Source organism: Pseudomonas sp., from assembly GCF_032058845.1.
GTDB lineage: Bacteria > Pseudomonadota > Gammaproteobacteria > Pseudomonadales > Pseudomonadaceae > Aquipseudomonas.
Window position 1 is genome coordinate 1 of the sequence record NZ_DAMCCR010000018.1, and the last position, 56,551, is coordinate 56,551.

Consider the following 56,551-nt stretch of genomic DNA (forward strand, 5'->3'; position numbering starts at 1 on the left):
GCTGGGCAGTCTGGCGCACGGCGACACCCTGGCCTTGGCTGGCATCGTGGTCGGGCGGCAGCGGCCCCAGACTGCCAGTGGCGTGACGTTCGTCACCCTGGAAGACGAGTTTGGCCTGGTCAATGTCGTGGTCTGGAAAGCGCTGGCCGAACGCCAGCGCCAGGCACTGGTGGGTTCGCAGCTGCTCAAGGTGAGTGGGCGCCTGGAGCAGCAGGGGGAAGTCAGGCACCTGATTGCCAAGCGCCTGGATGACATCAGCTCGCTGCTGCATGGGCTGGAGGTGCGGAGTCGGGATTTTCACTAGCTCCCTGGCGTTATCCGGGGTCTGCAGGTGGGAGCCAACTGTCTTTGACGAAGCCCGGACAATCGGTGCCATCAGGCCTTGGTCGACAGCAACGCGGTCCTGGTAGGACTTCAGTCGCGATGGCCGTCGCAGCCGGCCTGACTCGGGCCACGCGCATCAACAAGCAGAGCGCAGCCGTGGCCCCTGGGCCGGCTACGCCGTCTATCGCGACTGAAGTCGCCAACAGGTTGCGCGGTGGCCTGAGAGCGTTTGTTGTGCAGGAACAAGCGATCCTTGTGGGAGCGCCGGACCGGCCGCTTATAGCTGCCACTCCGGGCGGAGTCAGCTGCAAAGCCGTAGCCGTGGCCTCACACCATCGCCAGCCTGTGCTTGTGCACCGGGGGCGCAAAAACCTCGTCGATGGCCAGCAGGTCCTCGTCGGTCAGCCGCAAGGCGCCCGCCGCAGCGTTGAGCTGCACGTGTTCGGGCTTGACGGCCTTGGGAATCGCAATCACGCCGCCGCCGTGGGTGACCCAGGCCAGGCTGACCTGGGCTGGCGTTGCGCCGTGCTGTTCAGCGATGTTGGCCAGGACCCCATGGTTGAGAAAACGCCCACCCTGTGCCAGTGGGCAGTAGGCCATGACCGGCATGCCTTGGGCCCGACTCCACGGCAGCAGGTCGAATTCGATGCCGCGCTGGCTGGGGTTGTACAGCACCTGGTTGGCAGCACAGGCCGAAGAGGGCAGGCCTTGAAGGTCTGCCAGGTCGAAATTGGACACGCCCCAGGCGCCGATCTTGCCCTGTTCACGCAGGCGCTCGAAGGCCTCGATGGTCTCCTCCAGCGGGTGCTGGCCCTGCCAATGCAGCAGGTACAGGTCGAGGTAATCGGTGCCCAGGCGCTTGAGGCTGCGCTCGCATGCCTCAGGCACACCACGCCGGCTTGCATTGTGCGGATAGACCTTGCTGACCAGGCAGACCTTGTCGCGGCGCCCGGCGATGGCTTTGCCCACCACCTGCTCGGCGCCCCCTTCGGCATACATTTCGGCGGTGTCGATCAGGGTCAGGCCAAGGTCGATGCCCTGTTGCAAGGCCGCGACCTCTGTCGCCTGCTGATCGCTGCGTTCCCCCATGTACCACGTTCCCTGGCCAATGACTGGAACCTCGCAACCTGCCAATTTCATGTAGTGCATGTCACCTCCGGAATCTGTGTATGGGCCAGCACGACATCGAGCAATGCCTGGGCAGCAGTGGAGAGTTTCTGATCGCGTAGCGCAATGACGCCGATGCGCCGTTCCACGCAGGGGTCAACCAGCGTCACGCAGCGTGCGCCCAGTTCCTGCATCTGCTGGATGCACAGCGCGGGGACGGCGCTTACGCCCAGACCACTGGCGACCATGCGCCCGATGGTCGACAACTGATGGCTTTCAAACGCCACTGCCAGTGAGCCGGCCGCCACCGGTGCATGCTCCTCAAGCAGCAGGCGCACGGCAGAAGGGCGTTGCAAGGCAATGAAATCTTCACCGAGCAAGTCGCTCCAGGCCACCTGCGAGCGCCGCGCCAAGTGCGAATCGGCCGGTACCACGGCCACGAATCGGTCCAGGTAGAGCGGATGGAAATGCAATCCTTCACCACTGTCAGGTTCAAAGCCGATGCCCAGTTCGACGCGCCGATGGCGCACCAGTTCCAGTACCTGCTCGTTGATCACGTCATGCACGGTGACGTTGACCTTCGGATAGCGCTGACGAAACACCTTCAACGCCGGCGGCAGCAGGTTGCCTGCAAACGACGGCATGGCCGCCACCGACACCCGCCCCAACTGCAAGGTGAAGCGCTGCCGGAGCTGTTGTTCGGTGTCATCCCACTCGGCCAGCAGCCGCCGCGCCAATGGCAAGAGCACCTCGCCCTCGGCGGTCAGGCTGACGCTGCGGGTGGTGCGGGTGAACAGCGCACCCCCGAGGTTTTCTTCCAGCGCCTTGATGGTCAGGCTCAGGGCCGGCTGTGAAATGTGCAGGTGCTCCCCAGCCTGGGCGAAGCTCTGGAACTTGGCCACGCTGGCAAAGGCGCGAAGCTGCTTGACGTTCACGGGCGGGGCCTCTTTTGCAAATATTATCAATTGATCACGAAAACAAAATTAACAAATCAGTCGCCAAGCGTGAACATGCCACTACTCTCCATTTCCTACAAGGCGACAGAAGACCATGGCCGGACTCGACAAGCGCGTCACCAGCTATGAACAGGCCCTCGACGGGCTTACCGATGACATGACCGTGCTGGCCGGGGGCTTTGGCCTGTGCGGCATCCCGGAAAACCTGATTGCCGAGGTCAAGCGGCGTGGCGTGAAAGGCCTCACGGTGGTTTCCAACAACTGCGGCGTTGATGGCTTTGGCTTGGGCGTGCTGCTCGAGAACCGCCAGATCCGCAAGATGATCGCGTCCTATGTGGGGGAAAACGCCGAGTTCGAACGGCAGTTGCTCAGCGGCGAGCTGGAAGTGGAGCTGACGCCCCAAGGCACCCTGGCGGAAAAAATGCGCGCGGGCGGTGCCGGCATTCCTGCCTTCTTCACCGCTACCGGCTATGGCACACCCGTTGCCGAAGGCAAGGAAGTGCGTGAATTCAACGGCCGTGCCTACATCCTCGAGGAATGCATTACCGGTGATTTCGCAATCGTCAAAGGTTGGAAGGCCGACCATTACGGCAATGTCGTGTATCGCAACACCGCGCAGAATTTCAATCCGCTGGCCGCCACCGCCGGCCGCATCACCGTGGTGGAGGTCGAGGAGCTGGTCGAGCCCGGCGTGCTGCTGCCGAGCGAAATCCATACGCCGGGCATCTTCGTCGACCGGGTGATCGTCGGCCAGTTCGAGAAGCGCATCGAAAAACGTACCGTCAAGGCCTGAGCCCTGGCCTCATTCCTACAAGAGAACCTGACCATGGCCCTGACCCGCGAACAAATGGCGCAACGCGTCGCCCGCGAACTCAAAGACGGTTACTACGTCAACCTCGGCATCGGCATTCCCACCTTGGTGGCCAACTACGTGCCGGCCGACATGGACGTGATGCTGCAATCGGAAAACGGCCTGCTCGGCATGGGCGAGTTCCCCACCGAAAGCCAGCTCGACCCGGACATGATCAATGCTGGCAAACAGACCGTGACCGCCCGGCGCGGCGCCTCGATCTTCGATTCGGCGCAGTCGTTCGCAATGATTCGCGGCGGCCATGTCGACCTCACCGTGCTCGGCGCCTTCGAAGTCGACGTGCAGGGCAACATCGCCTCGTGGATGATTCCAGGCAAGCTGGTCAAGGGCATGGGCGGTGCCATGGACCTGGTGGCCGGCGCGGAAAACATCATCGTCACCATGACCCACGCCTCCAAGGACGGGGAATCCAAGCTGCTCGACCGCTGCAGCCTGCCATTGACCGGCGCCGGGTGCATTCGCAAGGTGTTGACCGATCTTGCCTATCTGGAAATCGAGAACGGCGCGTTCATCCTGCGTGAAACCGCGCCGGGGGTGAGCGTGCAGGAGGTGGTCGAGAAAACCGCAGGCAAGCTGATCGTGGCCGATGACGTCAAGGAAATGACCTTCTGAGGCCACGGCTCACGCCTGCATCACGCGACCCATCGGCACTGCCACCGCAGGGGCTGCAACGCAGCCCATCGGGGTTGGCACTGGAACCGGGCAAGGCGCCTTCCTCACCCCTGACGATAGCGCTGCGCCGGTATCCGCATTGACCTATTCCGCAGCCAACCGCGTGCGTGCGTGGCGCTCGGCCTTGTACTGCATCGCCACTGCCGGAGCCGGTTTGGTGGCCCCGGTCTCCAGCCACTGGCGCATGCGACTGGCATCGGCGAAGTGGGTGTACTTGCCAAACGCGTCGAGAATCACCATGGCCACTGGGCGGTTATCCATTTTCGTCAGCAGTACCAGGCAGTGGCCTGCTTCGTTGGTGAAGCCGGTCTTGGTCAGGTTGATGTCCCAGTTACTCTTGTTGACCAGGTGATCGGTGTTGCGAAAGCCCAGGGTGTAATTGGGCTTGCGGAAGGCCACGGTCTTTTCCCGGGTGGTCGACAACTGGCTGAGCATCGGGTAGCTGCGCGAAGCGATCAGCAGCTTGGCCAGGTCGCGGGCGGTAGACACGTTCTGTGTCGACAACCCGGTGGGCTCAACGTAGCGCGTATGGCTCATGCCCAGGCTGCGGGCCTTGGCGTTCATCGCCTTGATGAAGGCGCCATAACCGCCTGGATAATGGTTGGCCAGGCTGGTGGCGGCGCGGTTCTCCGATGACATCAAGGTGATCAGCAGGGTTTCGCGGCGGTTCAGCTCGCTGCCCAGGCGCACGCGGGAATAGATCCCCTTCATGTCGGGGTTGTTGGCGATGGTCATGGTGAGCATTTCATCCATCGGCAACTTGGCGTCCAACACTACCATGGCGGTCATCAGCTTGGTCACCGAGGCGATGGGCAGTACGCGTTCGGCGTGGCTGGAATACAGCTCCTGCCGGGTGTTGAGGTCAATCAGCAAGGCGCTGCCGGAGGCCAGGTGCAGTGTGGCCGGGTCGCGCGGCTTCTGGGTCGCGGTTTGTGCGGCCGCTGCAGTGGGGAGCATTGCAGCGCCTGTGAGCAACAACAGCAGGCTGAGAATGGACAGGGAAGATTTCACGTCGAGACTCACTAAGTGTGGGTATGTCATTGGCTGTAAAGGGCTTTTGCCCCTCAAAAACCGGCGCATTGTGGAGTATGGGCCAAGCGCTGTCGATTGCTTGTTCAGGCGGCTGAACGGTATGAAAAAAACTTCATGGACCGCGCACGTGGCGCCCGATCCTGAATAAAAAAAAGCCCGCCAGAGCGGCGGGCAATGGGACACGGTGCAACACACGACAAATACGTTCAGGCAGGCTACCAGCGCGGCGGCGGGCCATAGTAGTAACCCGGCGGCGGGCCGTAATAGCGCCGGTACTGCGGCGGCGGCGGAGGCGGCATGGGCACATAGCGCTCGACCACGTAAGGTTGTTCGTAATAGACCGGCTGGGGAGGTGCCTGGACATAGACCGGCGGCGGCGCGTAATAGGTGGGTTGGCGCTCCACATACACCGGGCGGTCATGGCCGCCCGACACTGCCGCGCCTACCACCGCGCCTACCACCGCCGCGCCCAGTACCGGCCCTGCGCCACGCCAGCCATGGGCGGCAGCCGGGCCACTCACGGCCAGGGCACCGATCAGCAACGCGATCACGGGCATGTGACGCTTCATACACAATCCTCGCAAGACACCCCTCGCTTGGGGCGTAACACTATGACCGCAGTTTCCCCGGCTTGCGCAGGGTGCCTGGGTAAAGGTTTTGTAAGGTCGGACAAACGGCTGAGGCCCGTAGGAATCTTAGGTGAATCGCTTCTGCATCTGCCCTCAGGTTTGTAGGATATGTTCTATAGCCCCATGCAGGCCCCTGGCGATGCCAGCTTCCCTTCCAAGGAACTACCATGACCCTCACACCCAGCGCAGATACCGTCTTGTGCATCTCCCTGGCCGGACGCCCAGGCACCTTCGGTGTGCGTTTCCATAACCATCTCTATCAGCAGATGGGCCTGAACTATTACTACAAGGCCATGACCACCCAGGACCTGCCCGCCGCTGTATCGGGCATCCGTGCCCTGGGCATTCGCGGCTGCGGCGTGTCGATGCCGTTCAAGGAAGCGTGCATGGCGCTGGTCGATGAGATAGATCCTTCGGCGGCGGCCATCGATTCGATCAACACCGTGGTCAACGACGCCGGCCACCTCAGGGCCTACAACACCGATTATCTGGCCGTACGCCAGCTGCTCGAAAGCCGTCAGGTCGACCCGAACACTGCCTTTGCCCTGCGTGGCAGTGGCGGAATGGCCAAGGCGGTCGCCTGTGCCCTGCGCGACAGCGGCTTTACCGACGGCACGCTAGTGGCGCGTAACGAACAAGCGGGCCGCGAGCTGGCCGATGCCTGCGGCTACCGCTGGGTGCGCGAGCTGGGCGAGCTCAGCCCGCCGATGCTGATCAATGTGACGCCCATCGGCATGGCCGCAGGCCCTGAGGCCGAACAGCTGGCCTTCACCGAGGCCGCCATTGCCGCCGCGCAATGGGTGTTCGATGTGGTGGCGATGCCCGAGCGCACGCCGTTGATCAAGCACGCCGAGGCTGCGGGCAAATCGGTGATTACCGGCTTGGAGGTGATCGCCTTGCAGGCGCTCGAGCAGTTCGTGCTGTACACCGGCGTACGCCCGAGCGAGGCCCAGGTACAGCAAGCCATCGCGTTTGCTCGTCAGGCTTGAGTCGCTGCGAGCGTGCGCCCGATAGCCTCAGGATGACGCATGCACAGGGCAGGGCGCGGTGCCTGGGGCAGGGTTTACGATGAGGTCCGCTCCTGCGCAGGGACTCGGCCCTGACGCGGGTGCTGCCAAGGCACCCGCGCGGGTGCGTCAGAAGCACCGGGCCTGCGCGTCGAGCTGCTGGTCCACCAGCCAACGACCGTGGGCCAGCGCCGCGTGCTGCGCGTGGTCCAGGTTGGCCATGAATTTCATGTCGACCGGCAGGGACAACCGTCGACTCACATGCCCCTCGGGATCAGTGATCAGGCAGCCGGCGGCGTAGGGCAGGGGAGAATCGGGATGGGCCATCACACTGGCGGTGATGGTGTGTTCACGGTGCTGGCAGTGGAGGGTTTGCATGGTGCCTACCTCGCTGTGGTCAGGAAGGTGCTACTTGCGTGATACCACAGCCAGGCTGAACGCGGTGGGCGCCCGACGAACGTCAGGCGCCCGAAGGCATTACATCGCTGCCGGCTGAATGATTTCAACCCAGTAGCCGTCGGGGTCCTTGATGAACGCCAGGTGTTTCATGCGGCCGTCGGTCAGGCGTTTCTGGAACGGCACGTTCAGGGCCTCGAAGCGGGCGCAGGCCGTGGTCACGTCCGGTACGGAAATGCAGATGTGGCCAAAGCCGCGCGGGTCGCTGTTGCCATCGTGGTAGGCGAAGTCAGCGTCGTTCTCGGTACCGTGGTTGTGGGTCAGCTCCAGTACGCCCGGAATCGACTTCATCCACTGATGACGCGCATCGTCGTCGGCTGGAATGCTGCTTTTATCGGCCAGGGCCAGGAAGTACAGGCTGAAACCTGCCTCCGCGAAGTCACGTTTGTCGACCAGGGTGAAGCCCAGAACCCGGGTGTAGAAGTCCAGCGATTTCTCGATGTCCTTGACCCGCAACATGGTGTGGTTGAACACGAAGTTGTGAGTGGCGGCGTCGGGTTGCGCGGTGATGCCGGGCAAGGTGTGCAGATCGTTCAGGCTCATGGGGTCTCCAGAAAACAAGGCCGGGCCTGTGGCGCCAGCGAAACAGACAGGCAAGCATGATACGGAAGAAATACGATCACACAAATGAAAGCGCCCCGCACGAGGTGCGGGGCGCTGGAATTAGAGGCCCGCATGTGCGGGCGCGTGATGGGGTCGCTAGTCCTTTAGCTGGTTTGATAATGCCCCCAGCGCTGTGAAAAATCTGTGAAGCGTTCGTTGATGTTTCATGAGCGCAGCCAGGTTTCCACCGTGTCACTGCCATATTGCTGTTTCCAGGCCTTCAGGCCGCGGTGATTGCCGCCTTTGGTCTCGATCATTTCACCGTTGTGCGGGTTCTCGTAGACTTTCATGACACGTGGCCGGCGGTGCTGCTTGGCCGCTGGCGCAGGCGCCTTGCTGGTGACGTTGGGATCGAGGATGGCGACGATTTCACGCAGCCCTTTGTCGTAGCTCTTCATCAAGTCGAGAAGTTTTTTCTCGAATTCGATTTCGCGCTTGAGGCCGGCGTCCTGTTTCATTGATTCGAGTTGTGCAAGTTGATCTTTCAGGGCTTTTTCTGCAGCGCGAAACTCGGCGAGTCTGGACATTGGCATCACTCCTGGAAAACGGCCGTGGCCGGGCGTACGAACAGGATGTCGACTAGTGCCGCCTGCCACATGAAGGGGGGTGAAACTGTTCGTTGAATGGGAGTGTAGTTGTCAGTCCGTAATGGGTAAACCTAAACTTTCCAGAAAAATGGCGTAACTAGTTACTCGCTCACACTAAGTATTTTGTACAAAAGATTTTGCGCGCGCGGGAAACTAAACCGCAGTATGCCTGGTGATGCGCCGCGCCCTTTAATTGAAGGTGGAGACACTCGATGAAACAGCTGTTACTGATCGGTATCGGTCCCGGCGATCCGCAACAGATCACGCTGCAGGCCGTCGATGCACTTCGCCGCGCCCAGGTGTTCTTCCTGTTGAACAAGGGCTCGCCCACCCATGAACTGGTCGATGCTCGCCGTCAGTTATTGCAGCAGCATGTGCCTGATGGCGATTATCGGGTGGTGGAAGTTACCGACGCCGTGCGCGATGGCCAGGGCGGCGATTATGTGGGTGCGGTCCAGGCCTGGCACCTGCAGCGTGCCATGTTGTACCAACGCCTGCTCGAAGAGCACTTGCAGCCGGGAGAGCTCGGCGCCTTTCTGTTATGGGGCGACCCCGGTTTGTATGACAGTACCGTGCGTATCCTGGAACGGGTGCGAGAACTCGGCACGCAGGTGGCGATCGAGATCATTCCTGGTATCAGCAGCGTGCAAGCGCTGGCTGCTCGCCATGCGATTGCGCTGAACCGTATTGGCGAGCCGCTGACGGTATTGCCCGGTCGGCAACTGGCCAGACACGACCGCATCGATAACGTCGTCGTGATGCTCGATGGGCAGTGCACGTTCACTCAGATCGACGCCGAGGGCCTGTTCATTTACTGGGGCGCCTACATAGGCACGCCCGATGAGCAGCTGATCGCCGGGCCGCTGAGTGAAGTGAAAGACAGGATAGTGCAAGTACGCGAAGAGGCTCGTGCCCGTAAAGGCTGGATCATGGACACGTACTTACTAAGAAGGATGCCGTGTTGAGCGGGTTCAGCGCTCGCCCAGAATCGCTTCGACCTTGAGCCGCAGCTGGTCGATGCTGAACGGTTTGCCAATCATGTGCATGCCGGCTGGTACGTTCAGGCTTTCTGCGTAGCCGCTGGCGAAGAGCACGGGCAGGTCAGGACGCATGTCCCGCGCCAGTTGGGCAAGGTCCTGGCCGCTCATGTCTGGTAGACCGATATCGGTCATGAGCAGGTCCAGGGGCTGAGTCGCATCCTTGAGAATGCTCAGCGCCTGGGCAGCGTCCGCTGCTTCGAGCACCGAGTACTCCAGTTCCTCGAGCACTTCGACCGTCAGCATCCGGACAATGTCGTCGTCTTCGACAACCAGTAAAGGCATGGATAGATCCTGTTAAATAGGTGTGTCTACTCAGTGCCTGGCAACGGGTAGAAGTTCCGCAGGATACCAGTGCGGTGCACTGCGATGGAACGATTGGGGCCTGCCAATTATCCAAGGCTGGCTAAAGGCCTGCCTTGGGCGAAAAAGCCCGGTAGACTGTGGCCCCTTTGCAAGGCGGCGCGGCCGACCGGCATCGCCGAGGCCAGGGCAGGCCGGGCCGTTTTTCCATGCACCGTTCAACAGACCTCATTCGCTCGGGCGTTACCCAATGATTCAAGCAGCTTCGATGGACCAACGCAGCTTTCGCAAGCTGCTCAGCCGCAACGTTGGCCTGCCCTTGGGCGTGGGTCTGCTGGGGGCCGTGGCCTTCGTGACGATCGTCAGCTACCTGCTGACGGCCATGAGGTGGGTAGAGCACACCGACCGTGTCATCAGCAACGCCAACGAGACCGTCAAGTTGTCGATCGACATGGAAACCGGCATGCGCGGCTTCCTCATCACCGGCGACGAACGTTTCCTCGACCCCTACGAGGTGGCCAAGCCGCAGATTTTCGGCAGCCTCAATGCGCTGCGGGAAATGGTCAGCGACAACCCGCAGCAGGTCGATCGCATCGAGCGCCTGAAATCGCTGCAAGGCGCATGGAACGACTTCGGGACCGAAATCATCAATCAGCGTCGCACCAACGGTAACTTCCGCGAGTCGATCGGCAGTGGTCGGGGCAAGCGGATCACCGATGAGATGCGCAAGGAATTTGCCACCTTCATCGGTCAGGAACAGCAGTTGCGCATGACCCGTACCGATACGGTAAGCACAACCACCACCCTGGCCATCAGCGGCTTCGTCCTTTTCATCGTGGCGCTCACCGCCTTGCTGGCCTACCTGGGGCGCCGCGATCTGCTGGCCCTGTCAGCCAGCTACGATGAAAACCTCTGGGCCCAGCAGCGCGCGGCCGAACGCCTGGAGCACCAGGCCTGGCTGCGCAGCGGGCAGACACAACTGTCGGGCGAAGTGTTGGGCCAACTGACCTTGCCGCTACTGGGCAACAGTATCCTCAAGTTCTTCGCCAGCTACCTGGGCAGTGTGGTCGGCGCTGTCTATGCGCGTGATGAGCATGGCCAATTGATCCGCGTGGCCAGCTACGGCCTGGATGCCGAGCAACAGGCCCGTGAGCAGCGGCTGTCTGCCCATGAGGGTCTGCTCGCCCAAGCGGTGAAGCAATCGCGCCTGGTGCGTCTGGACAACCTGCCCGAAGGCTTCCACCGCCTGAGCTCGGGCCTTGGCAGCGGCTTGCCGCGCAGCGCCATGCTGGTGCCGGCCAGCCACGACGGCGAGGTCAATGGGGTCATCGAGCTGGGCTTTCTGCGCCCGCTGCAACCTCGCGATGAAGAGTTGCTCGAGCTGCTCGCCGAGAGCCTGGGCACCTCCATCGAAAGCGCACGTTACCGCCAGCGTCTGCAGGAAGTGCTGGCCGAAACCCAGCAGCTCAATGAGGAACTGCAGGTCCAGCAGGAAGAGTTGAAGACCGCCAACGAAGAGCTCGAAGAGCAGTCGCGGGTGCTCAAGGAGTCCCAGGCGCACCTGGAAACCCAGCAGGCCGAGCTAGAACAGACCAACGAGCAACTGGCCGAGCGCACCGACGCGCTCGATCGCAAGAACAGCGAGCTCAATCTGGCGCAGAAAGAGCTGCAGGCCCGCGCTGACGACCTGCAGCGCTCCAGCCAGTACAAGTCCGAGTTCCTCGCCAACATGTCCCACGAGCTGCGCACCCCGCTCAACAGCTCGCTGATTCTGGCCAAGCTGCTGGGCGAAAACGCCAGCGGCAATCTCACTGCAGAACAGGTCAAGTTTGCCGACTCCATCTATTCCGCCGGCAACGACTTGCTCAACCTGATCAACGACATTCTCGACATCGCCAAGGTCGAAGCAGGCAAGTTGGACATGCGCCCTGAAACCACCCGTGTCGAACGCCTGGTCGATGGCTTGCGCGGCATGTTCCAGCCGCTGGCAGCCGACAAGGGCCTGACGCTCGAGGTGCAGATTCAAGGGCAGGTGCCGGCCACCCTGTACACAGACCGTCAACGCCTGGAGCAGATCCTCAAGAACCTGCTGTCCAATGCCATCAAGTTCACCGAGCAGGGCAAGGTCAGCCTGACCATCAGCCATGCGCCGGAGCAGGGCATCGTCTTCGCCGTGCAGGACAGCGGCATCGGCATCGCCGCCGACCAGCAGCAAGCGATCTTCGGCGCGTTCCATCAGGTCGATGGCACCAGTAACCGTCGCTACGGCGGCACAGGCCTGGGCTTGTCGATTTCGCGCGACCTGGCGCAGCTGCTTGGTGGGCAGATCACCGTGCGCAGCCAGCCGGGGCAGGGCAGCCTGTTCAGCCTGGCATTGCCGGAACGCTACGAGGCCGACGAGCTGTCTGGCCAGGCCCCGGCCGTGCAACCCGTGCTCGAGCGTCTGCAGGCAGCTCCCAGCCCGGCGCCCAGCCTGCCGGTGCCCAGCGCGACACTTCCCCCAGCCTTTACCGACGACCGCGATCTGGCCCCCTTCAGCAATCGCTGCATCCTGGTCATCGAAGACGAACCGAACTTCGCCCGCATCCTCTATGACCTCGCCCGTGAGCTGGGCTACAACTGCCTGCACGCCCAGGGTGCCGACGAAGGCTTCGAGCTGGCTTCGCGCTATCTGCCAGACGCCGTGCTGCTGGACATGCGCCTGCCGGATCATTCCGGGCTGACCGTGCTGCAGCGCTTGAAGGAACAGGCCGAAACCCGGCACATCCCGGTGCACGTGATTTCGGTGGAAGACCGGGTGGAGGCTGCCCTGCACATGGGCGCCATTGGTTACGCGGTCAAACCCGCGACCCGCGACCAGCTCAAGGAGGTGTTCGGTCGCCTCGAAGCCAAGCTGACGCAAAAGCTAAAGCGCATCCTGCTGGTGGAAGACGACGACCTGCAGCGCGAGAGCATCGCCCGGCTGATCGGCGACGAGGACATCGAGATCACCGACGTGGCCACGGCCCACGAGGCATTGGACCTGCTGCGCGAAAACATCTATGACTGCATGATCATCGACCTCAAGCTGCCGGACATGCTCGGCAACGAGCTGCTCAAGCGCATGACCGCCGAAGACATCCGCGCCTTCCCGCCGGTGATCGTCTACACCGGGCGCAACCTGACCCGTGAAGAAGAAGCCGAGCTGCTCAAGTATTCGCGCTCGATCATCATCAAGGGTGCCCGCTCGCCGGAGCGTCTGCTGGACGAGGTGACGCTGTTCCTGCACCAGGTCGAATCGCAGCTGTCCCACGAGCGTCAGCGCATGCTCAAGACCGCGCGCAGCCGCGACAAGGTGTTCGAGGGGCGGCGCATCCTGCTGGTCGATGACGATGTGCGCAATATCTTCGCCCTCACCAGTGCGCTGGAGCACAAGGGGGCTGTGGTGGTGATCGGCCGCAACGGCCGCGAAGCCATCGAGCGACTGGAGCAGCACGACGACATCGACCTGGTGCTGATGGACGTGATGATGCCGGAGATGGATGGCTATGAAGCCACCCGGCTGATCCGCCAGCAACCGCGCTGGCGCAAGCTGCCGATCATTTCGGTGACGGCCAAGGCGATGAAGGACGACCAGCAGCGTTGTCTGCAGGCCGGTGCCAACGATTACCTGGCCAAGCCCATCGACCTGGATCGACTGTTCTCGCTGATCCGCGTGTGGCTGCCGCAACTGGAGCGAATTTGACTATCGACCGCGATACCGAGATCGAAATCAGGCTGCTCATCGAGGCGATCTACCTCAAGTACAGCTATGACTTTCGCGATTACTCCGGCGCTTCGATCAAGCGCCGGATTCTTCATGCCGTGAACCAGTTCGAGTGCCGCACCGTGTCGGCCTTGCAGGAACGCGTGCTGCACGATCCGAGCATGTTCATGGAGCTGCTGCAGTACCTGACGATTCCGGTCAGCGAAATGTTCCGCGACCCCAGCCACTTCCTGGCCTTGCGCACGGAAGTGGTGCCATTGCTGCGCACCTGGCCTTCGATCAAGGTCTGGATTGCCGGCTGCAGCACGGGAGAGGAGGTTTATTCCATGGCCATCCTTCTGCGTGAAGAGGGCTTGCTCGAACGCAGCATTCTGTATGCCACCGACATCAACCCCTATTCGCTGGAGCGGGCCAAGCAAGGCATCTATTCGCTGCAGAACATCGACACCTACGCGCAGAACTACCGCGAGGCAGGCGGGCGTCGGGACTTTTCCGAGTACTACACCGCCGCCTACGGCAACGCCATCATGGACAGCAGCCTGCGCGACAACGTGACCTTCGCCGACCACAGTCTGGCCACCGACAGCGTGTTTTCCGAAACCCAGCTGGTGTCGTGCCGCAATGTGATGATCTATTTCAACAAGGCACTGCAAGACCGGGCATTCGGGCTGTTTCACGAGTCGCTGTGCCACCGCGGTTTCCTGGTGCTGGGCAGCAAGGAGTCGGTGGACTTTTCCGCCTATGCTGATCGTTTCAAGGCGCTGGTGCGCCCTGAGCGGATCTTTCGCAAATCATGAACACGCCTCATGCCATCGTCATCGGCGCATCGGCCGGCGGGGTCGCCGCATTGTTCGAGGTGCTCGGGCTGCTACCGCCGGCATTCAGCCTGCCGGTGTTGTGTGTGCTGCACCTGCCGCAAGATCGCCCCAGCCACCTGGCTGCCGTGCTGCAACAGCGCCTGGGACGGCCGGTGCATGAAGCGCGTGACAAGGAAAGCATCATGTCAGGAAGCATCTATGTCGCAGGCCCGGGGTATCACCTGTCGGTCGAGCGCGATTTGAGCCTGTCGCTGAGCCAGGAAGAGCCGGTGCATTTTTCCCGGCCGGCCATCGACTTCCTCTTCGAGTCCGCCGCCGATGCGTATGGTGCGGATCTGATGGGCATCGTGCTCACGGGTGCCAATCAGGACGGCGCCAGAGGGCTTGCCAGAATCAAACAACAGGGCGGCCGGACCGTGGTCCAGGACCCCAATGAAGCACAGGTCGGGCTGATGCCTCAGGCAGCACTGGCGTTGCATGCCCCTGACCACATTCTTTCTCTAAGCGGTATCGGGCACTTGCTCGCCACCTTGGAACCCCGCGCATGCTAAGCCACCTCACCGCGAAACTGCTGATCGTCGACGACCTGCCGGAAAACCTGCTGGCCCTCCAGGCCCTGATCCAGGGCGAGGACCGCGAGGTGCATCAGGCGTTGTCGGCCGACCAGGCACTGTCGCTGCTGCTCGAACATGATTTCGCCCTGGCCATCCTCGATGTCCAGATGCCTGGCATGAACGGTTTCGAGCTGGCCGAGCTGATGCGCGGCATGGAAAAGACCAAGCACATTCCGATCGTTTTCGTCAGTGCGGCCGGGCGCGAGATGGATTACGCCTTCAAGGGCTACGAAAGCGGTGCGGTAGATTTCCTGCACAAGCCGCTCGACACCTTGGCGGTGAAGAGCAAGGTCACCGTGTTCGTTGACCTGTTTCGCCAGCGCCAGGTGCTCGACCGCCAGCTCGAGGCCCTGGAGCGCGGCCGTCAGGAGCAGGCGTTGCTGCTGGCCAGGCTGCAGTCGACCCAGGCTGACCTGCAGCACGCGGTGCGCATGCGCGATGACTTCATGTCGATCGTTTCGCACGAGGTGCGTACGCCGCTCAATGGCCTGATTCTGGAGACTCAACTGCGCAAGATGAACCTGGCCCGTGGCAACCTTGCCGCGTTCAGCACGGACAAGCTGCACTTGATGGTCGAGCGCGACGAACGGCAGATCAATAGCCTGATCCGGCTGGTCGAAGACATGTTGGACGTGTCGCGGATCCGCACGGGCAAGTTGTCGATCCGGCCCAAGGTGTTTGACTTGTGTGCGTTGCTGCACAACCTGGTCGAGCGGTTCAGTGCCCAGGCCGAGTCGTTGGACACGCAGATCGAGCTCAGCGCCGCATGCCCGATGCTGGGCGAGTGGGATGAGTTCCGAATCGAGCAGGTGCTGGCCAATCTGCTGTCCAATGCGCTGCGCTATGGCGATCACAAGACGGTGCATGTGCGGCTGCATCAGGACGGCGACGCGGCGTGTGTGCAGGTGCAGGACCAGGGCATCGGCATCAGCCAGCCGAACCAGAAACGTATTTTCCAGCAGTTCGAGCGGGTCTCGGCGCAGCACGCCCGCAGCGGCTTGGGCCTGGGGCTGTATATCTCCGAGCAGATCGTGCTGGCCCATGGCGGGCGTATCGAGGTCGACAGCGAAGAGGGCCAAGGCTCGACGTTCAGCGTTTTTCTGCCGCTTTGCGCGGCACCGACACAAAGCGATCAGGCGCAGGCAACCTCTGCGTGAGCCTGGGGTCATAGGGGCAGCTTGTTGAATTTGAAGGCGTTGCCATGAGTGAAGATGCACAAGATGTAGTGCTGATCGTCGAGGACGAAGAAGCCATACGGATTATTTTGCAGGACTACCTGTCCGGCGAGGGTTACCACGTGCTGGTGGCTGAAGACGGCGCGCAGGCCTTCGCGATTCTGGCCAGCAAGCCGCATCTGGACCTGATCGTGACCGACTACCGGCTTCCCGGCGGGATCTCCGGTGTGCAGATCGCCGAGCCGGCCGTGAAGCTGCGGCCTGACCTGAAGGTGATCTTCATCAGTGGCTATCCGGCGGAAATCCGCGAGTCCGACAGCCCGATCGCCCATAAGGCGCCGATCCTGGCCAAACCCTTTGATCTGGCGACCTTGAAAGAGCAGATCCAGAATCAGCTCAGATAACCTCTGCGCCTGCTGTTGATCACGCTTTCAGGTGTTTTGGCGGGCGCACTGCACTACCGCTGTGGCAGCCGCTGCTTGCCTTCACATGCCAGGCACGCAGCGCTTGCCTGGCTGCGCTCGAGGCATGCAGGCGCAGCCCGGCCTTTACCCGCGTTGGCTTCGCCAACTGCGAAGCGGTGAGCCGCCCAATGGCTGCTACAGTTTTTGTAATACTTTCTCGCTGTGAGATTTATCTAACTGAGCTGTAGGATTATTTTCCGTATTTTCCAGCAAGGTCCCTATGAGCGCTTTCTCCGAGCCTCCCTGTGTGTGGTCGCCACGACCGTCCTGCCTGTCTCCCTTTCTTGACCCTGCCGCGAGTATCCGTTGATGGAATGGCTAGCTGACCCCACGGCCTGGCTAGGCCTGCTTACGCTCATCGTGCTCGAACTGGTGCTGGGTATCGACAACCTGGTGTTCATCGCCATCCTTGCCGACAAGCTTCCGCCGCATCAGCGCGACCGTGCGCGGATCATCGGCCTGAGTCTGGCGCTGATCATGCGCCTGGGCTTGCTGGCGAGCATTTCCTGGATGGTCACCCTCACCGAGCCATTGTTCGAGGTATTCGGCAAAAGCTTCTCGGGCCGCGACCTGATCATGCTGTTCGGCGGCGTGTTCCTGCTGTTCAAGGCAACCATGGAGCTGCATGAGCGCTTGGAAGGGCATGAGCCGCAGAGCCAGGGCGCGCTGCGTTATTCGGCATTCTGGCCCATCGTGGCGCAGATCGTGGTGCTCGACGCGGTGTTCTCGCTCGATGCGGTGATCACGGCCGTGGGCATGGTCGAGCACCTGTCGGTGATGATGATTGCGGTGATTTTCTCCATCGGCATCATGATCGTGGCCAGCAAGCCGCTGACCCGCTTCGTCAATGCCCACCCCACCGTCATCATGCTGTGCCTGGGCTTCTTGATGATGATCGGCTTCAGCCTGACGGCCGAAGGCTTGGGCTTCCACATCCCCAAAGGCTATCTGTATGCGGCCATCGGCTTCTCGCTGCTGATCGAGCTGTTCAATCAACTGGCCCGTGCCCGTCGCAAGCGCAGCGTGCAGAGCCATCGCCCGCTGCGCGAGCGCACCGCCCATGCCGTGCTGCGTCTGCTGGGTGGCCGCCGGGTCAGCAGCGATGAAGTCGGTGACGAGATCGCCGACATGGTCGAAGGCGGCGACAGCGAAGTGCTGTTCGATCGCCGTGAGCGGGTGATGATCAGTGGCGTGCTGCACCTGGCCGAGCGGCCGATCCGTACGGTGATGACCGCACGAGCCGAGGTCGATGCCATTGACCTGGCGCTCGACCCACAGGGCAACGCGCTGAACCTGGCCCACTCGCCGTATTCACGCCTGCCGGTGATCCGCGCCGGGCGTATCGAGGAGCCGCTGGGTTATGTGCACAAGAAGGAGCTGCTCAAGGCCGTGTTGTCTGGCGAGCAGCCGGACCTGGAAAGCATGGTCCAGGTGCCGTTGAACCTGCTGGAAAGCTTCAGCATCCTCAACGCACTGGAGCAGATGCGCAGCCAGTCGACGCACATCGCTTTCGTGGTCAACGAATTCGGTGACTTCACGGGCCTGCTGACCATGACCGACATTCTCGAGTCGATTGCCGGCGAGTTGCCCGATGCCAGCGAGATCGGCGGCCCGGAGATCGTCGAGGACACCCTCGGTTTCATCGCCAGCGGCGCCTTGAACCTGAGCCAGGTGCAGGCGCGAACCGGCTTTGCTGCCCGCGCCACCGAGGATTACCAGACCCTCGCGGGCCTGGTGATGAGCCTGCTCGACCGTTTGCCGGTCATCGGCGACCGCCTGAGCTGCAACGGCTGGACCCTGACCGTGGTCACGGTCGAAGAGCGGCGCGTGCGCCAGGTCCACCTCAGTCGCGACGACGCTGGCGCAACAGATGCCTGACGCCTTCGAGGACCAGCACCAGCACAGCGGCCCAGATCGGCAGGTAGGTCAGCCACTGGTCGGGGCCGATGGTCTCGCCCAGCAGCAACGCCACGCCCACCAGCAGCACGGGCTCGACGTAGCTGAGCAGGCCGAACAGCGTGAAGGGCAGCAGGCGGCTGGCCAGGACATATGAAATCAGCGCTCCGGCGCTGATCGCCCCCAACACCGGGATCAGCAGGTAAAGCCCTGAGTGCGCGGCCAGGTCGGTCGGTGACAAGGGGCCCTGTACGACGAAATAGATCGCCCACGGCAGCAACAGAAACATGTCCCACCACAACCCGCCCAGGTGGTCGCTCTGGCAGCGCTTGCGCAGGACGAAATACACCGGGTAACCCAGCATCACCACCAGCGTTTCCCAGGCAAAGCTGCCGTGCTGGTACAGCTCGTGGGCCACGCCCAGCGCAGCGCAGGCCACCGCCACACCCTGCAGCCGTGACAGGCGCTCGCCATACACCAGCCGGCCTGTGGTCACCATGGCCAGGGGCAGCAGGAAGTAACCCATCGACACTTCCAGGCTGCGCCCGTGCAACGGTGCCCAGAGAAACAGCCACAACTGAATGCCCATCAGCCACGAGGTGCCGAGCATGCCCAGCAGCAGCAGCGGCGTGCGCCGCACCCGTGCAAACAGCTCGCCCACGCGCTGCCAGTCCTTGGAGGCGAGCATGAACAGCGTCAGGCAGGGAAGCGTCAGCAAGGTGCGCCAACCGAAGATTTCCTCGCCGTCCAGTGGCGCAAGCAGGGAGGTATAGAAGTACATCACGGCGAACAGACACGACGCCAAGACCGAAATTACGATGCCCTTAGACACGACCGCCTCTTCTGAACGTTGAACCCATGGTCAATCGGGAATGATCTCAGGGGGTGATGCCTTGGACAAGGTCGGCGCACTCGGGCGTGCGGCCAGAGACTTGAGGAAGTCGGCCACGGGCATGGGCCGGGCAAACAGGTAGCCTTGCTGGTAGTCCACCGTGTGGCGGTCGAGGTAGTCACGTTGCTCTGCGGTCTCGACCCCTTCGGCGACGATGCCCAGGCCGAGCTTGCCACACAGCTCGATGATGCTTTCCAGAATGTGCAGCGACAGCGCGTCACCGCCGATCATGGCCACGAAGCTCTGGTCGATCTTCAGGTAGTCGATGCGGAACTGGCGCAGGTAGTTGAGGCTGGACTGGCCGGTGCCGAAGTCATCGAGAGCGATCATCACGCCCATGTCATGCAGCTTGTTGAACAGCTCCAGGGTGGTCGGGCTCGGTTCGATCAGCTTGCGTTCGGTGAGCTCCAGGGTCAGGGCGATGCGCCCGGGTGGGAACTGCGCGAGAAAGCGTGCGCAATCGTCCAGCAGGCTCAGGTCGCGGCAGTGGTCGGCAGTGATGTTGAAGGCGATGTGGAAGTGCTCGTCGAGCAACGGCGCGAAGGGCGCCAGGCTTGTGGCAGTGTGCTCCATCAAGGCACGGGTCATGGGCACGATCTGGCCACTGTGTTCGGCGTAGGGAATGAACAGGTCCGGGCGCACCAGACCGTCCTTGGGGTGCTGCCAGCGCATCAGCACCTCCACCCCCGACCACTTGTAGTCGCCGCGGCGCACCACCGGTTGCAGGTAGGGTACGAACTCATTGGCCTGCAACGCCCGCTCGATTTCTGCGCGCGGTGAGGTGGCGCGGCGGATCTGCCAGCGGCAGGCGCTGCCGGCCAGCAGCCCGAGTAATACCAGCAGGCCGAACAGGGCAGGGTAGTGGCCGAGCATGTAGGCCATTGTGTGGTCTTCGTTCAGGCCGGCCTGCACGCTGAGCGGGAAGCGCGTCGAGGCCATTTGCACGGAGGCCTTTCCAGCGCTGGGTGGAGTGCCGGTGCGCACCTGGCCTTCTGCCCCGATCCAGTGGTCTCCCACGCGTATCTGCACGGGCAGCTCGGGGTCGCTCAGGCGCAGGAAGGTCAGTACATGCTCGCCGTCCACGGTGACCAGCACGCCACGGCCGGCATTGCCGAGACGGTATACCAGCAGCGGGTGGCCGGGGGTCACCGAGTTGCCGTCCATCAGCCACAGGGTGCCTTCGGTGTAGTCATTGATGTCGACGGCCTCGTCGTAACCGCCGAGCAGTGAGGTGCAGTAGACACGGTCATGATCGAACAGCACGGTGGAGCGCACGAAGGCGTTACGGGTGACTTCGGCGCGCAATGGCAAACTGGCGCTTTCGCAGGGCTGGCCGGCCAACGGCAGCAGCGTGCGGGCCGTGCGTGACAGCTGCTCGAGGATCAGTTCACTTTGCCGAAGTACCTGCAGGGCCGCTGCCTGGCTTTGCTCGTGCAGCTCGCGTTCGGCCTGCCAGCGCATGACCGCCATACCGCCCAGCAGCGGGAGCAGGCCGACGGTCCAGGGCAGAAGGGTACGCCAGCTCCAGCGAGCAGGACGAAGGGCCGTGAGGGGCATACTGATCTAACCTTGTTGCAGAGGGAAATCTTGCCCACAGGATAGCCGTTTGTCGGCCTCAGGCAATAACGACCAGGCGACAAATTCTTTTACGCTCTATAGAATCCGATTACGGATAAAACAATAAGCTCTCCGCCGGAGGGCACGTCCTCAGAGACCCTGCGTATGGCGCGCTATGGCTTCAAGCTGATCATTGGTGGTTTTCTCGCCCGCAGTGTGCGCGGCGTGCCGTGTGCGCCGCCTGTCTGACAGAAAAATCCAGCTGCTACTCACGACTGATTTTTACTGCTGACAAGGATACTTCCATGACCGATCTTTTCGACAATCCCATGGACCTGATGGGCTTCGAGTTCATCGAGCTGGCATCCCCCACGCCCGGCGCGCTGGAACCGGTATTCAAGGCGCTGGGCTTCACGCATGTCGCCACTCATCGCTCCAAGGCTGTGCACCTGTACCGCCAGGGCGATATCAACCTGATCCTCAACAACGAGCCCAAGAGCGTCGCATCCTATTTTGCGGCCGAGCATGGCCCGTCGGTCTGCGGCATGGCGTTTCGCGTGCGAAATGCGCATCAGGCGTATGCCCGGGCGCTGGAACTGGGCGCCCAGCCGGTGGAAATCGAAACAGGGCCGATGGAGCTGCGCTTGCCGGCGATCAAAGGTATTGGCGGCGCGCCGCTGTACCTGATCGACCGCTTCGAGGAAGGCAGCTCGATCTATGACATCGACTTCACCTTCCTCGACGGTGTCGACCGCCACCCGCAAGGTGCAGGGTTGAAGATCATCGATCACCTCACGCACAACGTGTACCGCGGGCGCATGGCCTACTGGGCAGGCTTCTATGAAAAGCTGTTCAATTTCCGCGAGATTCGCTATTTCGACATCAAGGGTGAATACACCGGCCTGACGTCCAAGGCCATGACCGCGCCTGACGGCATGATCCGCATTCCGCTCAACGAGGAGTCGTCCAAAGGCGCCGGGCAGATCGAGGAGTTCCTCATGCAGTTCAACGGTGAGGGCATCCAGCATGTGGCGTTTCTCACCGATGACCTGATCAAGACCTGGGACGCACTCAAAGGTATGGGCACGGTGTTCATGACGCCGCCACCGCAGACCTACTATGAAATGCTCGAAGAGCGCCTGCCTGACCACGGTGAACCAGTGGAGGCCTTGCAGTCGCGAGGCATCCTGCTCGATGGTGCCTCCGAGCCCGGGGACCGGCGGCTATTGTTGCAGATCTTCTCTGGCACGCTCTTGGGGCCGGTGTTCTTCGAGTTCATCCAACGCAAAGGTGATGACGGCTTCGGTGAGGGCAATTTCAAGGCGTTGTTCGAGTCGATCGAACGCGATCAGGTGCGACGGGGTGTACTCCAGACCGACTGATGCCAGACGCAGGTGCCGTTGCGACGGCGCCTGTAGCCAGGCTGATGGCTCTTTACCAGCACCAGGTACACGCACGCCCCTGTCACCAGGCCGGTCAGCAGCAGCAGGGGTAGGGCGCGGGTGCCATAAGCCCAGAACATCTGCTGAAAGGTGCCAGCGCTATAGCCTGCATGGATGGTGTAGCCATATTCAGATGAGCGCTTGCTGATCCGGTTGGAGGAGCTGGGTCCCGGATGCTCTCGGGCGTAGCCGTCGTTGCTCATCCAGATCGAGTGATCGCCAACATCCAGTTGCAGCACTTCACCCCGCGCGAACTTTGACAGCTGATGGTGCAGCTGCTGGCCATTGATGCCTGCCAGGAGGGCGCGCTCGTTGCCTGGCCAGGCAAACACCAGAGTGCCGGTCCTGGGGGACGTCGAAGCTTGGCTGGCCAGGCTGACGCGCTGTTCGACGAACTGATTGAACAACCCGACGTTCGCAATCTCCCACCCGCTGGAGCTGCACCAGCTGTCGTCTGGTTGCTTGACGCTCCATGACTGAATCAGCCGGCTGCCGTTGACGCTGGCGAGCGAGTGTGGCGCCAGCGCGGCGCACTTGCCCTGAGGCACGTGGGCGAGATGGTTGCTGGTAACGCGCAGCATGTCAAAAACACGATCCACGACATACAGCGCACGCATGGCATTGCTGCGTGCGGCGGCGTCGAGCGCGCGATCGATCTGTTGCACGATCACCAGCGCGCCACAAAGAACGGGAATCAGGCAGATGCCAAGCATCATCAAGAGCGTGCAGGGATGGCGGAGGGAGGGACGAGTTGATCTCATGGACAGTGGGTCCTCAAGCGGCAGGGGGGCCACGCGCAATACCTGCGCGTAGGGAATCAGGGCAGGTTAGGGGAAAAGCGCTTGCGCTCACGGTGGGCATATTCTTCACGGCGTGCGGACACTGAAGACGGCTGCTGTGGGACTTGTCGCCAAGGCGGGCACTGGGCAATGTGCTAGCCTTGCGTTCTTACCCAGCCCTGGAGGCAGCATGCCGAGCCCTGACAGCACAACCGAAGACCACTACCTGCAGGCAGCGATCGAGCAAGCGCGCCTCGGGGTCGAGGAGGGTGGCATCCCGATCGGATCGGTGCTGGTCCACCGCGGCGAGATCATCGGTCGTGGCCACAACCGCCGCGTGCAGAGCGGCAGCGCGATCTTGCACGGCGAGATGGACGCCCTCGAGAATGCCGGTCGGCAAAGTGCCGCGGTGTACCGTGAGTCCACCTTGTACACCACGCTCTCGCCCTGTCCGATGTGCAGCGGCGCGATCTTGCTGTATGGCATTCGTCGGGTGGTGGTTGGGGAAAACCAGACGTTCATGGGCGAAGAAGCCTTGCTGCGCAGCCGAGGTGTCGACGTTCAGGTCGTCGATGACCCGCAGTGCCAGCACTTGATGAAAACCTTCATCGAACAGCACCCGGCATTGTGGAACGAAGACATCGGGCGATGAGTGCGCAGATCTAGTCTGCCGCTGATCCCGTGCCGATGCGGCATTGCAGCATCAAACCGACGCGTTCGCGCAGGCGCTGCATGGTGAACGGCTTGCACATCAACTCCATGCCCGGATCTAGAAACTGGTCACGGGCCATGGCCGTTTCCGCATATCCGGTCACGAACAGCACTTTGAGCGACGGCAGCAACATGCGGGCAATTTCCGCCAGCTGTCGCCCGTTCATGCCCGGCAGCCCGACGTCGCTGATCAACAGCTCGATATTCGGCTGCGAACGCAGCAGCGCCAGCGCTTGCTCGGCGTCGGCAGCGCAATGGCAGGTCAGACCCTCTTCGGCCAGCGACTGCTGTAACAGCCCTCGCACCTGTTCATCGTCTTCGACGATCAGCACGTTGCCGTTCGATCGCTGCCTCGCGGGCTTTGGCGGCACGGTGCTGGCACCCGCCTGGGTCTCGGCCTGCGCGGCGGGTTCGGCCCGGTCACTGTGGCGGGGTACATAAAGCTGCACCTGAGTGCCTTGGCCGATGGCGCTGGTCAGGACCACATGACCCTGCGACTGCTTGCTGAAGCCGTAGACCATCGACAGTCCCAGCCCGATACCCTGGCCCGTGGGCTTGGTGCTGAAGAATGGCTCGAAGGCGTGCTCCAGGGTGCTGGCAGACATGCCTTGGCCGGTATCGGTCAGGCTGAGGCACACATAGTCCCCCGCTGGCAGACTGGCGGCGAACTGCGCCTCGGCAAATGTCTGATTATGAGCTTCGACAAGCAAACTGCCCCCGCACGGCATGGCTTCGCAGGCGTTGAGGATCAGGTTGTCGAATGATTCGCGCAATTGCGCGGCATCGGTCTGCGCCCACCACAGATCCTCATCGAACTGGCAGTTGACGGTGATTGCCGGGGAAATCGAATCCCGCCAGGCCGTCGACTGCAGCAGCTCGGCAACGTCCACGCGCTGGCTCTGCAAGGACTGTCGAGAGGAAAACGCCAAGAGGCGGTGTGTCAGGCGTGCTGCCCGGCCCACGGCCTGGCGGCCGATGTCGAGGGCGGTGTCGACAGCGTCTGCCTGGCCACGCTGCAAGCGCCGGCCGGCCAGTTCCAGGCTGCCGCCAATGCTGGTCAGCAGATTGTTGAAGTCGTGCGCCACGCCGCCGGCCAGGTGGCCGATGGCGTCCATCTTGCGGGCGTTCTGCAAGGTTTCCTGGTGGCGACGGGTCAGCTCGAGTTGCAGATGCAAGGCCTGGTGAGAGGCGTGCTGTTGGTCGCGCGACTGGTACTGGCGTTGGCGAGCGCGCAATGCAGCCTGCACCATGCCCAGCAGTTGCTGATCCTGGCAGGGGTGCGAGAGTGCGAACAAGTTGCCAAACTGCGACCAAGACGAAGCTGACGTGGGCGCGCAAAGCAGGAGCACTGGCAAGTCGGACCACGAAGGCTGGTGCTCGACAAAATTCTGCAGCGCCGAATTGCCCACGCTTGCCAGACTGTGCTCGTCGATGATCGCCATGGCGGCGCCTTCCCCCAGCCACTCGCCCAGATGGGTCATGTCACGCGTGACGGCACAGCCAAATCCAGCCTTGCTCAACAGCTCAAGGGTGCGATCAGCGCGCGGGGAGGGCGCCAGGATCAGCGCGCGTTCCTCCAGGGAAAACGAACAAGCCAAGAGAAACTCCTGAAAATGGGCAGTCTTAAAGCACTGGACTGCCCCTCAACGTCAGGGGTTCAACACAGTTGGCCAAGCGTTCGAAGCACCCGCTGGACGGTTCACAGACCTTGCTGTAAAGCGGGGTCGTCCGGGTTCTGCCGCTCAAGTTCGGCTGACAGCACCTGGACATTTTGCAATTGTCCGGTTTCCTTCCAGTAGGCGATCAGCCGCAAGCGTGCGCGGCGATCGCTGGGGTGCTGATCGAGCAGGGTTTGCAGTTGGGTCTGTGCGGCGTCGACCTGTTCGAGTTGGTGCAGCGTGGTCGCCAGGGTGTAACGGTAATCGGCATCCTCGGGCTGCAGCTCCACGGCCTTGGAGAAGGCCAGCAGGGCGTATTCGGTTTGTGCGTGACGGCTCAGCCACAAGCCCAGTTCGTGTTGCAGAAACGCCGAGTCAGGATTTTGCCGCAGGGCCTTGGCCAGCACTTCACGCGAAGCATCGTGTTCCCCCTGGCGCTCCAGCAGGCGCACCTGCGTGGCCAGGGCGTCGGTGCTCTGGGGATTCACCGCAAGGCACCGGCCCAGGGCGGCAGCCGCGCCGGTGTAGTCGGCTTCATGCAGATACAGGCGCGCGAGGTGCAACTGTGCATCGGCATCATCGGGCTGGCGGGCAAGGACTGCCTGGTACGCCTCCAGGGCCTCCTGCAGGGGCGAAAAATACAGGCCGATGGCATCCGGTGAAAGCCCCAGCAATGCATCGACCACGGCGTGACGCACGCTGTCGTCGTCGTCATCGAGCAGCGGACCCAAGGCCATGCTGCGTTGCGCCGGCGGCAGGAGGCGCTGGATACCCATCACCGCAGCGCGGCGCACGTAGGCATCCGGGTTGGCCAGGTCGCGCTTGGCCAGCTTCAACGCGATCGACGACGGATAGTTGGGCAGTTCGGCATACAGCGCGGCGCGGCGCATCGGTGACAGGTCAGTGCGCTGCAACTGTTGATAGAGCAGGCGCGCCGCGCCGGGTTGGCCATCGTGGGCCAGGCGCAGGGCCTTGGCGTAGCTCGCCGGCGGCGCGCTCACCGGTGCCGGCGCGGGGGTGCGCCAGAGGTAGCTGAGCGTGCCCACGCCGATGATCGCCAGCAGCGCGGCGAGCAGGAAGCGGTTACGTCGAAGCATCGTCTGATCCTTGCCAAAGCAGGACGCAGAGCTTGGGACAGACGCCCGGCAAATGCAACGGCCCCTGGCCCGGCTGCTTCAGCGCGTGTCCTGGTCGCGATGGTGCTGGGCGGGGTGAGCAGGGTCGGGATAACCCAGGACACAGTCGGCTCCAGGGGCTATGGCGCAAGGCCTAGGCCACGTCCACCCTGGCGCCCCAGGGAGCGCTTGAATCAGGCCGTGTGGGCAGCGTCAGCCGGCGCGGCGCAGGGTCAGGTTGATGCGCCGGCTGCCCATGCGTTCATGCTCGCCGGGCTTGATCGGCAGCACGCCGTGAAAGCGCAGGCGGTCTTCGCCCCCCCAGACCAGGACATCGCCGTGCTTGAGCGGCACCTTCTGCGTCGGGTCACTACGCGCCAGACCGCCCAGTTGGAACACGGCCGGCAGGCCCAATGAGATGGACACGATCGGCTGGTCGAAGTCGCGCTCATTACGGTCTTGATGCAGGGACAGCTTCATCCCGGGCAGGTAATGGTTGATCAGGCAGGTGTCGGCGACGAAATCCGCAAACCCCGCCGCCTGCGCAGCCTCCCGGGCCAGGGTGGCCAGTAGCGGGGGCAGGGCCGGCCAAGGTTCACCGCTGAGCGGGTCATGGGTGGTGTAGCGGTAGCCGCGCCGGTCGCTGACCCAACCCAGGCTGCCGCAGTTGCTGAGCGCAACCGCGATGGCCTGGCCTCCCGGTGTATTCATCTGCCGAAACGGCGCAGCGCGCAGCACTGGGCGCAAGGCGTCGAGCAACGGCTCCAGATACGCCAGGGCAAAGCCTGGAAACAGCACGGTATCGGCGGCCAGGCGCTGGGCGTTTTCACCGAACAGGTCGAGGTCTGACTGGATCATGGCTTGGGTACAACCGTCGAATAGGCCGTCATTCTAGCGTTCTGACGCACGCCGACCAATGCCCTGCCACGCCGCTGGGCGGTTGCCGTGTGGGTGGCTCTTGGTGCAACCGCTGCTCGGAGAGGGCTTCGCAAGTGCCCGCAATGGGTGCACAATCGCGCCTCTCTTTTTCCGTTGAAGTGGCGCGACCCACGTGTTTCGCCGCTTTCAGCCTATTGCAGTCTTGCAAGTGGAGTTGCACCTGGAATGAACGAGCAGGCCCCAAGCGTTGAACAACAATACCAATCGACCCCGACCGCCCTGGCCACCTGGTCACGTGAAGACACCACCTGGATGCTCGGCCTGTTCGGCACCGCCATCGGTGCTGGCACCTTGTTCCTGCCCATCAATGCTGGCCTTGGCGGCTTCTGGCCGCTGCTGATCCTGGCAGTGCTGGCGCTGCCCATGACCTACTTCGCCCACCGCGGCCTGACCCGCTTCGTACTCTCGGGCAAGGGCGGCGACATTACCGAAGTGGTCGAGGAACACTTCGGTCTGACCGCTGGCGCGGTGATCACCGTGCTGTATTTCTGTGCGATTTTTCCGATTCTGCTGATCTACAGCGTCGCGCTGACCAACACGGTCACCAGCTTCATGGAGCACCAACTGCACCTTCAGGCGCCACCCCGGCAGTGGTTGTCTCTCGGCCTGCTGCTCGGCTTGATGGCCATCGTGCGCTGCGGCGAGGCAGCCACGGTCAAGGTCATGAGCCTGCTGGTCTACCCCTTCATCGTCGCCCTGGCCCTGCTGGGCCTGTACCTGATCCCGCACTGGACCGGCGGCATCCTGCAGACGGCCCGTGAGCTGCCCGCAGGCTCAGCCCTGCTGCATACCGTGTGGCTGGCGATTCCGGTGATGGTGTTCTCGTTCAACCACTCACCGATCATCTCGGCATTTGCCGTCGACCAGAAACGTCGTCATGGCGACAACGCCGACGCCCTCAGCGGTAAAGTGCTGATTCGCGCGCACCTGCTGATGGTGGCCATGGTGCTGTTCTTCGTCTTCAGCTGCGTACTGACCCTCGACACCGCGCAACTGGCCGAGGCCAAGGCGCAGAACCTGTCGATCCTCTCGTACCTGGCCAACCACCTGGGCAACCCGATCATCGCCTTCGTGGCGCCAGTGATCGCCTTCGTGGCCATTGCCAAGTCGTTTCTGGGGCACTACATCGGTGCCAGCGAAGGCCTCAAGGGCATCATCAACAAGGCAGGTGCCCGGCGCACGTCCAAGACCCTCGACCGCCTGGTTGCCGTGGTCATGCTGATCGTGTGCTGGATCGTCGCCACCGCCAACCCGAGCATCCTCGGCATGATCGAGTCGTTGGGCGGGCCGATCATCGCCGTGCTGCTGTTCCTCATGCCGATGTACGCCATCCGCCGCGTACCGGCGATGCGCAAGTACAGCGGGGCGATGTCGAACGTGTTCGTCACCCTGGTCGGGTTGGTCGCGCTGACCTCGGTGGTGTACGGCTTGCTCGGCTGAGCGCAGCTGGCAGGCTGAAGCCCGGGCGCTGTCCCGGGCTTTTTTGTGGGCACGATAAATCCGGCAACCCAATAATTTGCGCGCGCCCGTAGGCACTCACTGCGCTTCATGCTTAACTCGGAGTCCTTTTTCCAACGCGTCAACGAGGAATCCTTCCCATGGCTCAAGTCACGCTCAAAGGCAATCCGGTCCAGGTCAACGGCGAACTGCCACAGGTCGGTGCGCAAGCGCCTGCATTCAAGCTGGTCGGTGAAGGCCTGGCGGACAAGTCGCTCACCGACTTCGCCGGCAAGCGCAAAGTGCTGAACATCTTCCCTAGCGTCGACACCCCGACCTGCGCCACCTCGGTGCGCAAGTTCAACGCCCAGGCCAACGATATTGGCAACACCGTCATCCTGTGCATCTCGGCTGACCTGCCGTTCGCCCAGGCCCGCTTCTGCGGCGCCGAAGGCCTGGACAACGTGAAAAACCTGTCGACCCTGCGCGGCGCCGACTTCCTGCAGAACTACGGCGTCGCCATTGCCGAAGGCCCGCTGGCCGGCCTGGCCGCACGTGCCGTGGTGGTGCTGGACGAAAATGATCGCGTGCTGCACAGCGAACTGGTCAGCGAAGTCGGCAACGAGCCGAACTACGATGCCGCCCTGGCAGTCTTGAAGTAAGGCTGCCGCGCCGGCCCTGGTGGCCGGCAGGTTCATGGCAGCAGCCCCCGAAAACGGCCTGGAAACCTCTCCAGGCCGTTTTTCATTTAAAGTGCTCTGCGCCGCAGGTGTCAGCCCAGGGTAAAGCCCGGGTAAAGGCACTTTGCTTCTGCTGACCAAATGCTTATCGTTCACATCTTTTCTTACGCCGTCTTCCGAACAAGGTCTGTTCAACCCATGCAAGCTTCTGTCTCTCGTTCTCCTCGTCGCTGGCTGATCGGCCTGCTGATCCTGCTGCTGGCCGCGCTGGCCTGGTGGCTGTGGCCGGGCGCCTCGACCGAGAAGGCCGAAAAGGCCGGCGGTCGCCCAGGCTTCGGCGGTTCGGACCAGGCTGTGCCCGTGCGCGTCGAGCCTGCAGAAATCGGGGACTTCCCGCTGTATTACAAGGCCCTCGGCACCGTCACCGCCACCAACACGGTCAACGTGCGTAGCCGCGTGGCCGGCGAGCTGGTGAAGATCCATTTCCAGGAAGGCCAACAGGTCAAGGCGGGTGACCTGCTTGCCGAAATCGACCCGCGCAGCTACCGCATCGCCTTGCAGCAGGCTGAAGGCACACTGGCGCAGAACCAGGCACAGCTGAAAAACGCCCAGGTCGATGTTGCCCGCTATAAAGGGCTGTACGCCGAAGACAGCATCGCCAAGCAGACCCTCGACACTGCCGAGGCCCAGGCCGCACAGTTCCAGGGCCTGATCAAGACCAATCAGGCCGCGGTGGCCGACGCCAGGCTCAACCTCGACTTCACCCAGATTCGCGCGCCGATCAGCGGCCGTGTAGGGCTGCGCCAGCTCGACCTCGGCAATCTGGTGGCCGCCAACGACACCACCGCCCTGGCCGTGATCACCCAGACCCAACCGATCAACATCACCTTCACCTTGCCGGAAACCGAACTGGCCACCGTGCTCGAGCGCTACCGCACTGGCGCCAGCCTGCCCGTCGAAGCCTGGGACCGTGGCGACAGCAAACTGCAGGCTACCGGCGTGCTGGCAAGCCCGGACAACCAGATCGACACCGCCACTGGCACGCTGAAATTCAAGTCGCGCTTCGAAAACAAGGATCAGGCGCTGTTCCCCAATCAGTTCGTCAACGTCCGCGTGCTCGCCGACACCCTCAAGCAGGTGGTGCTGGCGCCGGCAGCGGCCATTCAGTTCGGCAACGACGGTACGTTCGTCTATGTGGTCAACGCCGATAACAAGGTCAGTGTGCGCAAACTCAAGGTCGGCGCCAGCGATGGCGAGCGCAGCGTGATCCTCGAGGGCCTGGCAGCCGGTGATCGCCTGGTGCTCGAAGGCACCGACCGGCTGCGCGAAGGCAGCCTCGTGGAAGTCGTGCAGGACAGCGCGCAGGTGCCAACCTTGCCCGGCCAACAGTTGCAGGGTCAGGAAAAAGGCGGCGACGCTCCAGCCAGCGCGCCTTCCAAGGCGGGTGCATGAACCTGTCACGCCTGTTCATCCTGCGGCCGGTCGCCACCACGCTGAGCATGCTGGCGATTGTCCTGGCCGGCCTGATCGCCTATACGCTGATGCCGGTCTCGGCCTTGCCCCAGGTCGACTACCCGACCATCCGCGTCATGACCCTGTATCCCGGTGCCAGCCCGCAGGTGATGACCAGCGCCGTCACCGCGCCGCTGGAACGTCAGTTCGGGCAGATGCCGGGCCTCACGCAAATGGCCTCGACCAGCTCTGGTGGTGCTTCGGTGCTGACCCTGCGTTTCAGCCTGGACGTGAACATGGACGTGGCCGAGCAGCAGGTGCAAGCCGCCATCAATGCCGCCAGCAACCTGTTGCCCAGCGATCTGCCGGCACCCCCGGTGTACAACAAGGTCAACCCCGCCGATACCCCGGTGCTGACCCTGGCCATCTCCTCCAAGACCTTGCCACTGCCCAAGCTCAATGACCTGGTCGACACCCGCGTGGCGCAGAAAATCGCGCAGATCAGCGGGGTGGGCATGGTCAGCATCGCCGGCGGTCAGCGCCAGGCAGTGCGGATCAAGGTCAATGTCGAGGCACTGGCGGCCGCCGGGCTGAATCTGGAAGACGTGCGTACCCTGGTCGGCGCTTCCAACGTCAACCAGCCCAAGGGCAACTTCGACGGGCCCACGCGCGTGTCGATGCTCGATGCCAACGATCAGCTGCGCTCGCCCGAGGACTACGCCAACCTCATCCTGACCTACAAGAACGGCGCGCCGCTGCGCCTCAAGGATGTTGCCGAGATCGTCGATGGCGCCGAAAACGAGCGCCTGGCGGCCTGGGCCAATCAGAACCAGGCCGTGCTGCTCAACATCCAGCGCCAGCCAGGGGCCAACGTGATCGAGGTGGTGGACCGGATCAAGGACCTGCTGCCTTCGATCACCGACAACCTGCCGGCCGGTCTCGATGTCAGCGTGCTCACCGACCGTACCCAGACCATCCGCGCCGCCGTGACCGACGTGCAGCACGAGCTGCTGCTGGCCATCGTGCTGGTGGTGATGGTGACCTTCGTGTTCCTGCGCCGCTTCAGCGCCACGCTGATTCCGTCGATTGCGGTGCCGTTGTCGCTGATCGGCACCTTCGGCGTGATGTACCTGGCCGGTTTCTCGATCAACAACCTCACGCTCATGGCGCTGACCATCGCCACAGGGTTCGTGGTGGATGATGCCATCGTCATGCTGGAAAACATCGCCCGGCATATCGAGGAGGGCGCAACGCCGATGCAGGCCGCGCTCAAGGGCGCACGGCAGATCGGCTTTACCCTGGTGTCGCTGACCCTGTCGTTGATTGCGGTACTCATTCCCTTGCTGTTCATGGCCGATGTGGTCGGGCGCTTGTTCCGTGAATTCGCCATTACGTTGGCAGTGGCGATCCTCATCTCCCTGGTGGTGTCACTGACCCTCACGCCGATGATGTGCGCCCGCTTGCTCAAAGCCGAGCCCAAGGCGCATGAGCAAGGGCGCTTCTATCGCGCCAGCGGGGCGTGGATCGATTGGCTGATCAAGCACTATTCCAGCGCCCTGACCTGGGTGCTGCGCCATCAGCCGCTGACGTTGCTGGTGGCCGTCGCCACCCTGGCGCTGACCGTGGTGCTGTACCTGATCGTGCCCAAGGGCTTCTTTCCGGTGCAGGACACCGGGGTGATCCAGGGCATTTCCGAAGCGCCGCAGGCGACGTCCTTCACCGCCATGAGCGAGCGGCAGCAGGCGTTGAGCCGCATCATCCTGCAAGACCCGGCGGTGCAGAGCCTGTCCTCGTACATCGGGGTCGATGGCGACAACGCCACGCTCAACAGCGGGCGCATGCTGATCAACCTCAAGCCCCACGGGGAGCGCGACGACAACGCCGGTGCCGTGATCAGCCGCCTGCAGCCGCAACTCGACAAACTGGCGGGCATTCGCCTGTACCTGCAACCGGTTCAGGACCTGTCGATCGAAGACCGGGTCAGCCGCACCCAGTATCAGTTCAGCCTGTCCTCGCCTGACGCCGAGCTGCTGTCGCAGTGGAGTGGCAAGCTGGTGCGCGCCCTGCAACAACGCCCCGAACTCACTGACGTGGCCAGCGACCTGCAGGACCAGGGCCTGCAGGTGTACCTGACCATCGACCGCGACAAGGCCAGCCGCCTGGGCATCACTGCCGCGCAGATCACCAGTGCGTTGTACGACGCGTTCGGCCAGCGGCAGATTTCCACCATCTATACCCAGGCCAGCCAGTACCGCGTGGTCCTGCAGTCGCAGAACGCCAGCAGCGCCGGCATCGGCGCGCTGGACTCGATCCATGTGAAGTCCGCCGACGGCGGCCAGGTTCGCCTGTCGGCCCTGGCCACGGTGGAGCAGCGTCAGGCAGCCCTGGCGATTTCCCACATCGGCCAGTTCCCGGCGGTGATGATGTCGTTCAACCTGGCCAGCGGCGTGGCGCTGGGCGAGGCGGTCAAGGTGATCGAGCAGGTGGAGCAGGAGATCGGCCTGCCGCTGGGCGTGCAAACCCGCTTCCAGGGGGCTGCCGAGGCCTTCCAGGCCTCGCTGTCGAGTACCTTGCTGCTGATCCTGGCCGCTGTTGTGACCATGTACATCGTGCTCGGCGTGCTGTACGAGAGCTACGTGCACCCGGTGACCATTCTCTCGACCTTGCCCTCGGCCGCTGTGGGCGCCTTGCTGGCGTTGCTGCTCAGTGGCAACGACCTGGGGATGATTGCCATCATCGGCATCATCTTGCTGATCGGTATCGTCAAGAAGAACGCGATCATGATGATCGACTTTGCCCTGGAGGCCGAACGCAACCAGGGCATGGCCCCGCACGAGGCCATTTACCAGGCCGCGCTGCTGCGCTTCCGGCCGATCCTGATGACCACCCTCGCGGCGCTGTTCGGAGCCGTGCCGTTGATGCTTGCCAGCGGCTCGGGCGCCGAATTGCGCCAGCCCCTGGGCCTGGTGATGGTCGGTGGGCTGCTGGTCAGCCAAGTCTTGACGCTGTTCACCACGCCCGTGATCTACCTGTACTTCGACCGCCTGGCCCGGCGCTGGCGGCCCAAGGCGGATGAGCAGCAGGTCAAGGCATGAACCTTTCGGCACCGTTCATTGCCCGCCCGGTCGCCACCTTGCTGCTGAGCCTGGCGATCATGCTGCTCGGCGGCGTCAGCTTCGGCCTGTTGCCCGTAGCGCCGCTGCCGCAGATCGACTTCCCGGTGATCGTGGTGCAGGCCAACTTGCCGGGCGCGAGCCCCGAAGTCATGGCCTCCACCGTGGCCACACCGCTGGAGCGCAAGCTGGGCAGCATCGCCGGGGTCAGCACCCTGACCAGCAATTCCAACCAGGGCGCTACCCGCGTGATCATCGGCTTCGAGCAGGGCCGTGACATCAACGCCGCTGCCCGCGAAGTGCAGGCGGCCATCAACGCAGCGCGCAATCTGTTGCCCAGCGGCATGCGCAGCATGCCCACCTACAAGAAGATCAACCCGTCGCAGGCACCGATCATGGTCCTGTCCCTGACCTCCGACGTGTTGCAGAAAGGCCAGTTGTACGACCTGGCCGACACCATCCTCTCGCAGAGCCTGGCGCAGGTCAGCGGGGTGGGTGAAGTGCAGATCGGCGGCAGCTCCCTGCCTGCCGTGCGCATTACCCTGGAGCCGCAGCTGCTGAATCAGTACGGCCTGGCCCTGGACGAGGTGCGCACCGCCGTGTCCAACGCCAACCAGCGCCGGCCCATGGGCTTTGTCGAAGACGCCGAGCGCAACTGGCAGGTGCGCGCCAATGACCAGTTGGAACGGGCCAAGGACTACGAGTCACTGGTGATCCGCCAGAAGGACGGCGCGATTCTGCGCCTGTCGGACGTGGCCACGGTCAGCGATGGCGTGGAGAACCGCTACAACAGCGGGTTCTTCAACGATCAGGCGGCGGTGCTGCTGGTGGTCAATCGGCAAACCGGCGCCAACATCATCGAGACCGTCGAGCAGATCAAGGCGCAATTGCCTGCGTTGCAATCGCTGCTGCCAGCCAGCGTGCACCTGAACATCGCCATGGATCGCTCGCCGGTGATCAAGGCCACCTTGCAAGAGGCCGAGCACACGCTGCTGATCGCCGTGGTCCTGGTGATCCTGGTGGTCTACCTGTTCCTGGGCAACTTGCGCGCCTCGCTGATCCCCAGCCTGGCGGTGCCCGTCTCGCTGGTCGGCACCTTTGCCGTGATGCATCTCTGCGGGTTCTCCTTGAACAACCTGTCGCTGATGGCGCTGATCCTGGCCACCGGGCTGGTGGTGGACGATGCCATCGTGGTGCTGGAGAACATCTCGCGGCATATCGAGAAGGGGGGCAAGCCACTTCAGGCCGCCTACCTGGGTGCGAAAGAGGTTGGCTTCACGCTGCTGTCGATGAACGTTTCGCTGGTGGCGGTGTTCGTCTCGATCCTGTTCATGGGCGGCATCGTGCGCGGGCTGTTCCTCGAGTTTTCGGTGACGCTGGCTGCAGCGATCATGGTGTCGCTGCTGGTGTCGCTGACCCTGACGCCCATGCTCTGCGCGCGCTGGCTGAAACGCCACAAGGCCGAGCGCAACCGCCTGCAGCGCTGGAGTGATCGCCAGCACGTGCGCATGGTGGCCGTGTATGACCGCAGCCTCGGCTGGGCGTTGCGCCATCGGCGCCTGACCTTGCTCAGCCTGCTGGCCACCATCGTGCTCAATGTCGCGTTGTACGTGATCGTGCCCAAGACCCTGATGCCGCAGCAGGACACCGGCCAACTGATCGGTTTCATCCGCGGTGACGACGGCCTTTCGTTCACGGTGATGCAGCCGAAAATGGAAATCTACCGACGTGCGTTGCTGGCTGACCCTGCCGTGGAGAGTGTGGCTGGTTTCATCGGCGGCAACAGTGGCACCAACAACGCCATGGTGCTGGTGCGCCTCAAGCCCATCGCCGAGCGCAGGATCGACGCGCAGAAAGTCATCGAACGGCTGCGCCGCGAGCTGCCCAAGGTACCCGGTGGTCGTCTGTTCCTGATGGCCGACCAGGACCTGCAGCTGGGTGGCGGCGGGCGGGACCAGAGCTCCTCGCAGTACGTGTACACCTTGCAGAGCGGTGATCTGCTGGCGCTGCGCCAGTGGTACCCGAAAGTCACCGCGGCCCTTCGCGCACTGCCCGAACTGACGGCCATCGATGCCAACGATGGCGCCGGCACCCAGCAGGTCACGCTGGTGGTGGACCGTGACCAGGCCAAGCGCCTGGGCATCGACATGGACATGGTCACCACCGTGTTGAACAACGCCTACAGCCAGCGGCAGATCTCCACCATCTACGACAGCCTCAACCAGTATCAGGTGGTGCTGGAAATCAACCCGCGCTACGCCTGGGACCCAAGCACCCTGGAGCAGGTGCAGGTGATTACCGCTGAGGGGGCGCGTGTGCCGCTCTCCACCATCGCGCACTACGAAAACACCCTGGCCAATGACCGCGTCAGCCATGAAGACCAGTTCGCCTCGGACGACATTGCCTTCGACATTGCCGAAGGCTACAGCCCCGACCAGGCCCTGGCCGCCGTGGAGCGCGCCGTGGCCAAGGTAGGCCTGCCTGAAAGCGTGATCGCCAAGCTTGGCGGTACCGGGGATGCCTTCGCCAAGACCCAGCAAGGGCAGCCGTTCATGATTCTCGGTGCGCTGGTGCTGGTGTACCTGGTGCTGGGCATTCTCTATGAAAGCTACATTCACCCGCTGACCATCCTCTCCACGCTGCCGTCGGCTGGTGTGGGGGCGTTGCTGGCGCTGTACCTGACCGGCGGCGAATTCAGCCTGATCTCGCTGCTCGGTTTGTTCCTGCTGATCGGTGTGGTGAAGAAGAATGCCATCCTGATGATCGACCTGGCCCTGCAGTTCGAGCGCAACGAGGGCCTGAGCCCGGAAGATTCGATCCGCCAGGCGTGCCTGCTGCGCCTGCGGCCGATCCTGATGACCACCCTGGCGGCCATGCTGGGCGCCTTGCCGCTGCTGCTGAGCAGCGCCGCTGGCGCCGAAATGCGCCGGCCCCTGGGCCTGACCATTCTCGGCGGCCTGGTGTTCAGCCAGGTGCTGACGCTGTACACCACCCCAGTGGTCTACCTCTACCTTGACCGCCTGCGCCACCGTTTCAACCGTTGGCGCGGCGTGCGCACCGACGCTGCCCTGGAAACCCCGATATGACGTTCGCCCACACCTCCCTTCATCGCGCGCTGCAGCGCTTCGGCAACGGCCGTGGCTCGCGTCTGCTCAGCGGCGGCCTGTGCCTGGTGCTGCTCAGCGCCTGCAGCCTGAGCCCCGACTACCAGCGGCCCGAGCTGGCGGCCCCGGCGCAGTTCAAGCACGCCGCGGGCTGGACCCAGGCCAAGCCTGCCGACACCCAGGCCCGCGGCCCCTGGTGGACGCTCTATGGCGATGCCGAGCTGAACGCGCTGGTCGAGGCGCTCAACGCCCATAACCAGACCGTGGCGCAGTATGCCGCGCAGTACCGCCAGGCCACTGCGCTGGTGCGCAGCAGTCGTGGCGCGTTGTTTCCGAGCCTGGACCTCAGCGTGGGCAAGACCCGCGCCGCGCAAGGTGCCGGCAGCAGCAGTTCGGGGCTGGCCAACAACAGCAGCGGCATTCGCGACACTTACAACGCGCAATTGGGCGTGAGCTGGGAAGTCGACCTGTGGGGCAAGCTGCGCAACACCCTCGATGCCAACCAGGCCAGCGCCGAGGCGAGCATTGCGGACCTGGCCTCCATGCGCCTGAGCCTGCAATCGGAGCTGGTGCAGAACTACCTGCAACTGCGCGTCATCGACGAACAGAAGCGCCTGCTCGAAGCCACCGTGGCGGCCTACCAGCGCTCACAGCGCCTGACCGAGAACCAGTACCGCGCCGGGGTCTCCGGCCCTGATGCAGTGGCCCAGGCGCGCACCCAGCTGAAAAGCACCGAGGCCGACCTGATCGACCTCGCCTGGCAGCGTGCGCAGTATGAAAATGCCATTGCCGTCTTGATGGGCAAGGCGCCAGCGGACTTCAGCCTGGCCACCCGCGACTCGATTCCCGCACTGCCCGTGATCCCTGTGCAGCTGCCCTCGCAACTGCTCGAGCGCCGGCCCGACATCGCTGCCGCCGAGCGCCGCGTGATGGCGGCCAACGCCACCATCGGCGTGGCCCGTGCGGCGTACTTCCCGGACCTCAGCCTGAGCATGAATGGCGGTTATTCCAGCAGCAGCTTCAATAACTGGATCGAGCTGCCCAACCGTTTCTGGTCGGTCGGCCCGTCGCTGGCCATGACCCTGTTCGATGCCGGGCGGCGCAGCGCTGAGGTCGACCGCACCGAAGCGGTATACGATCAGACCGCCGCGCAGTATCGCCAGACCGTGCTCGACGGCTTTCGCGAGGTGGAAAACTATCTGGTGCAGTTGCGCGTCTACGGTGATGAAGCCGTGGTGCGCCAGGAGGCCCTCGAAGCTGCCCGCGAATCGCTGCGTCTGACGCAAAACCAGTACAAGGCCGGGCTGATTGGCTACCTGGATGTGGTCAACGTGCAGGCCACGGCGCTGAGCAACGAGCGCAGTGCCCTGTCATTGCTGCAGGGGCGGCTGGTGGCCAGCGTGCAGTTGATTGCTGCCCTGGGCGGCGGCTGGGATGAGGCGCAGGCAGCAGCGGATGCCGAGGCTCTCGAGCCTGAGTGAGCCTGAGGCCTTGCCCTCAATGCACGCAGGGCACACGCGGCGCTTTTGAGCTACACGTCTGAAATACACGCCGCTGGCGCCGTCAGCCAACGTCACGCAGCGTGCAGTAGGGCACGAAGGCCTCCATCTCAACCTCGACCGCTTCGATGATGCGCTCCACATCCGCCGGCGCCATGATGGCCGAGCACGGGATGCCAGCAATGGCCATCAGGGTTTCGCCGCTAGCGCGGTCGAACAGGCGCGCGATCATGCTGCGCGGTGCATCCATGCTGGCTTCGAAGCCAAGGGGGTGAAAATGCCAGCGCATCATCTGGCAGGCGTTGGGAAACGTCATCTTGTTCATGCCAGCCTCCGTGTTCGTCCTGAACAGGGTGATCGGGCAACCTCGAGCGTGCCCGGGTGGGAATCATTACCATAGCAGCCAAGCCAGGTCAGGTTCCCATTGCCCCATGACCAACCCGTGACGCTGCAAAGCCCCTCACAAGCTGTTTGTGTCTGGCCTTGGGCTGCAAGCCCGTGTTAGAGCAGGCCAGGGCACCGAGAGGGGTCAGGCAGGCAAAACGGTAGGCAGACCAGCGGTCAGTTGAGCAGACCAGCGGCAATGTTGATGGTGAACCCCAGAATCGCCGTGTTGAACACGAACCCCACCAGCGAATGGGCCAGTACCACACGGCGCATGGGGCGACCTGCCACGCCGATGTCGGAGGTCTGCACAGCCACGCTGATGGTGAACGAGAAATAGTGGAAGTCCCAGTAGTCAGGCGTGCGCTCGCCGTCGGCGAAGCGCAGCGGCAGGTCTTTACCCTCGTGGGTATAGAACAGTCGCGCGTAGTGCAGGCTGAAGATGGTGCCGATCAGCAGCCATGAACCGGCGATGGTGAAACCGGTATACAGGTAATGCAGCAGCAGGGCGCTGCCGTGCAGGCCCTTGCTGGAGACCAGCTGCAGGGTCACCGCCGCCAGGCTGGCAATGGCCGCCACGCTGACGGTCAGCAGCACCAGCACAGCGTTCTCGTCTTCGATCCGCGCCACCTGGCGCACCTTGGCCGTGCCTGAGCGGCAGGTCAGTGCCAGTACCAGCGCAAGGTAAAGCCACACACCGAGGTTCCAGCCGCCGAGAATGCGCTGCACGGTGTCTTCGGCCGGAATCAGCCAGGCGCCCAGCACGCCCACCAGGGTGGCCAGGCTCAAGCGCGGGTGGGAATAGGTCAGGCGGTGCAGTGCCATGGGGGCTCGCGTCGGTCAGGGTAGGCCAGACTCTAGACCCTGTTCGTCCAGTCAGGGTTTCGACGGTTCGATGTGCTTGCATGAATCGCGTACCATGTTGCGTCTGCAGTGCCGGCACATGCGTTCTGGATCAAGGCGTTGGCGATGATTCATGACAAACCCTGTGAAATCCTGGCCGGCCTGAATCCTACCCGCTCGGCGCCGGGCAACCCCCCGGCTTTCGAGCACGCGACAAGGTGCCTGCATTGTGTCTGACCTCCTGCATAACCCCCTGCTGCAATACCTGGCCCGCCTGGCGCCGTCCAGCCAGCAGACCATGCGCTACGTGCTGCAGGACGCCGCCGACCGACTGGGCTTCGAAGACCTGGACATCACCGAGGTGCCTTGGCACCGCCTGGAACCCGGCCACATCATCGGGCTGGTAGCAGCGCTGCGCGCGGACGGCTATGCGCCCAATTCGTCGTCGTTGTATGTCAATGCCATTCGCGGCGTGATGAACGAAGCTTGGCGCCAGGGCGTCATCGAGCATGAGCACCTGCAGCGAATGCGCGAGGTCAAGCCAGACACCGGCACCCGCCTGCCACCTGGGCGCAACCTGCGGCGCAGCCTGATCCGCGAATTGATGGACGTGTGTGCGGTCGACCCGCGTCCGCAAGGGGTACGCGACGCGGCGATCATCGCCTTGCTCTACGGCACGGGCATGCGCAAGTCGGAGTCGGTGGACATCGACCTCGCCCATGTGGATTTCAAGGAGCGCAGCCTGCGCGTGCGCGGCAAGGGCAACCGCCAACTGCTCAAATACGCGCCGCCCTGGGCGTTCGAGAAGCTTCAGGCCTGGCTGGAGCTGCGCCGGTCACAGCTGCCGGCCGGCGCCGAGGATGACGGTTTCCTGTTCAATCGCATCCGCCGCGGCAACCACATCACGCGGGCGCGCATCACCAAGCACGCGATCTACTACATCGCACGGCAGCGCGGGGCTCAGGTGGGGGTCAAGATCATGCCGCACGATTTTCGCCGGGCCTTCATTACCCGGGTCATCGAGGAACACGACCTCTCGATCGCGCAGAAACTGGCGCATCACGCCAATATCCAGACCACGGCCAGCTATGACCGACGTGACGACAATGAGCGGCGCAGGGCAGTGGATCGGTTCGATTACTGACCTGCGCTGTGCTGGCTCAAGGCTGAGTGGTGGTGGCGGGCGCCGTAGCAGGTTTGGGCTCGCCCATGCCCGGCAAGCTCTGGTCGGTGGCCGGATTGCCCGGCAGACGCTGATTGCCGGCCGGCAGGCGCTGGTCCTCATCGACCCGGCGAGGGTCGGTGCCGGGGAGCTCCGCATCTGTAGTGCGCGGCATCGGCTTCTCGATCGGGTTCTGGGTGCTTTCCACGCCCGGCGCAGGGGCTGGGTTGTGCGGATCGTCGGGGAAGCCCGTGCCAGGCCCAGCGCCAGCGGCAAACGCCAGTGGCGAGGCGAGCAGGGCAGCCAACAGCAGGGTACGTTTCATCAGGCAGACTCCATCGATTGAATGGCGGTGGTCACCACAGGGCGTTTGGCCATCAGTGAGGCCAGATGGTGCCAGCCTCCCGATCAACGGTCAGACCACCGTTGACAGCGCCATGATGAAGATGATGCCCACCACCGATAGCAGCGTTTCCATCAACGTCCAGGTTTTCAGGGTCTCGGCCACTGTCATGTTGAAGTACTGCTTGACCAGCCAGAAACCGGCGTCATTGACGTGCGACAGAATCAGCGAGCCCGCGCCGGTGGCCAAGACCAGTAGCTCACGGTTGACGCCTGGAATCAGGTCGACCACCGGGGCCACGATGCCCGCGCCGGTAATGGTCGCCACGGTCGCGGACCCGGTCGCCACGCGGATGACCGCCGCCACCAGCCAGGCCAGCAGGATCGGCGAGATTTCCGCCTGCACCGCCATCTGCCCGATCACGTTGCCGACGCCGGTATCCACCAGCATCTGCTTGAAGCCGCCGCCGGCACCGACGATCAGCACGATGGCCGCCGTGGGCGCCAGGCTCTGATCGAGCATCTTCATGATCTGCTGGCGCGAGAAGCCGCGGGCCGAGCCGAAGGTGTAGAACGCCAGCAGCAAGGCGGCGAGCAGGGCGGTGATGGGGTGGCCGATCAGGTCGAGCCACTGGCGCACGATGTGTTCGGCCGGCAGCACCACATCGGCGAAGGTTTTCAGCAGCATCAGCGCCACGGGCAGCAGCACGGTCAGCAGCGTGATACCAAAGCTTGGCAGCTCGCGCGTTTGCGACTCGCGGGCGATCTGGTCCATCAGTTCCTGCGACGGCGTCCCGGGGATGTAACGCGAAATGAAACTGCCGAACAACGGACCGGCGATCACGGCGGTGGGCAGGGCGATCAACAAGCCATAGAAGATGGTCTTGCCGATGTCGGCCTTGAAGATGCCGATGGCCAGCAACGGCCCCGGGTGTGGCGGCACCAGGCCGTGCACCACCGACAGGCCGGCCAGCAGCGGAATGCCGATCTTGACCAGCGACACCCCGGTACGCCGGGCGACGATGAACACCAGCGGGATCAACAGCACGAAGCCGATTTCGAAGAACAGCGGAATGCCCACCAGAAACGCCGAGAACATCATGGCCCAGTGCACATTGCGTTTGCCGAAGGCGCGGATCAGGGTCTGAGCGATCTGGTCGGCGCCCCCCGAGTCGGCCATCAGCTTGCCCAGCATGGTGCCCAGCGCCAGCACGATGCCGACGAAGCCCAGCACGCCGCCGAAGCCGTCCTGGAACGATTTCATGACCTTGGCCACCTCCATCCCGGAGGTCAGGCCAAGAAAGCCGGCAGCCAGGGTGAGGGCGACGAAAGGGTGAACCTTGAAGTGGGTGATCAGCACGATCAGCCCAATGATGGTGACCAGTGCGTCCAGCAGCAGAAAGGTATCAGTAGCCAGTCCGAACATTGGAGTAAGCCTCGGTTTTATCGTTGTTGTGTCGGGGTACAGCGTTTTTCGCATTCAGCCGCTGACGCATCAGGGTGCAAGACAGCGCTGTCTTCGGTGAGCCGGGTCACCGCCGTTCAGGCGGTGCGGGCCAGGCCCGGCCCACCTTGGGGCTTCAGCCAGGCGTCGACCTGCTCGGCCAGGGTCAGCACGGGGCGGGTGGCGTCGAGGGTAAGGGTGAGGATTTCGCCGTCGGGCGATTCCAGGGCGGCGAACTGGCTGGCGATCAGGCTGGCCGGCATGAAGTGACCGGGGCGGGCGAGTACGCGCTTTTCGGCTTCGGCAGGGCTCAGTTCGAGGAATACGAAGCCCAGGCCCGGCACGGCATCGCGCAGGGTTTCGCGGTAGCGCCGCTTGAGTGCAGAGCAGGTCAGCACCGGCCGCTCGCCGGCAGCGATGGCCGCTTGCAGCTCCTCACCCAGACGCACCAGCCAACCGGCGCGGTCGGCATCATCCAGGGCAATTCCGGCGCTCATCTTGCGAATGTTTTCGGCAGGGTGAAAGGCATCGCCTTCAATCAGGCGGCCGCCGCTTTTCTCGACGATGGCAGAACCGATGCAGCTTTTGCCGCAACCGGCCACACCCATGACGACGAGGGCGGACAGGGAAGGATTCATCAGTACCTCCTGCGGGGTAAGACAGCGCTGTCTTTGAACTGGCGCGAGCCAATGCGCGTGGCTTTCCCGGGTTTTATTGGTTTTGTGCTGAACGCAGTATGGACGCTCAGGCAATGTCGGCCAGCAAGGATGCATTGCCTGGGTCGTGAGACAGCGCTACCTTAGTGACCGTTCCCACCCTGCGCAAGTAGTAAAATTACAACGCCTATGACTCGCACTGGTTCCCGCACCACTGGTCGTCCCACCCTGGCCGAAGTGGCCCGGCTCTCCGGCGTCTCGCCGATCACTGCCTCCCGTGCATTGCGCGGCGTGACCAGCGTGGCCCCGGCGCTGGCAGAAAAGGTTCGCGCCGCTGCCGCGACGCTGGGCTACATCGCCAACCCCGCAGCCCGCGCGCTGGCATCGGCGCGCAGCCATTCGGTGGTGGTGCTGATCCCCTCGCTGTCCAATCAGCTGTTCATCGATACCCTCGAAGCGATTCACGAGGTGATGCGCCCGCGCGGCCTGGAAGTGCTGATCGGCAACTACCACTACGACACCGCCGAAGAAGAGAACCTGATCCGCAATTACCTGGCCTACCAACCCTGCGGCATGTTGCTGACCGGCTTCGACCGCACCGACGCTTCGTTGCAGATGCTGGCCGCCAGTGGCGTGCCGTGTGTGCACATGATGGAACTGGGGGGCGAGGGCGCCGCGCTGTCAGTGGGCTTTTCCCAGTTCGAGGCCGGACGCGCTGCGGCCCGGCACCTGATCGAGCGTGGTCGCCGGCGGCTCGGTTTCATCGCCGCGCAACTCGACCCCAGGGTCATGCAGCGCGCGCAGGGCTTTCGTCAGGGGCTGGCAGAAGCCGGCCTGGCGGCCCCTGAGCTCGAGCGACTGGCGCCCGAGCCTTCATCGATCGCCCTGGGTGCTGCGCTGTTCAGCGAGGTACTGGCCTTCGATGCCACGCTCGACGGGCTGTTCTTCTGCAACGACGACCTGGCCCATGGCGCGATCTTTCAGGCGCTGCGGCTGGGCGTGGCGGTGCCGGAGCAGGTGGCGATGGTCGGCTTCAACGACCTGCCAGCCTCGGCGCACACGGTCCCGCGGCTGACCTCCATCCGCACGCCACGGGCCGCCGTTGGTCGCGCGGCGGCCCAGGCGCTGCTGGCGCAACTGGACGGCAAACGGGTGACTGCAGCCCGGCAAGATCTGGGCTTCGAGCTGATGGTCCGTGAAAGCAGCTGATAACCGACGAACGTGCTGGCAAATGGCTTGCCAGCCAAGGGCGTCGAGATATGCTTGCATCACCGTGCATAAAGGAGGCCGGCGTCATGTTCGATTATCATCGCAAGTCCGATCTGATCGAGATTCAGCGCTGCCACCAGGCACTGGGCGAACGAAAGGCCAGGCAGGCTGCCCTCGATCGCTCCATGGCGATCATCGAATTCGCGCCCGATGGCACCATCCTCGATGCCAACGCACGTTTCTGCGAGGCCACCGGCTACAGCATCGACGAACTGCGTGGCCAGCATCATCAGCTGTTCTGCGACCCTGCGTACGCGCACAGCGAGACCTATCGCCAGTTCTGGCACGACCTTGCCGGGGGTATCCCGATCAGCGGCACCTTTGAGCGGCGCGACAAGCACGGCCGTGAGGTGTGGCTCGAGGCGAGCTACATGCCCGTGCTCAATGAGCAGGCACAGGTGGTACGAGTCATCAAGGTTGCTGCCGATATTACCCACCGCGTGCAGCAGGCGCACGAGCAGGACAGCCTGCTCCAGGCCATTGGCCGCTCCATGGCCGTGGTCGAGTTCTCGCCCGAGGGCGAGGTGCTCGCTGCCAACGACAACTTCCTCAAGACCCTGGGCTACACGCTCGCCGAAGTGGTCGGCCGCCATCACAGCCTGTTCTGTCTGCCCAGCGAGCGCGAATCGGCCGAGTACCGCGAGTTCTGGGCTTCGCTCAACCGCGGCGAGTACCATTCGCATCGTTTCGAGCGCGTCGACAAGCATGGCCGTATCGTCTACCTCGAGGCCTCGTACAATCCGATCTTCGACAACAAGGGCCGCTTGCTCAAGGTGGTCAAGTTCGCCAGCGACATCACCTCCCAGGTCAATACCCAGCAGACTGCCGCCGATGCCGCCCATGCCAGCTCGGTGCAGACCGACGCCTGCGCGCGCAAGGGTACGCACGTGGTGCAGCAGACCGTGGCAGTGATCGAGGAAATTTCCCAGGAGTTGAACGATGCGGCGCGCAGCCTGGATGCGGTGAGCCAGCAGTCGGCGTTGATCGGCCAGATCGTCTCGACCATTCGAGGCATTGCCGACCAGACCAATTTGCTGGCCCTCAACGCGGCCATCGAAGCGGCCCGTGCTGGTGAGCACGGGCGCGGGTTTGCGGTGGTGGCCGATGAGGTGCGCAGCCTGGCGGCGCGCACCAGCAAGGCGACCCTGGAGATTGTCGAGGTGGTGCGCCAGAACCATGATCTCTCACTCACCGCAGTGGCCAGCATGCAATCGAGCCTGAGTCGCACCGGACGTGGCGTGGCGCTGGCCAACGAGGCAGGGACGGTGATCATGGAAATCCAGCAGGGCTCACGTCACGTGGTCGATGCCATCAGCCAGATCAGCTCGACACTTCAGTTGCACTGAGCCCATCGCTCAGCTCGCGCGCCAGCGTCTGCAGGCCGGCTTCCAGCGCGCACCGCGCCGCCTCCAGCGGCTGCCCGGCGGTGCAGGCGGCTTCCAGCACCTCGCACTGCGCCACCACCGTTCTGACCTTGAGCATTTTTGCGCCGCCCTTGATCCGATGAACCAGCGCCTGCACCGCGTCGGTCGACGGCGCGCTGCCCAGGGTCTGCAAGGCCTTGAGGTCTTCGTCATTGCTCTTGGCGAGCTGTTCGAGCAAGCGCCGCACCAGTTTGGCGTCCCCTTGGGTGAGGTGCAGCAGGTTGTTCAGGTCGAAGCCACTGGTGGATGCCACACCCGGCGGCTGCGCTGCGCTCGGCAGGTGCGCCTTGAGGGCCTGCAGACCGACCGGTTTGAACAGGCAGTCATCCATGCCGCTCAGCAGGCAGCGCTGGCGTTCTTCGGCCTGCGCATTGGCGGTGATACCGAGAATCCGGCAGCGCGGCCGGCCACCGTGCTGCTCGAGCTCACGAATGCGCCGGGTCAGAGCATGACCGTCCATCACCGGCATGCTGCAGTCGGTGATCACCAGATCGAATGCCTGCTCCTGCCACAGGGCCAGGGCGACGGCGCCCTGTTCGGCCAGGACCACGCGGTGGCCCAGTGCGGCGAGCTGCTTGTCCATCAGCAGCAGGTTGGCGGGGTAGTCGTCGACGACCAGAATGCTCAGCGCACTGGCCGTCATGGGGGCGGTCTCGTGCGCAGGCGCCTGCACCGGCATCGGCGCCGTGCAGGCCAGGCTCAGTTGCACGACCACACGCGTGCCCACGCCTTCGACACTCTGCAATTCCAGCTGGCCGCCCATCAGTTCGCACAAGGTGCGGCTGATGACCAGCCCCAGCCCCGCGCCCTGGCGGGCGCGCCCGCTGTCGAGCTGGGTAAAGGCGCTGAACAGTCGCGTCTGGTCCGCCACGCTGATGCCCAGACCGCTGTCCTGTACCTGCAACTCGACGGCCACACGGTCGCCATCCGGCAGCTCGCTGAGTTGCAGCGAGACCACGACCTTGCCGTGCTCGGTGAACTTGATCGCGTTGCTCAACAGGTTCGACAGCACCTGGCGAAACCGCACCGCGTCGACCATCACCCACGCCGCTTGCTGCGGGGCGTGCAGCTGTAGCGCCAGGCCTTTGATTCGGGCATTGCCCTCGAACACGCGCACGGTGGCGCGGACGATATCCAGCAGGTCGGCAGGGGCCGGGTGCAGGGTCAGGTGGCCGGCTTCGACACGGGAGATGTCGAGGATATCGCCGATCAGTTCCAGCAGGCCGATGGCCGACTCATGCGCGGTCTTCAACGACACCATGTCGCACTGCCCGCGTCGGCCGTCTTCCACGGCCAGTTCCAGCAGGCCGATCACCGCGTTCATGGGCGTGCGGATCTCATGGCTCATGGTGGCGAGGAAAGTGCTCTTGGCCTGGCTGGCCTGTTCGGCATCGTTCTTGGCCTGGCGCAGTTGCTCGAGCAGGCTGCGGCTCAGCGCCAGTTGGGCCTGCAAGGCCTGTTGCGCTTCGGTGCGCTGGTGAATCAGCTTGCGCAAGTAGGTGTTCCAGAACACCACGCCCGCCAGCAGCACCAGCGCGAAACCGCCCAGTTGCAGCATCAGCGTGCGGTAATTACGCCACGGGCTGTCGCTGGCCACGGCGTTGACCCGCCAGCGGTTGATCAGTTGCTCAAGCTCGTCAGGCGGGATGCTGACCAGCGCCTTGTCCAGGATGTTCTGCAGCAACGGCAGTTGTGGGGCAACACCGAAGGCCGCCACCGCCGGTTCATCGTCTACCACCGAGGTGATTTTCAATGCCCCTTTGAACACGTGATTGATGTAATAGGCCGCGTTGATCTGCGTGCTATAGGCGACATCCGCCTGACCATTGGCCACCGCTTCCATCATGAGCAGGGGGTTCTTCACTTCGACGAAGGTCAGGCGCGGGTAGCGCTCGCCGAGAATCGCACGCAGCGGCGAGCCGGTCAGCAACGCCACACGCTGGCGGTCGAGCTGGCCGGTGGTGATGTCGGGCAAGTCGCTGTGGGTGACCAGTACCCGTGGGCTGACCAGGTAGGGCCGGGTGTAGCGCAGTCGCGCTGCACGCTCGGCGCCATAGCCCAGTGCGCCGACGATCTCGGCGTCGCCGCGGGCAACCTGATCGACCATGTCCTGCACCGAATGACGCTGCACGATCTGAAAGCGCAGGCCCGTGCGCAGGCTGATCTGTTCGAGCAGATCGAACGTGGCGCCGCGTGGCTGCTGATTGGCATCATTGAACGTCAGTGGCGCCAGGCTGTCGGTGACCAGTACCCGTATCGTCGGGTGATGGTCGATCCACCGCTGTTCCTCGGCGGTCAATGCGCTGAGGTGGTGCTCCAGCAGGATGCTGGTATTGCCGCTGGTCCAGCGGCGCAGGATGCTCAGCCGTTCGCTGTTGAAGATGCGCGCCAGCGCCTGATCCACCAGGCGTTGGAGTGGCGTGTTGTCGTGCTTCATGGCGAAGGCGAACGCGCCGGCGGGGACGTTGACGAAGTGGTCGATCTTCAGTTGCCCGGAGTAGCTCATGCCGATCAGGTAGTCAGTGCTGATCGCATCGCCCAGGTAGACATCTGCCTGGTTCAGCGCCACGGCCGCCAGCCCGGCGAGTGTCGAGCGGTAGAGGGTCAGTTGCGCATTGGGGTACAGCCGCCGCACGGTATCGGTGGGCAGGTAGTGATCGACAGTGGCCAGGCGCAGGCCAGTAAGGTCATCGCTCTTGCGCAAGCTGCGCCCGGGTTGGGTGACGATGACTGGCAGGTCATCGGTGTAGGGCTGGCTGAGCGTGAGGTTGGCGTCAGCCGCCTCGAAGGCATTGGAGCTGCCGAGCAGGTCGATCTGCCCGTTGTGCAAGGCTTCGATGGCGTCCTGTCGAGTGGCGAAGCGTTGTACCTCGATAGGCACGCCCAGTTGTTCACCGATCAGCCCCGCGTAGTCGGCGCTCAAGCCCTCGTAGTCTTTCAGGCTTGTGTTGATCTCAAAGGGTGGGTAATCAGGCGTCGAGCTGCCCAGCACCAGAGCCTTGCGCTGAGTGAGCCACTGGCGGTCGGCAGGGGCAAGCACCAGGGGCGGTGCGGCGCTTTGCGAGCGCGCCAACAATTGCCGTGGCTCGCTGTCGATCTGGGCCTGGGCGTAAGCCGATACGGCCAACAGCCCTGTCAGCAACAGCGCTGGCAGCATCGGCTTGATTCCTCATTCAATTGACGTTGTTGCGTTTGGCCAGGTCGACCATTTCTACCAGCGACTCGGTCTTGAGCTTGTCCATGATGCGACCGCGGTAAGTACTGATGGTCTTGGCGCTGAGGTTCATTTTCTCACCGATGTATTTGTTGCTTTCGCCTCGGGTGAGGCGGCGCAACACTTCGACCTCACGATTGGAGAGGCTGCCCAGCCGGTTCGCTTCGCTCTCCAGGGAACTGCTATTGACTGACATCTGAGGAAACGTCGAGTAACCCTTGATCATGGCCTTGAGGGCGAAGAGCAGAGAGTCGAGGTCCTCATCCTTGTTGACGAACGCCGAAATGCCCGCATCCAGGCAGCGCCGCACGTAGAGGTCGGCCGGCTGACCGGTGAGGACCATGATCTTCGGTGCCTGATCCATCAACTGCAAGCGCTTGATCACCTCCATGCCGTCCAGGCGGGGCAAGGCGATGTCCAGGATTACCACGTCGGGTTGCAGCTTGCGCGCCATCTCGACTGCTTGAATGCCATCATTGGCCGTGCCGAGCAGGTGGAAATTGTGGTTTTCAAGCAACATGCTCACAGCGAAGCGGATGGCAGCGTGGTCATCAACTACCAGGACGCTGGTCATAGGGAAACTCCTATCGGAAATGTGGTCCGTTTCCTGAAATCACCCAGGAACACGCCGCTGCCTCAGCGGGGAGGCGCACCATACGTCGAATCGGAATGCTTGGTAACGGCGCCGGGGGAAGCGTTGAAAAAGTCAGGATAATCTGAGGAAAATTCCTACAAACCTCTCGGCTAGATCTAGTCTAGGCGCTGCACCAGGGTCTGTAGGAAGGGTCGATGACCGGTGTCACTGCGCACTTCAAGGTCTGAACAGGTGTGCGTGGCTGGCACGGTACAGCGCGGACTCGCTGAACGGCGTGTCACCCAGGACATGGCCCACTAGAATCAACGCCGTGCGACGGAAGCCTTTTTGCTCAACCTGCGCGCTAATGGTCTCCAGGGTGCCGAGCACCCAGTCCTGGTCCGGCCAGCTGGCGCGGTGGACCACTGCGACCGGGCAGTGCGCACCGTAATGCGGCAGCAGTTCGGCGACGATCTGTGCCAGATGCTTGACACCGAGGTGGATCGCCAGGGTGCAGCCATGCCGGGCAAGGTCAGCCAGGCGCTCGCCTTCAGGCAAGGGCGAGCGGTCGCCGTAGCGGGTCAGGATCACCGTCTGCGCCACCCCCGGCAGGGTCAGTTCGCAGCCGAGCAGGGCGGCGCTGGCCGCCGTGGCGGTCACGCCAGGGATGATCTGATACGGAATGTCATGCCGGCGCAGATGGGCGATCTGTTCACCGATGGCGCCGTACAGGCTGGGATCGCCACTGTGTACCCGCGCCACGTCCTGACCCCGCCCATGAGCCTCGCGCATGGCATCGACGATCTGCTCGAGGTGCAGTTCGGCGCTGTTGAGCAGCGTGACGGCCTGATGCCCGACCAGCACTGCTTCAGGCACCAGCGAGCCGGCGTAGATGATCACCGGGCACTGACGAATCAGCCGCTGGCCCTTGACCGTGATCAGCTCGGGGTCGCCGGGGCCGGCACCGATGAAATAGACCGTCATGATACGTCCTGCAAAAAAGGGAGGGCCGCGATTATCCCCGCCAGGCCAGCGCAAGGGTAGCGGGGCCGTGAATCTGCCGGGTCACCCTCAGCGCACAGCGGCCTTCGACCTGCCGGGCAGCGGCCAGTGCAGTGCTCTCGGCTACGCCCCAGCAGCCACTGTGCGCAAAGACGATGGGTGATCGATGGCTGAGCAGGGGTTCCAGGTCGGCAAGGCTTGCGCTTTGAAACACCTGCAGCGGCAGCTGCAGCTTCGCGGCCAATGCCAGCAGGCCCGGTTCCTGGGCCTTGCTGGCCAGGCTGGCGATGCCGCGCACGGCGGTCAGTGACAGCCGATGCTGGCGCAGGGTCTGCAGCAGCAGCGCCTCAAGGTGCTCGGCGGGGCAACCTTTGCGGCAGCCGAAGCCTGCGTACAGCGCAGGCTCCGGTTCGGGCTCAGGCACGCGCAGCACGGCGGTAGAGCCAGGTGCTCAGCAGGCCCAGGGCCACCCAGAACACGGCGTTGGTCAGCCACGAGGCGATCTTGAACTGCGCTTCCAGCGCTTGCGGCGCGAGGCTCTCATGCACCTCTGGCTGCGGCGCGCCGATCAGGTGCGGAAGCACCAGCAGCACCGCGCCCAGGCCCTTGAGCAGCCAGGAGCGGCCGAATACCAGCAAGCCCAGCCCCGCCGCGGTGGCGGCGGCGGTGCCCATCCACCAGCTCTGGCGTTGGGCGAGGTCGGCGGCTGCAGTGCCCGGCAACTCTGGCGGCAGGCCCAGGGTCGGCGCCAGGCAGAACACGGCAAAGCCGGCCAAGCCCCACAGCGCGCCGGTGGCAACCCGGTTGGGCTCACGCAGGCTGTACAACGCGGCGAGGATCAGCGCAAAACCCACTGCGACGACCAGGTTGCCACCGGTGGTGGACAGCACGCGCTGCCAGCCATCTTCCGGCTCCCACGCCTCGGCGGCGGGCTCGTGGGCCGCAGCCGCCTCGGCATGCGCATGCATCTGGGTGGCGGGCGCGGCGTTCTCGTAGGTCTCGGCCTTGAGGATCAGCGGGCTGACCCAGAGGCTTTGCAGCAACGTCAGCAACAGCGCGGCAAGCAAGCCGCTGAACCCAGCGGTACGGGCGATGCGAGTGATCATGCGGGCGTACTCGAGGTTGAGGGATCAGTGGCAGGGGAAGGCGGCGCTGTGCCGGGTGTCATGGGCAGCGTTGTGCACCGCTTCGATGTGCGAGAAGCCGGCGAAATACACCAGGCACAAGCCCAGCAGGCTGGCGCCGATGGCCAGGGTCAGGCGCTGGCTGAGGGTGGCGGGGGCGGTGATCGCAGGTTTGGCGCTGGTAACGGGCATGACGTGATCCTCGGCTGGGAAAACGGCAGGCCACGCGCGGCGGGCCCGGGCGCGAATGCGTCAGGTGCCTGCAACCGCGCCCGCCCACCGCGGGGGTTGTTCGATGCGACAGGCCGGTCTCCGGGCTTGCGAGCAGGCGCCAGGCGCCTCGTGCAGCGCGTCCACCTTCCCACGCTTGCAGGGCATGCCTTGGGCGCAGTGGCTGTCTGGACGCTTGGCTCGCTTACCGTTGCGGGGGCAGCACCGGCCTTGTCTGGTCTGCTGTTGCAGCCCAGACGCACCGGTTTCCCGTTTCACCCCCTGGGGGGCACCTGACGCACGTGCGCTGGGCACGCCCTGCATGGTCTTGGCACGCGGCCGGGCGAGGTGAAAACGGCAGAGACCAGAAGCCCCACAGCGTTTTCAACATCGCCTGAACAAGTAACAAGACTTTTCAGAGGTGCCAAGCAAATCATGCGACGTATTTGCGCGTCAATCACCACCAGCGGTTGACCCCATGCAGGGCACTGCGTAGCCTTGCCGCTTTGAGGTTCCCGGGGAGCTGCTTCCCTGGGCTAGGCGCTGTGCGAGCGTGCCTGTCTGAAGGTCAGGCGTCTCCACACCCGCCGAAGAGGGGAACGCGGTTCAAGCCGCGGCTGCCCCCGCAACTGTAAGCACCGAAGCCGATCGGCATGGCCGCTGCGCACGCGCATGCTGGCGCCGTTCCACATTACGGTGCGAGCCAGGCGACCTGCCTCGACACGCATTCGACTATCAACCGGGCGGGGTGATCCGGTGGCGAGTACGCCCGGCCGTTCTGGTCGCGGGCGGTCGTCCGGCATGCCCGCGCCTTCTGCCAAGGGCACTGAGACATGAAAACACTGGCCAAGCTCCCCGTTACCATCGTCACCGGCTTTCTCGGCTCGGGCAAAACCACCTTGCTGCGGCACATGCTCGATAACGCCCAGGGCCGGCGCATCGCGGTCATCGTCAACGAGTTCGGCGAACTGGGCATCGATGGCGACCTGCTCAAGCAGTGCAGCATCGGCTGCAGCGAAGAAGAGGCCCAGGGACGGGTGTACGAGCTGGCCAATGGCTGCCTGTGCTGCACCGTGCAGGAGGAGTTCTTCCCGGTGATGCGCGAGCTGGTCGCGCGCCGTGGCGATCTGGACCACATTCTCATCGAAACCAGCGGCCTGGCCCTGCCCAAGCCGTTGGTGCAGGCCTTCCAGTGGCCGGAAATCCGCAACGCCTGTACCGTCGATGCCGTGATCACCGTGGTCGACAGCCCGGCGGTCGCAGCGGGCACCTTTGCTGCCTACCCCGACCAGGTCGATGCACAGCGCAAGCTCGACCCCAATCTCGACCACGAATCGCCGCTGCATGAGCTGTTCGCCGACCAACTGGCCAGCGCCGACCTGGTGGTGCTGAACAAGGCCGACCTGATCGACGCCGACGGCCTGGCGCGCGTACGCGCCGAAGTGCAGGAAGAGCTGCCGCCAGCGGTCAAGGTGATCGAAGCGAGCAGCGGCCGCCTGCCGTTGGACGTGCTGCTGGGGTTGGCTGCCGAGTCCGAAGCGCACATCGATGGGCGCCGCACCCACCACGACTCGCACCACGACGACGATGGCGAGCACGACGACCATGACCACGACGCCTTCGACTCCATTTCCCTCGACCTGCCCGAGGCCGACGAGCGCGTGCTGCTCGAAGCCCTGAGCCAGCTGGTCGCCGAGTTCGGCATCCTGCGCGCCAAAGGCTTCGCCGCCATTCCCGGCAAGCCCATGCGCCTGCTGATCCAGGGGGTCGGCAGCCGCTTCGACAAGCATTTCGATCGCCCATGGCGCAGCGACGAACCACGCATCACGCGCCTGGTACTGATCGGCCAGGACCTCGACGCCGAGTTGCTCGGCACGCGCCTGCGCCAGGCCCTGGGCGCCTGATCGATGCACCTGCTGCGGACCCAGCCCGGCGGCTTCGTGCCGGACGACAGCATCGCGGACCTCGGCCAGACCCCCGCCGAGCTGGTGATCCTCTGCAGCGGTGACTCGCACCTGGCGCTGCTGGCCGAGACAGCCGAGCAATTGCCGGCCGACTACCCCAGCGTGCGCCTGGCCAACCCCATGCAGGTGCAGAATCACGCTTCGGTCGATCTCTACGTCGACGAGGTGCTGCGCCACGCCAAGGTAATCCTGGTGTCGCTGCATGGCGGGGTGGGCTACTGGCGCTATGGCGTCGAGCAGTTGGTGGAACTGGCGAGCCGCGGTGTCGAGTTGATCCTGGTGCCTGGCGATGACCGCCCGGATCCCGAGCTGACGGGCCTGGGCAGTGTGCGTGATGCTCGCGCCGAGCGGCTCTGGCACTACCTGCGCCAGGGCGGCAAAGGCAATGCACTGAACCTGTTCCACTGCCTGGCCAGCACCTGGCTGGACCGCGACTATGCCTGGGACGAACCGCAGCCGCTGCCGCGCACCAGCGTTTATCACCCACAGGTGGCCAACGCCACGCTGCAGGACTGGTACGGCCAGTGGCAGGCCGATCAGCCGGTCGCGCCGCTGCTGTTCTACCGCTCGCACCTGCAAGCGGCCAACACCGGCTTCATCGACGTGTTCTGCGAGCGCCTGCTGGCAGCCGGGCTCAACCCCTTGCCAATGGCAGTGGCCAGTCTCAAGGAGCCGGGTTGTCTGGAGCAGGTGCAGGCCTGGATGGACGAGGTCGAGGCCGAGGTGATCATCAACACCACCGGCTTTGCCCTGTCGAGCCCCGAGCGGCCCAACCTGCGCCCGCTGCGCCGCGACATACCGGTGCTGCAGGCGATCTGCGCGCAAGACAACCAGCCCGCCTGGGAGGCGAACGAGCAAGGCCTCGGCGCGCGGGACCTGGCCATGCACATCGTGTTGCCCGAGCTCGATGGGCGCGTCATCACTCGGCCGATCAGCTTCAAGGACCTGGCCTGGCGCAGCGAGCGCAGCCAGTCCGATGTGGTCTGCTACCGTGCGCACCCCGAGCGCATGGATTTCGTTGCCGAGCTGGCCCGCCGCTGGGTGGCCCTGGCGCGGCTGCCTGCCGGGCAGAAACGCATCGCCCTGGTCCTGGCCAACTACCCGACCCGCGATGGCCGCATCGGCAACGGTGTAGGCCTCGACACGCCGGGGGCGGCACTCAACATCCTGCGCGCGTTGAAAGACCAGGGCTATCCGCTGGGCGAGCTGCCAGACAGCGGCACCTCGCTGATCCAGGCGCTGTTGGGTGGCGTGACCAACGACCTCGACCACCTCGACCAACGCCCCTGCGCGCAAAGCCTGAGCCTGGATGACTACCAGCGTGCCTTCGCTCGGCTGCCGGCGGCCAATCGCCAGGCCGTGCTCGAACGCTGGGGCCCGCCCGAGCAAGACCCGATGTTTCGCAGCGGGCGGATGATGGTCGCCGGCCTGCGCTTTGGCCTGACTTTCGTCGGCATTCAGCCGGCGCGTGGCTACCAGGTCGACCCCAGCGCGGTCTATCACGACCCGGACCTGGTACCGCCCCATGGCTATCTGGCGTTCTACTTCTGGCTGCGCCACGACTACGGCAGCGATGCGCTGATCCATGTCGGCAAGCACGGCAACCTCGAGTGGTTGCCGGGCAAAGGTGTGGGCCTGTCGGCCGAGTGCTGGCCCGACGCACTGTTGGGGCCGATGCCCAACATCTACCCGTTCATCGTCAATGACCCGGGCGAGGGCGCCCAAGCCAAGCGCCGCACCCAGGCGGTCATCATCGATCACCTGATGCCGCCGCTGACCCGCGCCGAAACCTACGGCCCACTGCGCCATCTGGAGCGCCTGGCCGACGAATACTACGACGCACAACTGCTCGATCCACGCCGTGCCCGTGAGCTGCAACGCGAAATTCTGGAGCTGGTCAAAGCCAACCACATCGATCGCGAGTTGCAGCTCGAAGGCCAGCTGGACGATGCTGCGCTGTGGTTGCCACGGCTCGATACGTACCTGTGCGACCTCAAGGAATCGCAGATTCGTGATGGCCTGCACGTGTTTGGGCAGTCGCCTGCAGGACGCCTGCGCCGCGACACACTGCTGGCCCTGCTGCGGGTGGCGCGCGGTGACGGACAGGGCGCCAATGCCAGCCTGTTGCGGGCGTTGGCCAAAGCCCAGGCGCTGGGCTTCGACCCGCTCGATTGCGACCTCGGTGAGCCGTGGGCAGGCCCTCGACCCGCCGGCCTGCAAGGCGTCGATGACGCGCGTCGCATTGCCGAAGATGACGTTGTCGTC

General features: G+C 63.8%; 48 protein-coding genes, 2 pseudogenes and 2 riboswitches. Of the genes and pseudogenes, 25 read left to right on the forward strand and 25 right to left on the reverse strand.

What is annotated here, in order from left to right:
• Positions 1 to 304, forward strand: a 304-nt coding sequence (locus tag RT028_RS05600; RefSeq protein ID WP_312933328.1) for an OB-fold nucleic acid binding domain-containing protein, incomplete at its 5' end; no start/stop codon positions are given.
• A gap of 347 nt (positions 305 to 651) precedes the next feature.
• Here RT028_RS05600 and RT028_RS05605 read toward each other — a convergent pair.
• Both RT028_RS05605 and RT028_RS05610 read right to left on the reverse strand, forming a co-directional pair.
• On the reverse strand, positions 652 to 1,473 hold the full coding sequence (locus RT028_RS05605; RefSeq protein ID WP_312933329.1) for an aldo/keto reductase: 822 nt from the start codon (positions 1,471 to 1,473) through the stop codon (positions 652 to 654).
• Complete coding sequence (locus RT028_RS05610) at positions 1,461 to 2,366, reverse strand: LysR family transcriptional regulator (RefSeq protein WP_312933331.1); 906 nt, start codon at positions 2,364 to 2,366, stop codon at positions 1,461 to 1,463. Before RT028_RS05610 ends, RT028_RS05605 begins: the two co-directional genes overlap by 13 nt.
• Positions 2,367 to 2,481: 115 nt before the next feature.
• Between RT028_RS05610 and RT028_RS05615 the strand changes: the two genes are divergently transcribed.
• Positions 2,482 to 3,180: a CoA transferase subunit A gene (locus RT028_RS05615; RefSeq protein WP_312933333.1), complete on the forward strand. Its 699-nt coding sequence runs from the start codon at positions 2,482 to 2,484 to the stop codon at positions 3,178 to 3,180.
• Positions 3,181 to 3,213: 33 nt separating this feature from the next.
• Positions 3,214 to 3,870, forward strand: a complete 657-nt coding sequence (locus tag RT028_RS05620; protein WP_312933334.1) for a CoA transferase subunit B — start codon at positions 3,214 to 3,216, stop codon at positions 3,868 to 3,870.
• A 144-nt stretch (positions 3,871 to 4,014) separates the two neighbouring features.
• On the opposite strand, the gene pbpG is transcribed toward RT028_RS05620, so the two are convergent.
• Together pbpG and RT028_RS05630 are read right to left on the reverse strand one after the other, a co-directional pair.
• On the reverse strand, positions 4,015 to 4,941 hold the full coding sequence (pbpG, locus tag RT028_RS05625; protein WP_312933336.1) for a D-alanyl-D-alanine endopeptidase: 927 nt from the start codon (positions 4,939 to 4,941) through the stop codon (positions 4,015 to 4,017).
• 236 nt (positions 4,942 to 5,177) lie between these two features.
• Entirely contained in the window at positions 5,178 to 5,531 is a 354-nt protein-coding gene (locus RT028_RS05630) for a hypothetical protein (RefSeq protein ID WP_312933338.1), read from the reverse strand.
• 227 nt (positions 5,532 to 5,758) lie between these two features.
• Here RT028_RS05630 and RT028_RS05635 point away from each other — a divergent pair, with 227 nt between their 5' ends.
• Positions 5,759 to 6,580, forward strand: a complete 822-nt coding sequence (locus tag RT028_RS05635) for a shikimate 5-dehydrogenase (RefSeq protein ID WP_312933339.1) — start codon at positions 5,759 to 5,761, stop codon at positions 6,578 to 6,580.
• Between the two features lie 147 nt (positions 6,581 to 6,727).
• Here the strand turns inward: RT028_RS05635 and RT028_RS05640 are convergent, their stop codons facing one another.
• The 3 genes from RT028_RS05640 to RT028_RS05650 all read right to left on the reverse strand — a co-directional run bounded on the left by RT028_RS05640 (position 6,728) and on the right by RT028_RS05650 (position 8,184).
• A complete protein-coding gene (locus RT028_RS05640; protein WP_312933341.1) occupies positions 6,728 to 6,976 on the reverse strand; it encodes a hypothetical protein in 249 nt (82 codons plus the stop codon).
• Positions 6,977 to 7,075: 99 nt separating this feature from the next.
• On the reverse strand, positions 7,076 to 7,597 hold the full coding sequence (gloA, locus tag RT028_RS05645; protein ID WP_312933343.1) for a lactoylglutathione lyase: 522 nt from the start codon (positions 7,595 to 7,597) through the stop codon (positions 7,076 to 7,078).
• A gap of 224 nt (positions 7,598 to 7,821) precedes the next feature.
• Entirely contained in the window at positions 7,822 to 8,184 is a 363-nt protein-coding gene (locus tag RT028_RS05650) for a histone-like nucleoid-structuring protein, MvaT/MvaU family (RefSeq protein ID WP_312933345.1), read from the reverse strand.
• A 272-nt stretch (positions 8,185 to 8,456) separates the two neighbouring features.
• On the opposite strand from RT028_RS05650, the gene cobF reads away from it, so the two are divergent.
• Positions 8,457 to 9,209, forward strand: a complete 753-nt coding sequence (gene cobF / locus RT028_RS05655) for a precorrin-6A synthase (deacetylating) (protein ID WP_312933347.1) — start codon at positions 8,457 to 8,459, stop codon at positions 9,207 to 9,209.
• A gap of 6 nt (positions 9,210 to 9,215) precedes the next feature.
• On the opposite strand, the gene RT028_RS05660 is transcribed toward cobF, so the two are convergent.
• Positions 9,216 to 9,566 carry a response regulator gene (locus RT028_RS05660; RefSeq protein WP_312933349.1) on the reverse strand — a complete coding sequence of 117 codons (351 nt, stop codon included), beginning with the start codon at positions 9,564 to 9,566 and terminating at the stop codon, positions 9,216 to 9,218.
• Positions 9,567 to 9,834: 268 nt separating this feature from the next.
• Between RT028_RS05660 and RT028_RS05665 the strand changes: the two genes are divergently transcribed.
• The 6 genes from RT028_RS05665 to RT028_RS05690 all read left to right on the forward strand — a co-directional run bounded on the left by RT028_RS05665 (position 9,835) and on the right by RT028_RS05690 (position 18,278).
• Positions 9,835 to 13,308, forward strand: a complete 3,474-nt coding sequence (locus RT028_RS05665; RefSeq protein ID WP_312933351.1) for a response regulator — start codon at positions 9,835 to 9,837, stop codon at positions 13,306 to 13,308.
• Positions 13,305 to 14,126, forward strand: coding sequence for a CheR family methyltransferase (locus RT028_RS05670; RefSeq protein WP_312933353.1), 822 nt, complete (start codon positions 13,305 to 13,307; stop codon positions 14,124 to 14,126). Before RT028_RS05665 ends, RT028_RS05670 begins: the two co-directional genes overlap by 4 nt.
• Positions 14,123 to 14,698, forward strand: a complete 576-nt coding sequence (locus RT028_RS05675; RefSeq protein WP_312933355.1) for a chemotaxis protein CheB — start codon at positions 14,123 to 14,125, stop codon at positions 14,696 to 14,698. Before RT028_RS05670 ends, RT028_RS05675 begins: the two co-directional genes overlap by 4 nt.
• Positions 14,692 to 15,918: a hybrid sensor histidine kinase/response regulator gene (locus RT028_RS05680; RefSeq protein ID WP_312933357.1), complete on the forward strand. Its 1,227-nt coding sequence runs from the start codon at positions 14,692 to 14,694 to the stop codon at positions 15,916 to 15,918. Before RT028_RS05675 ends, RT028_RS05680 begins: the two co-directional genes overlap by 7 nt.
• Positions 15,919 to 15,962: 44 nt before the next feature.
• Positions 15,963 to 16,340 carry a response regulator gene (locus RT028_RS05685; RefSeq protein WP_312933359.1) on the forward strand — a complete coding sequence of 126 codons (378 nt, stop codon included), beginning with the start codon at positions 15,963 to 15,965 and terminating at the stop codon, positions 16,338 to 16,340.
• Positions 16,341 to 16,709: 369 nt separating this feature from the next.
• Complete coding sequence (locus tag RT028_RS05690) at positions 16,710 to 18,278, forward strand: TerC family protein (protein WP_312933361.1); 1,569 nt, start codon at positions 16,710 to 16,712, stop codon at positions 18,276 to 18,278.
• On the opposite strand, the gene rarD is transcribed toward RT028_RS05690, so the two are convergent.
• Together rarD and RT028_RS05700 are read right to left on the reverse strand one after the other, a co-directional pair.
• Positions 18,244 to 19,128, reverse strand: coding sequence for an EamA family transporter RarD (gene rarD, locus RT028_RS05695; RefSeq protein WP_312933363.1), 885 nt, complete (start codon positions 19,126 to 19,128; stop codon positions 18,244 to 18,246). The genes RT028_RS05690 and rarD overlap by 35 nt on opposite strands.
• 30 nt (positions 19,129 to 19,158) lie before the next feature.
• Complete coding sequence (locus tag RT028_RS05700; RefSeq protein WP_312933365.1) at positions 19,159 to 20,745, reverse strand: cyclic diguanylate phosphodiesterase; 1,587 nt, start codon at positions 20,743 to 20,745, stop codon at positions 19,159 to 19,161.
• Between the two features lie 305 nt (positions 20,746 to 21,050).
• Here RT028_RS05700 and hppD point away from each other — a divergent pair, with 305 nt between their 5' ends.
• Complete coding sequence (hppD, locus tag RT028_RS05705; RefSeq protein ID WP_312933367.1) at positions 21,051 to 22,127, forward strand: 4-hydroxyphenylpyruvate dioxygenase; 1,077 nt, start codon at positions 21,051 to 21,053, stop codon at positions 22,125 to 22,127.
• Here hppD and RT028_RS05710 read toward each other — a convergent pair.
• Positions 22,094 to 22,981 carry a CSS-motif domain-containing protein gene (locus RT028_RS05710; RefSeq protein WP_312933369.1) on the reverse strand — a complete coding sequence of 296 codons (888 nt, stop codon included), beginning with the start codon at positions 22,979 to 22,981 and terminating at the stop codon, positions 22,094 to 22,096. The genes hppD and RT028_RS05710 overlap by 34 nt on opposite strands.
• Before the next feature lie 175 nt (positions 22,982 to 23,156).
• Here RT028_RS05710 and RT028_RS05715 point away from each other — a divergent pair, with 175 nt between their 5' ends.
• Positions 23,157 to 23,618 (forward strand): nucleoside deaminase, encoded by a 462-nt coding sequence (locus tag RT028_RS05715; protein ID WP_312933371.1) that lies wholly within the window; start codon positions 23,157 to 23,159, stop codon positions 23,616 to 23,618.
• 10 nt (positions 23,619 to 23,628) lie between these two features.
• Here the strand turns inward: RT028_RS05715 and RT028_RS05720 are convergent, their stop codons facing one another.
• The 3 genes from RT028_RS05720 to alkB form a co-directional block, all read right to left on the reverse strand.
• Positions 23,629 to 25,275: a response regulator gene (locus RT028_RS05720; protein ID WP_312933373.1), complete on the reverse strand. Its 1,647-nt coding sequence runs from the start codon at positions 25,273 to 25,275 to the stop codon at positions 23,629 to 23,631.
• 101 nt (positions 25,276 to 25,376) lie between these two features.
• Positions 25,377 to 26,432 (reverse strand): tetratricopeptide repeat protein, encoded by a 1,056-nt coding sequence (locus RT028_RS05725; protein ID WP_312933374.1) that lies wholly within the window; start codon positions 26,430 to 26,432, stop codon positions 25,377 to 25,379.
• 231 nt (positions 26,433 to 26,663) lie between these two features.
• Positions 26,664 to 27,308, reverse strand: a complete 645-nt coding sequence (gene alkB / locus RT028_RS05730) for a DNA oxidative demethylase AlkB (RefSeq protein WP_312933375.1) — start codon at positions 27,306 to 27,308, stop codon at positions 26,664 to 26,666.
• 246 nt (positions 27,309 to 27,554) lie between these two features.
• Here alkB and RT028_RS05735 point away from each other — a divergent pair, with 246 nt between their 5' ends.
• The 6 genes from RT028_RS05735 (at position 27,555) to RT028_RS05760 (ending at position 38,656) form a co-directional block, all read left to right on the forward strand.
• Positions 27,555 to 28,829 (forward strand): aromatic amino acid transport family protein, encoded by a 1,275-nt coding sequence (locus RT028_RS05735; protein ID WP_312933377.1) that lies wholly within the window; start codon positions 27,555 to 27,557, stop codon positions 28,827 to 28,829.
• Between the two features lie 158 nt (positions 28,830 to 28,987).
• Positions 28,988 to 29,488, forward strand: coding sequence for a thiol peroxidase (gene tpx, locus RT028_RS05740; RefSeq protein ID WP_312933379.1), 501 nt, complete (start codon positions 28,988 to 28,990; stop codon positions 29,486 to 29,488).
• A gap of 216 nt (positions 29,489 to 29,704) precedes the next feature.
• Complete coding sequence (locus RT028_RS05745; RefSeq protein WP_312933385.1) at positions 29,705 to 30,958, forward strand: MdtA/MuxA family multidrug efflux RND transporter periplasmic adaptor subunit; 1,254 nt, start codon at positions 29,705 to 29,707, stop codon at positions 30,956 to 30,958.
• On the forward strand, positions 30,955 to 34,053 hold the full coding sequence (locus RT028_RS05750) for an MdtB/MuxB family multidrug efflux RND transporter permease subunit (protein ID WP_312933387.1): 3,099 nt from the start codon (positions 30,955 to 30,957) through the stop codon (positions 34,051 to 34,053). Before RT028_RS05745 ends, RT028_RS05750 begins: the two co-directional genes overlap by 4 nt.
• Positions 34,050 to 37,157: an efflux RND transporter permease subunit gene (locus RT028_RS05755; protein WP_312933393.1), complete on the forward strand. Its 3,108-nt coding sequence runs from the start codon at positions 34,050 to 34,052 to the stop codon at positions 37,155 to 37,157. The genes RT028_RS05750 and RT028_RS05755 overlap by 4 nt, the downstream gene beginning before the upstream one ends.
• Positions 37,154 to 38,656, forward strand: a complete 1,503-nt coding sequence (locus RT028_RS05760; RefSeq protein ID WP_312933395.1) for an efflux transporter outer membrane subunit — start codon at positions 37,154 to 37,156, stop codon at positions 38,654 to 38,656. The genes RT028_RS05755 and RT028_RS05760 overlap by 4 nt, the downstream gene beginning before the upstream one ends.
• 82 nt (positions 38,657 to 38,738) lie before the next feature.
• Here the strand turns inward: RT028_RS05760 and RT028_RS05765 are convergent, their stop codons facing one another.
• A complete protein-coding gene (locus RT028_RS05765) occupies positions 38,739 to 38,999 on the reverse strand; it encodes a DUF1652 domain-containing protein (RefSeq protein WP_312933397.1) in 261 nt (86 codons plus the stop codon).
• 236 nt (positions 39,000 to 39,235) lie between these two features.
• Positions 39,236 to 39,883: a DUF1345 domain-containing protein gene (locus RT028_RS05770; RefSeq protein ID WP_312933399.1), complete on the reverse strand. Its 648-nt coding sequence runs from the start codon at positions 39,881 to 39,883 to the stop codon at positions 39,236 to 39,238.
• Between the two features lie 247 nt (positions 39,884 to 40,130).
• Here RT028_RS05770 and xerC point away from each other — a divergent pair, with 247 nt between their 5' ends.
• Positions 40,131 to 41,045 carry a tyrosine-type recombinase/integrase gene (xerC, locus tag RT028_RS05775; protein WP_312933401.1) on the forward strand — a complete coding sequence of 305 codons (915 nt, stop codon included), beginning with the start codon at positions 40,131 to 40,133 and terminating at the stop codon, positions 41,043 to 41,045.
• Between the two features lie 16 nt (positions 41,046 to 41,061).
• Here xerC and RT028_RS05780 read toward each other — a convergent pair whose 3' ends face one another.
• The 3 genes from RT028_RS05780 to RT028_RS05790 all read right to left on the reverse strand — a co-directional run bounded on the left by RT028_RS05780 (position 41,062) and on the right by RT028_RS05790 (position 43,487).
• Entirely contained in the window at positions 41,062 to 41,388 is a 327-nt protein-coding gene (locus RT028_RS05780) for a hypothetical protein (RefSeq protein ID WP_312933403.1), read from the reverse strand.
• Positions 41,389 to 41,478: 90 nt separating this feature from the next.
• The gene (locus tag RT028_RS05785) at positions 41,479 to 42,831 is read right to left on the reverse strand and encodes a GntP family permease (RefSeq protein ID WP_312933405.1); all 1,353 of its coding nucleotides are present in this window, start codon (positions 42,829 to 42,831) and stop codon (positions 41,479 to 41,481) included.
• 116 nt (positions 42,832 to 42,947) lie between these two features.
• A complete protein-coding gene (locus tag RT028_RS05790; RefSeq protein ID WP_312933407.1) occupies positions 42,948 to 43,487 on the reverse strand; it encodes a gluconokinase in 540 nt (179 codons plus the stop codon).
• Positions 43,488 to 43,694: 207 nt separating this feature from the next.
• Here RT028_RS05790 and RT028_RS05795 point away from each other — a divergent pair, with 207 nt between their 5' ends.
• The 3 genes and pseudogenes from RT028_RS05795 to RT028_RS20300 all read left to right on the forward strand — a co-directional run.
• The gene (locus RT028_RS05795) at positions 43,695 to 44,714 is read left to right on the forward strand and encodes a LacI family DNA-binding transcriptional regulator (RefSeq protein WP_312933409.1); all 1,020 of its coding nucleotides are present in this window, start codon (positions 43,695 to 43,697) and stop codon (positions 44,712 to 44,714) included.
• Positions 44,715 to 44,800: 86 nt separating this feature from the next.
• Positions 44,801 to 45,583, forward strand: a pseudogene (locus RT028_RS20295) (PAS domain-containing protein); the annotation flags it as partial.
• 105 nt (positions 45,584 to 45,688) lie between these two features.
• Positions 45,689 to 46,120 (forward strand): annotated as a pseudogene (locus RT028_RS20300) (methyl-accepting chemotaxis protein); the annotation flags it as partial.
• Here the strand turns inward: RT028_RS20300 and RT028_RS05805 are convergent.
• The 6 genes from RT028_RS05805 to RT028_RS05830 form a co-directional block, all read right to left on the reverse strand.
• The gene (locus tag RT028_RS05805; RefSeq protein ID WP_312933426.1) at positions 46,095 to 49,364 is read right to left on the reverse strand and encodes a transporter substrate-binding domain-containing protein; all 3,270 of its coding nucleotides are present in this window, start codon (positions 49,362 to 49,364) and stop codon (positions 46,095 to 46,097) included. The pseudogene RT028_RS20300 and the gene RT028_RS05805 overlap by 26 nt on opposite strands.
• A gap of 7 nt (positions 49,365 to 49,371) precedes the next feature.
• Entirely contained in the window at positions 49,372 to 49,986 is a 615-nt protein-coding gene (locus tag RT028_RS05810; RefSeq protein WP_312933412.1) for a response regulator transcription factor, read from the reverse strand.
• A 237-nt stretch (positions 49,987 to 50,223) separates the two neighbouring features.
• Positions 50,224 to 50,970 carry a precorrin-4 C(11)-methyltransferase gene (gene cobM, locus RT028_RS05815; protein WP_312933414.1) on the reverse strand — a complete coding sequence of 249 codons (747 nt, stop codon included), beginning with the start codon at positions 50,968 to 50,970 and terminating at the stop codon, positions 50,224 to 50,226.
• A 31-nt stretch (positions 50,971 to 51,001) separates the two neighbouring features.
• The gene (locus RT028_RS05820; protein WP_409567178.1) at positions 51,002 to 51,418 is read right to left on the reverse strand and encodes a cobalamin biosynthesis protein; all 417 of its coding nucleotides are present in this window, start codon (positions 51,416 to 51,418) and stop codon (positions 51,002 to 51,004) included.
• Positions 51,405 to 52,094, reverse strand: a complete 690-nt coding sequence (locus RT028_RS05825; RefSeq protein WP_312933418.1) for a CbtA family protein — start codon at positions 52,092 to 52,094, stop codon at positions 51,405 to 51,407. The genes RT028_RS05820 and RT028_RS05825 overlap by 14 nt, the downstream gene beginning before the upstream one ends.
• A 24-nt stretch (positions 52,095 to 52,118) precedes the next feature.
• A complete protein-coding gene (locus RT028_RS05830; protein WP_312933420.1) occupies positions 52,119 to 52,304 on the reverse strand; it encodes a CbtB-domain containing protein in 186 nt (61 codons plus the stop codon).
• 93 nt (positions 52,305 to 52,397) lie between these two features.
• Positions 52,398 to 52,634: riboswitch (cobalamin riboswitch) on the reverse strand.
• A gap of 241 nt (positions 52,635 to 52,875) precedes the next feature.
• A riboswitch (cobalamin riboswitch) is annotated at positions 52,876 to 53,057 on the forward strand.
• A 98-nt stretch (positions 53,058 to 53,155) separates the two neighbouring features.
• Between RT028_RS05830 and cobW the strand changes: the two genes are divergently transcribed.
• On the forward strand, positions 53,156 to 54,226 hold the full coding sequence (cobW, locus tag RT028_RS05835; RefSeq protein WP_312933422.1) for a cobalamin biosynthesis protein CobW: 1,071 nt from the start codon (positions 53,156 to 53,158) through the stop codon (positions 54,224 to 54,226).
• A 3-nt stretch (positions 54,227 to 54,229) separates the two neighbouring features.
• A partial coding sequence (gene cobN / locus RT028_RS05840) for a cobaltochelatase subunit CobN (protein WP_312933424.1) occupies positions 54,230 to 56,551 on the forward strand: 2,322 nt, incomplete at its 3' end.

Excerpts from the sequence above, each read along its gene's own strand:
- RT028_RS05605 (WP_312933329.1), bottom strand. The coding sequence starts at position 1,473 with ATGCACTACATGAAATTGGCAGGTTGCGAGGTTCCAGTCATTGGCCAG.
- RT028_RS05615 (WP_312933333.1), top strand. The coding sequence starts at position 2,482 with ATGGCCGGACTCGACAAGCGCGTCACCAGCTATGAACAGGCCCTCGAC.
- RT028_RS05620 (WP_312933334.1), top strand. The coding sequence starts at position 3,214 with ATGGCCCTGACCCGCGAACAAATGGCGCAACGCGTCGCCCGCGAACTC.
- RT028_RS05630 (WP_312933338.1), bottom strand. The coding sequence starts at position 5,531 with ATGAAGCGTCACATGCCCGTGATCGCGTTGCTGATCGGTGCCCTGGCC.
- RT028_RS05635 (WP_312933339.1), top strand. The coding sequence starts at position 5,759 with ATGACCCTCACACCCAGCGCAGATACCGTCTTGTGCATCTCCCTGGCC.
- RT028_RS05640 (WP_312933341.1), bottom strand. The coding sequence starts at position 6,976 with ATGCAAACCCTCCACTGCCAGCACCGTGAACACACCATCACCGCCAGT.
- gloA (WP_312933343.1), bottom strand. The coding sequence starts at position 7,597 with ATGAGCCTGAACGATCTGCACACCTTGCCCGGCATCACCGCGCAACCC.
- RT028_RS05650 (WP_312933345.1), bottom strand. The coding sequence starts at position 8,184 with ATGTCCAGACTCGCCGAGTTTCGCGCTGCAGAAAAAGCCCTGAAAGAT.
- cobF (WP_312933347.1), top strand. The coding sequence starts at position 8,457 with ATGAAACAGCTGTTACTGATCGGTATCGGTCCCGGCGATCCGCAACAG.
- RT028_RS05660 (WP_312933349.1), bottom strand. The coding sequence starts at position 9,566 with ATGCCTTTACTGGTTGTCGAAGACGACGACATTGTCCGGATGCTGACG.
- RT028_RS05665 (WP_312933351.1), top strand. The coding sequence starts at position 9,835 with ATGATTCAAGCAGCTTCGATGGACCAACGCAGCTTTCGCAAGCTGCTC.
- RT028_RS05675 (WP_312933355.1), top strand. The coding sequence starts at position 14,123 with ATGAACACGCCTCATGCCATCGTCATCGGCGCATCGGCCGGCGGGGTC.
- RT028_RS05680 (WP_312933357.1), top strand. The coding sequence starts at position 14,692 with ATGCTAAGCCACCTCACCGCGAAACTGCTGATCGTCGACGACCTGCCG.
- RT028_RS05685 (WP_312933359.1), top strand. The coding sequence starts at position 15,963 with ATGAGTGAAGATGCACAAGATGTAGTGCTGATCGTCGAGGACGAAGAA.
- RT028_RS05690 (WP_312933361.1), top strand. The coding sequence starts at position 16,710 with ATGGAATGGCTAGCTGACCCCACGGCCTGGCTAGGCCTGCTTACGCTC.
- RT028_RS05700 (WP_312933365.1), bottom strand. The coding sequence starts at position 20,745 with ATGCCCCTCACGGCCCTTCGTCCTGCTCGCTGGAGCTGGCGTACCCTT.
- hppD (WP_312933367.1), top strand. The coding sequence starts at position 21,051 with ATGACCGATCTTTTCGACAATCCCATGGACCTGATGGGCTTCGAGTTC.
- RT028_RS05715 (WP_312933371.1), top strand. The coding sequence starts at position 23,157 with ATGCCGAGCCCTGACAGCACAACCGAAGACCACTACCTGCAGGCAGCG.
- RT028_RS05725 (WP_312933374.1), bottom strand. The coding sequence starts at position 26,432 with ATGCTTCGACGTAACCGCTTCCTGCTCGCCGCGCTGCTGGCGATCATC.
- alkB (WP_312933375.1), bottom strand. The coding sequence starts at position 27,308 with ATGATCCAGTCAGACCTCGACCTGTTCGGTGAAAACGCCCAGCGCCTG.
- RT028_RS05735 (WP_312933377.1), top strand. The coding sequence starts at position 27,555 with ATGAACGAGCAGGCCCCAAGCGTTGAACAACAATACCAATCGACCCCG.
- tpx (WP_312933379.1), top strand. The coding sequence starts at position 28,988 with ATGGCTCAAGTCACGCTCAAAGGCAATCCGGTCCAGGTCAACGGCGAA.
- RT028_RS05745 (WP_312933385.1), top strand. The coding sequence starts at position 29,705 with ATGCAAGCTTCTGTCTCTCGTTCTCCTCGTCGCTGGCTGATCGGCCTG.
- RT028_RS05750 (WP_312933387.1), top strand. The coding sequence starts at position 30,955 with ATGAACCTGTCACGCCTGTTCATCCTGCGGCCGGTCGCCACCACGCTG.
- RT028_RS05755 (WP_312933393.1), top strand. The coding sequence starts at position 34,050 with ATGAACCTTTCGGCACCGTTCATTGCCCGCCCGGTCGCCACCTTGCTG.
- RT028_RS05760 (WP_312933395.1), top strand. The coding sequence starts at position 37,154 with ATGACGTTCGCCCACACCTCCCTTCATCGCGCGCTGCAGCGCTTCGGC.
- RT028_RS05765 (WP_312933397.1), bottom strand. The coding sequence starts at position 38,999 with ATGAACAAGATGACGTTTCCCAACGCCTGCCAGATGATGCGCTGGCAT.
- RT028_RS05770 (WP_312933399.1), bottom strand. The coding sequence starts at position 39,883 with ATGGCACTGCACCGCCTGACCTATTCCCACCCGCGCTTGAGCCTGGCC.
- RT028_RS05780 (WP_312933403.1), bottom strand. The coding sequence starts at position 41,388 with ATGAAACGTACCCTGCTGTTGGCTGCCCTGCTCGCCTCGCCACTGGCG.
- RT028_RS05785 (WP_312933405.1), bottom strand. The coding sequence starts at position 42,831 with ATGTTCGGACTGGCTACTGATACCTTTCTGCTGCTGGACGCACTGGTC.
- RT028_RS05790 (WP_312933407.1), bottom strand. The coding sequence starts at position 43,487 with ATGAATCCTTCCCTGTCCGCCCTCGTCGTCATGGGTGTGGCCGGTTGC.
- RT028_RS05795 (WP_312933409.1), top strand. The coding sequence starts at position 43,695 with ATGACTCGCACTGGTTCCCGCACCACTGGTCGTCCCACCCTGGCCGAA.
- RT028_RS05810 (WP_312933412.1), bottom strand. The coding sequence starts at position 49,986 with ATGACCAGCGTCCTGGTAGTTGATGACCACGCTGCCATCCGCTTCGCT.
- cobM (WP_312933414.1), bottom strand. The coding sequence starts at position 50,970 with ATGACGGTCTATTTCATCGGTGCCGGCCCCGGCGACCCCGAGCTGATC.
- RT028_RS05825 (WP_312933418.1), bottom strand. The coding sequence starts at position 52,094 with ATGATCACTCGCATCGCCCGTACCGCTGGGTTCAGCGGCTTGCTTGCC.
- RT028_RS05830 (WP_312933420.1), bottom strand. The coding sequence starts at position 52,304 with ATGCCCGTTACCAGCGCCAAACCTGCGATCACCGCCCCCGCCACCCTC.
- cobW (WP_312933422.1), top strand. The coding sequence starts at position 53,156 with ATGAAAACACTGGCCAAGCTCCCCGTTACCATCGTCACCGGCTTTCTC.